Genomic DNA, 55911 nt, shown 5'->3' on the forward strand with positions numbered 1-55911 from the left:
CGTGCCGTGCCGTGCCGTGCCGTGCCGTGCCGTGCCGTGCCCGCAGCAGTTGCTCATGCCCGCTGCCCGGAGTCCGCGAGTGCCGACGCGGCTTCCAGTCGGCATCAACACTCCCGACAACCCAGCCGTGCGCTGCCAGCCCCTCACTCCTGCGCGCCCTCTGCTCGCGCGCATCCCACGCACCCGCGCTCACCTGCGCCGTGGCAACCACCAGGCTTTCCCAGTCACACCGCCCGCGCCAAAGCTCCCCACCCAACCCCGCACGCCACTCCGGCTTCTCGCACCTCGGCCACCCCTCCGCCGAATAGCCGCCCTCACTCGAACGACGGAGCCCCGCCCCATCCACCCACACCCCCACCACCCCCGCGCCACGATGATGTCCGACAGCCGATGAGAAATGTGACCCAGATCACTCATTTTGGAGAACCGTAAGCGCGGAGGTGGCGTCTTGCCGGGTGTGAAGCACAAGCCACCCAGGGAGCCGGACGAGGAACGCCTCCTCCGGCGCACCGCCCGCGGTGATCGTGCGGCGTTCGAAGAGCTCTACCGCCGCACGTCGCCGTGGCTCGCGATACGCCTGCGGCACCGCTGCTCCGATGACCAGATCATCGCGGAGGTGATGCAGGAGACCTACCTCGCCGTGTGGCGCGCCGCGGGTTCGTTCGCGGGCGTCGTCGCCGGTGGTTCCGCCGTGGGCTGGGTGTGGACGATCGCGGTGCGCCGCCTCATCGACGCGTTCCGGCGGCGAGCGCATCACGCGCATCCGCCGCCCGGGGTGCACGAGTCGCTGTCCGCGCCCGCCGCCGAGGAGGAGGCGCTGGCGAGCACGGTCGGCGATTCGGTGGGCGACGCCTTGCGCAGTCTCGCGCCCGAATTGCGCGAGGTCCTGCAAGCCATGGCGCTCGACGGATTGTCGGTACGGGAAACCGCGATCCTGCTCGGCCTGCCCGAGGGCACGGTCAAAACCCGGGCCCGCCGCGCCCGGATCGCGATGCGGGAGGCGTTGTCGTGAAACCAGGACTGTCTGAAGGAGGTCAAGCCATGAACCACGTATCCGACCGGATGCTCGCCGGCTACGTCGCCGGCCGGGACCTGCCGGGCGACGAGGCATGGGCGATCGAAGGGCACCTGGAGAACTGCGCGCAGTGCCGGGCGCGGCTCGCCGGCGCGTCCACCGCCGAGATGATCGGTCTGCTCGACACCGTGTGGGCCGGGCTGGAACCGGACCTCGCCCAAGCACCGCAGCCGATGCCGCGCCGGGCCGCGGCGTGGCTGCATTGCTGGGCGACCCCGGTGATGATGCCGTGGCTGTTGATGGTCCTCGTGGTCGGCGCGCTGTCGGTCTACCTCGACCGGTCACTGCACGACGGGCTGTCGTTCGTGCAGTTGCTTTCCCCGGTGCTGCCGGTCTTCGGGGTGGCGGCGGCGTGGACGCGCGGGCTCGATCCGTCGTACGAACTCACCGCGGCCACCCCGCGCGCCGGGCTGGAGCTGATCCTGCGCCGGACCACGGCGGTCGTGGTGCCGGTGCTGGCTGTGCTGCTCGCCGCCGGCTGGCTGGTCGGCGCGCGGATGGGATTCGGGCTGTTGCCGAGTCTCGCGTTCACCACGGGGACTCTCGCGCTCGGCACGTTCATCGGCGTCGCCTGGGCAGCGTCGATCCTGGTCGGTCTGTGGCTCGGCGCGCTGGTGGTGCCGAGCGTCGCGTTCGGGAGCTCGGTCCTGCTACAGGACGTCGCCTGGCCGGGCTGGCTGGCGGCCGCTGTCGTCGCGACCGTGTTCGTAGTGCTTCGCCGGAACACCTTCACGCAGCTTGCTGCGCATCACTGACGGAAACGAGAGGGGACACCGATGCGGGCTGTGGAAGCCGCCGAGGTCGCTCCGGCGACCTACGCCTGGGAAATCCAGGCACAGGGACTGAAAGTGCGGGTCGGCCGCAAGAAGATGGCGGTCGACGGGCTCGACCTCGCGCTCGGCACGGGCGTGCACGGGCTGCTCGGGCCGAACGGTGCGGGCAAGACCACCTTGATCCGCACCCTCGCCACGGTGCTGCGGCCGACGGAAGGCAAGCTGGCGCTGCTCGGAGAGCCCGTCGGGGGGCACTTCGACCAGCGCGGCCTGCGCCGCCGGATCGGCTACCTGCCGCAAACCTTCGGGTACTACAAGCGGTTCACCGTCCGCGAGTTCGTCGAATACATGGCGTGGCTCAAGGAAATGCCCAAGCACGAGGTGCCGGGCGCGGTCCAGCGCGCGATCGAACGGGTCGGTCTCGCCGAACGCGCCGGGGACAAAATGAAGACCCTGTCCGGCGGCATGATCCGCCGGGTCGGCATCGCGCAGGCGATCGTGAACGACCCGGTGGTCCTGCTGCTCGACGAACCCACCGCCGGGCTCGATCCGGCGCAACGGCTGCGTTTCCGGGAGCTGCTGCAGGAAATCGGCAGGGACGCGTGCGTCGTCGTGTCCACCCACCTGGTCGAAGACGTCGCCGCGGCGTGCTCGGACGTCGTCCTGTTCGCCGGCGGGAAGCTGGTTTTCCAAGGCACACCAGCCGATCTGGCCTCGGCGGGCAGCGAGGCGGACGTCGGCGACAGCCCGATCGAGCGCGGCTATTCGGCGCTGCTCGGCCACGCACAGGGAAAGGGGTCCTGGTGATGAGCGTGTTCCGGATCGAGCTCCGGCGCACCGTCGCGCCCTGGGTTCCCGTCGCGATGCTCGTGGTCAGCCTGGGACTGCTGCTGTTCTCGCGCGGGCCGTGGAGCCACGGTTCCGCGGCCTGGAACGAGACCTGGCTGACCGCGGTGCGGTGGCCTCGCTACCTGCTGGTGCTGATGTGGCCGATCATCGTCGGAGCCGCGGCTATCCAGGGCATGCGAGATGCCCGCGCGGGAGTCGTCGAACTGTTCGGCTCCACGCCCCGGCCCTCCGGGCAGCGAGCCGCCAAGCTCGGCCTTGCCCTCGGTCTCGCCGCGGCCGTGGGCTATCTGGTGCTCGTCGCCGCCGGGGTCGGGCAGGTCGTGGCGACGGGCGGATTGTTCACCACGGCGTGGGCGATGCAACTGGTGCTCGGGGTGCTGTCCGTGCTCGCCGGTGTCGCGCTCGGGCTCGGCGTCGGGCGGCTTCTGCCGTATCCGATCACCGCGCCGGCGCTGGCCGTGCTCGTGCTGGCAGGCGGCCTCTTCACGCAGGTGTCGGGGGTGAACGGGGTGGCGTCGAACGCGGTGGCGTTGCTGGGGATCGGGCAAGTGGCGCCGCATGGCCCGTTCGATCTGCCGAAGCCCGCGGTGGAGATCGGGCAGCTGGCCTGGCTGCTCGGGATCGCCGCGGCCGGAATCGTGCTGCTGCTGGCCCGTTCGGCGCGGATCCGGGTGCTCGCGCTGCTCCCAGTGGGGGCCGGGCTGGCGGTGGCTTTGCCGCTCTTCCCCGCGTCGTCGGCCGAAAACTACGTCCCGGACGAGACGGCAGCCGCTCTCGTCTGCGACGGTCCGGTGTGCGTGACGCGCTTGCACGAGGACTGGTTGTCCACTGTGGCCAGTCCAGGCAAGGAAGTCTTGCAGCGCCTGGAGAAGCTGCCGCAACACCCGACTCGGGTAGTGGAATCGACAGAGCCGTACCGGGACAACAAGGTGGGCCCGCGAGATCCGTCCCGGGTGCTGCTGCAGAAGGACAACTACGTGTTATCCGACAAAAGCGGCCCCCGCCTCACCATGACGCTGCTTAGCGGTGCCGGGACAACGCAATGTCACGCGGCGTCCTACGGAGGTGAGCGAAACGACCGGGAGGACGCTGCGCGCTGGGTAATGGCGCAGTGGCTGGTCGGCTCGTACTCTCCGCCGTCTTCGTACGTTGCGCCTCAGGCATGGACGGACTCAGCGTGGGCAGCCCTCAACGCAGTACCAGAGCCGGAGCAGACCGCCCGCGTGGCCGCCGCTCGGCAACTGGAACTGACCTGCACCGGTGACCCACTGAAGGTCCTCATGGAAGGTGCCCGCTGATGCGGTGGACAGCGCTGTACGCGCGTTCGCGCCACCTCGCAGTGTCGCTGGCGGCGGTGTTGCTCTGTGCCGTCGTTCTCCCGCCGCTGCTGGGCGACAACTGGGCGACGCTCTTCGCGACCTTCACCCTCGGTGCCGCGGTCGCGGTGGCAGGCGTGGGTCTCAGCGGACAGGACATCGACCTGGACCGCACGGCCTCTTTCCGCTGGCCGCCCCGACGGCTCGGGCACCTGCTGCTGATCGGTGCGGTAGCCGGTGGAGTAATGATTGCGGCACAAGGCTTTGTCGACCATCCCATGGAATCCGGCTGGATCCTCCGCAACGCGGCCGGGCTCATCGGCCTGACCGGGCTGGCGGCCACGCTGTTCGGCGGCCAGTTCGGCTGGACGCTGCCCTTGGGCTGGGCGATGACGGCGATGTTCGTCCCGAGCGCCGTCGGCCAGGCCTACGACTTCGTGGCTTGGCCGATGGCGACGGCAACCTCCGCCGCGGCGTGGTGGACGGCCGGGCTGCTGTTCGCGGCGGGAACGGCGGCGTACACGGTGGCGGGTGCGCGCAGATGAACCAGCGGAACGTCGAGCCGGGCGCAGTCCCGTCCCTCCCCCGGGCAGGGGCGGGACTGCGGACCGGCGCGGCGTCAGACGTTCCGGTTGTTCGGCTTCACCTCCAGCGGCGCGCGGTCGGGATCTTCGATGCCGAGACTGATGATCCGTTGCGGGTGAATACGGATGACGGCTCCGTCGAGGTGACCGTCCGGTTCGAAGGCGTCCGGCACCGCTTCCGCCCGGCCGCGGATCTCCAGGCAGCGGATGCGCATGGGGCTTGTCGAGGGCTGGTCGTCGATCACGATGGCGACCTGGCCGTTGTCCTCGACGTTGCGGTATTTCCGGCTCTTCGTGAGGTGGTACCCGGACACGTCAATGGTCTGCGTCTCCGGGTTCCAGGTGAACGCGACCGGGCTGACCTGCAGAGTTCTGTTCGGCTGCTGGGTGGCGACCCGGGCCAGCGGCTGGGTGGCCAGGTAGGTGAGTTCCGCTTCGGTGAACATGCACCTACCGTGCAAGTTCAAGCTTGCTTGAAGTCAAGCGCACGCGGGGAATCACGTGCTCGGCGAACCGCCGCATCTCCGCTTCGAAGGGCTGAAATTGCAGCATAAACGTCTCGATTCCCAGGTCAGCCCACTCGCGGATCCGCTGGGCGACGGTGTCGTAGCTGCCGACCAGGCCGGCCGCGGTGCCGCCGTTCGTGCCGATGTGCGGGTACTTCGCGAACGTTTGGAACATCACCGCCTTCGGATCGGCGTCCGCGACCAGCGCCTCCCACCGCGCCTTGCCCGCCTCCGCCAGTTCCCACAGCGCCGCCAGCTCCGCTTCCGCCTCGGCGTCGGTTTCGCGAGCCACTACGAACGCGGACAGTCCAAATCGGACTGGCGCACCGGCGCGCGGTCGGGCGGCGACGTCCGCGATCAGTTCGGCGACGTTCTCCTTCGGCTGCCCGTTGATGAACCACACGTCGGCCTTGTCCGCGACCAGCGCCCGCGCCGGGTCGGATTCGCCGCCGACGTACACGGTCGGCGCCGAAGCAGCAGGTCGCAGCTGGTACCCGTCGACCTGGAAATGCTTGCCCTCGAACGAAACCCGCTCGCCGGCCAGCAGTCCGCGCACGACGCTGATCCATTCGCGGCCGTACTCGTACCGTTCGTCGTGCTCGGCGAACGGAATGCCCGCCCGCGCCAGCTCCGGCTTGTACCAGGCATTGACGAGGTTCAACCCGAATCGGCCACCGCTGATCTCCTGGATCTGCAGGGCCTGCTTCGCCAGCACCACCGGGTGCACGAGATACGGCTTGATCGCCGCGATGATCTCGATCCGCTCGGTGAGCGCGGCGAGCGCCGCCGCGGACGTCCACGTTTCCAGCTGGTCCAGTTCGTCGCCGAACGGGTTCACGACGTGCTGCGCGATGAGCGTCGAATCGAAGCCGAGCCGGTCGGCCTCGACGATCAGCCGCCGGTTGCGCTCCCAGCTGGCGTCCACCGGATCGTCCGGATGATCGAACGGGCCCCACGACCCGTAGACGACCGCCCACACCCCGAACCGCGGCTGTGCCACAGCGACCACGACCGAACTCCTCACCTCGCGCGGATGAACGCGGTCACCGTCGCCTGCCCGGAAGGCACCGGCAACCGGTCCCACGCAGTGGCGGGGCGGGGAGGTTTGTACTGGTCAGGCGAAGAGCCCGTCACCCCAGTTGCTGGTCGGGGTGAGGCCAGGCGGGATCGCGAAGTGCGCGGAACCGGTGTGCTGCAGGTACTCCATCATCGCGTCCTTCGACGACAGCACCTGCTGCATCGGGACGTACTGCGTGCGGGTGTCCCGGTTGAACGCGAGGAAGAACAGCCCCGCCTCGAGGTGGCCGACTCCGTCGGAGCCGTCGACGAAGTTGTAGCCGCGGCGCAGGATCTGCACGCCCTTGCGGGTCTGGCGCGAGGCCAGCCGGATGTGCGCGTCCTCGGCGATCAACGGGGTCCCGCCCGCGCCGCCGACCTGCAGATCGACCTGGTCGAACTCGCCGGTCTGCCCGAGCGGGGCACCGGTTCCCTTGGTGCGCCCGACAATCTGCTCCTGCCCGGCGAGCGTTTCGCGGTCCCAGGTTTCGATGTGCATCCGGATCCGGCGGGCGACGAGGTACGTGCCGCCCGCCATCCACGCCTGTCCGTCGCCGGCCTGCGCCCACACCTGGTCGCGGAGCACGTCGGTGTCCTCGGCCTTGATGTTGTTGGTGCCGTCCTTGAAACCGAACAGGTTGCGCGGCGTCTGCTGCGAGCGCGAGGTCGACGAACTGCGGCCGAACCCGAGCTGCGACCAGCGCACCTCGGTGACGCCGAAGCCCAGCCGCACCAGGTTGCGCACCGCGTGCACCGCCACCTGCGGATCGTTCGCGCAGGCCTGGATGCACAGGTCGCCGCCGCTGCGGGCCGGGTCGAGCTTGTCCTTCGGGAACGCGGGCAGGTCGATCAGCTGCGGCGGGCGTTTCGCGGCGAGGCCGAACCGGTCGTCGAAGAGCGAGGGGCCGAAGCCGATCGTCAGCGTCAGGTCGGAGGCGGGCAGGTCGAGCGCCTCGCCGGTGTCGTCCGGCGGGGCCTGTGCGGACCCGCCGAGCGCACCGTTCGGGCCGACGTCCTGGCCCGCGGTCATCCGCCGTGCCGCGGCCGTCCAGGTGCGCAGCAGTTCGCGGAGCTTCTTGACGTCCTTGGTGGTCACGTCGAGCGCGGCGAAGTGCAGGTTCTGCTGCGTCGGCGTGTCGATCCCGGCCTGGTGCTCGCCGTGAAAGTCCACAGTGGACGTCGCGGCCGCGGCAGGGGTGTCGCCGCCGAGCCGGTCGAAGCCCACGCCGGCCGCGGCGCCCGCGCCCGCCAGCGCGACCCCGGCACCGGCGAGCCCGAACAGCTTCCGGCGGGAAACCTGCGTTCCCTCCTCGGTCACTTCGACACGACCTCCGCGACCTTGCTGAGCGGCTCGCTCAGCGCGTCGACCGCCGAGGCGAACGCCTTGATCTGGTCCTGGGAGAGTTCGTTGTAGTACTTGAAACCGTCCCCGGAACGGGTCTTGTCCAGCAGCCCCTGCACGTTCGCGAACTCCTTGTCCAAAGTGGACACCAGGGCCGCGTCGCGCTCCTGGATGATCGGCCGCAGCGCGGCGATCGCGCCCTTGGAACCGTCGAGGTTGGCCTGGAAGTCCCACAGGTCGGTGTGCGAGAAGGTCTCCTCCTCGCCGGTGATCTTGCCGGTGGCGACCTCGTCCATCAGGCCCTTCGCGCCGTTCGCCAGGTCCAGCACGCTCAGCTGCAGCGTCTTCGCCTTGGCGACCAGCGCCTTCACGTCGGTGAGCAGCTTGTCCGCGATCTGCGGGCTGTCCGGCTTCAGCCCGGTGCTCCACAGGTCTTTCTCCAGCCGGTGGAAGCCGGTGAACTGCTGGCCGGGTTCGAGGTCGGCCTCGCGCGCGTCGACGGCCGGGTCGAGGTCGCCGAACTTCTCCGCGACAGGCTCGATCCGCTCGTAGAACACGCGGGTGCGCGCGTACTCGGCCTTCGCCTCGTCGACCTTGCCCGCCTTGACCGCGGCGACGAACTTGGCCGTTTCGGTCTCCAGCGCCGAGCTGTTGTTCTCGACGTAGGTCGCGTAGCTCTTGGTGGCAGCGGCCTTCTGCGCGCTGGCGCTGTTCTGGCTCTGCGCGCCGCCGGTGACGGTGAAGTCGCCGCGGATGCCGTTGCCGACCATGCCCGGCTTGCACGCCGTCTGGTACTTGCCCGCGTCCGGGACCTCGACGATGAGCCGCCGGTTCAGCCCCGGCGCGATGTTCTCGACCTCGCCCATGATCCGGTCGCCCTCGGCGTAGAGGTAGAACTCGGTGACCTTGCTGCCCTTGTTGGCGATCTCGAAGGTCAGGTTGCCCGCGGCAGCGGTCGTCGCCGACACCGAACAGGCGGTGTCGGACGCCTCGACCTTGATCGGCCCGCCCGCGGCCGCGCCGGAGGGACCGGACGCGGAGTTCGTGCTGTCGCAGGCGGTCAGCGCCACGAGGGCGCCGAGGCCGGTGAGCACAGCCGTCGAGGTTTTGCGGAACTGGGGCACGATCACTCCTTGGCGGCGGCCGGGGCGGCCGGAGCCGCCTCGGTCTTGTTCTTGCGGGCAGGCTTGAGGAACAGCGGCAGCACGATCGCCACGTAGGCGACCCACGCGATCGCTTGCAGCACAGTGGTTTGCTGCGAATAGTTGAAGATCCCCTTGAGCAGTGCGCCGTACCAGGAGGTTTCCGGCAGTGTGCTCGACGCGTCGAAGGCGAGCGTGGTCAGCCCGGGGATGAACCCGGCTTCCTGCAGGTCGTGCAGGCCGTAGCCGAGGACGCCGGCGGCGACGAACACCAGCAGCACGCCGGTGATGGTGAAGAACTTCGCCAGGTTGAACCGCACCGCGCCGCGGTAGAGCAGGTAGGCGAGCACGACCGCGGCGGCGATCCCGATCACGAACCCGATCAGCGGCTGCAGGGTGTCGGACTGCGCGGTCTGCACGGCCGAGTAGAAGAACACGGCGGTTTCGAGCCCCTCGCGACCCACCGCGAGGAACGACAGCAGCAGCACCGCTGCCGGGCCGACCTTGAGCGCGTCCTCCATCTTGCCGCGCAACTCGGCCGCGATGTGCCGGGAAGCCTTGCGCATCCAGAAGATCATCGCGGTGACGAAGACGACCGCGACGATGGAAAGACTTCCGCCGAGCAGTTCCTGATGCTCGAAACTCAGCTGCGCGGTGCTGTAGGTGAGGATCGCGCCGACACCGACCGACAGCAGCACCGCCGCGCCGACGCCCGGCCACACGAACCGCAGTGCGTGCCGTCGTTCGGTCTTCACCAGGAAGGCGACCAGGATGCTGACCACAAGCGCGGCTTCGAGGCCTTCGCGCAGCCCGATGAGCGCGCTGGAAAACACCACTGTTCAGCCCTCCTTCGACTACCTGACCTGATGTTTTTAGGTAAGGCTTGCCTGTAAGTCCAGAGGGAAGTTCGCTGAGGGGGTCCGGCAAAATGCGCAAAACGGCGTTCTGGTGGGAGTTAGGTTAGGGTAACCGCAGGTCAGGGCGTCGCCGACAGGTCACGTAACGAATTGTGTGACCTGGGCGGCTCGAGCGGGGAGTTAACCATCCGCTTGCCATTCGCCCAGTCCAGCGTCCCCCGGGCGGGTTCATCAGTAACCTGTCCGAGTGGCCGATACCACTCAGCCGACTATTACGCCGTCTCCGGCGGTTCCGCCGCGCCGCTACCCGAGCCGGATCGCGTTCGCGCTGGGTCTGGTGCTGACCGGGGTCGTGCTGGTGGTGACCATCGGGATCCGGAACCCGAACCCGCCCGCCCCTCCCGCCGCGGCCGCTCCGCCGCCGGTGGCGACCAAGGCGGAACCGCGCCCGCAACCCGGCTCCGAAGCCCCGCGCGTCGGCTTGGCCGCGCCGCCGGACCGCCCACTCGTGTCCGACCAAGCGGAACTGGACGCGTGGGCGACCCGGGTCGCCGGGAAGACGCGACTGGACGCGCGGGTGCTCGCCGCGTACGGCCGGGCGGAAATGTGGATGCAGCGGCAGAAACCGTCGTGCCACCTGTCATGGGCGACGCTTGCGGCGATCGGAAATCTGGCCTTCGGAGCGGAGAAACCCGGCCCGGACGGCACGTTGACGGTGAAGCCCGGTCCTGCGGAAGGCCCGGACACCGACACCGGAAAACTCGACGGCGACCGCACCGCCGACCACCGCGTCGGCCCGCTGCGGATCATGCCTGCCGCCTGGCACAAACACGCCCAGCGCGCGAACGGCGACGGCAAAGCCGCGGACCCCCGCAACCTCGACGACGCTGCGTTCACCGCCGCCCGCTACCTCTGCTCCGGCGACGACGACCTGGGCGCCCCGGCGGGCTGGTGGAAAGCGATGCTGCTCTACAACCCGGCGGTCAACTACGTGCAGGACGTCTTCACCGCGGCGGACTCGTACGCGGCCGAGAGCGTGGCGCCCTGAGCTGGCTGGGTCGGTCGGCGGAGGCTTGTTCGCTTCGGCCGGTTCCCTGTGCGGCGGCGAGTGTGGAGCGTCGAGCTGCCTGCGTCGGTCGGCCGAGGCATGTTCGCTTCGGCCGGTTCCTTGTGCGGCGGCGAGTGTGGAGGATTGAGCTGGCTGGGTGGGTCGGCGGAGGCTTGTTCGCTTCGGCCGGTTCCCTGTGCGGCGGCGCGCGTGGAGCGTTGAGCTGGCTGGGTCGGTGGCGGTTCGGCCAGCCTGCCTCGATTCGGCACGGGCCGTCTGGCTGGCGGTCGCTGATCGGCGGCCGAAGCAGCTCGCCCGTGGCCTGTCTGCGCGCGGCACTCCGTGCTGCCACGCTCAGCGGTCGAGCGCGCCCCTGCCTCCGCGCCCGTCGCGTGCTTCCTCAGAACAATTCGGTCCCGGCGAGCGGCCGGAACCGTGGCCTGCTCGGCAAAATCGGGAGTTAGTGCGTCGACAGAGCGGCGCTCACTCGCACCGGCTTCTGCGGCAGAGTCTCGGTGCGCACGGGCTGTTTGCGCGGCTGGACCGGGTGGCGTTCGTTGAATTCCACGAGCGCCGGCGCCAGCGCCATCAGCACCAGCACGAGCAGCCCGGCGGTCGCTCCGATCACGGTCAGCGCGGTCATGTCGGCCTCCTCTAATCGCTCTCTGTGATGACACCAAGGATCGCGCTTCGCCCGGTCTGCCCGGATCGGCCGACTGGCCGAGCCGGGTCGCCGGATGGCCAGGCTTCCCCGTTGCCCTGTTCACTTCAGAAGACGCGCCGGGGCCGTGCTGGATCCGGCGGTTGCACGCGAGTGCCTCCGCGGGTGCACGTTCGGGACACGCGGGCTCAGCGGTCGCTCAGCGTGATCCTCGCCCTGACCTCGCTGATCGCCTCGAGATACTCCGGCACCGGGTTCATCGCCGACGCCATCCGCAGTTGTGCGAGCGCCTCGGCCAAACGGCCGAGGCGCTGGAGGGTGCGGCCGAGCACGAACCGGGCGTAGTGATCGGTGGGGTCCAGTTCCAGGACGCGGGTGAAGGCGCGTTCGGCGCGGCGCAGCTGGGCGGAGTGGAAGTACGCGCGGCCGGCGAGCAGGTGCACGCTCGGCTTGTCCGGCTCGTCGGCGAGCAGGGGTTCCAGCTCTTTGAGCGCGTCGAGCGGACGTCGCCGCGCGACCAGATGCTCGGCGTTGCGGAACCTGCGGAAGCGCGATTCGCCGTCGGGTTCGGGGGCTGCTGCGGCGTCCGTCATGGTCGCTTCACGATACCGGCGCGGAGGGCGTTGCACGACCGTCAGACGAGTCGTGATGGACTGTTCCGCCATGAGCAGCGATCAGGAACCCGATTACGTGGGACTGGCGCCGTACCTCTACTACAGCGATGCGACCGCCGCGCTCGCGTGGCTGACCAGGGTGTTCGGCTTCACCGAGGAAGTCCGTTTCGAGGACGGGTCCGGCGAGGTTTTCCAGGCGACGCTGCGCGCCGGCGACGCGCGTCTGCAGCTGGCCGGGGTCGGTCCCGAATACTGGGAGGCCAAGGGCGTCGAGGGGCCGGTCGGGCAGTTGAACGTCGTGTACGTGACCGACGTCGACGCGCAGCACGAGCGCGTGTCCGCGGCGCTCGGCGAGGACGCCGCGCCGGAACCGCCCCAGGACCAGCCTTACGGCGCGCGGATCTTCACCGTGGCCGATCCGGGCGGCAACAGCTGGACGTTCTGGCAGCAGGTGACCGATCAGGTCGAGCTGCCGTCGGGGTGGCGCGAGGTCCGGCCGGAGGACCAGGACGCCGAGGAGAACGGCGAAGTGCCCGGCTGAGCTGGAGAACACGCAGCGGAACGGCCCCGCACCGGCCTGGCCTCCAACGGGTGAACCCGCTGGGCGGTTACTCTGGGCGGCGTCACCGCAGGCACGACCCACCAAGGAGCAGAGCGTGGCTCTCATCGAGCAGGTAGGCGCGCGCGAGATTCTCGATTCGCGCGGGAACCCGACCGTCGAGGTGGAGGTGGCGCTCGACGACGGCACGCTGGCCCGTGCGGCGGTGCCGTCCGGGGCGTCGACCGGCGAGCACGAAGCGGTCGAACTGCGCGACGGGGACACCGGCCGCTACAACGGCAAGGGCGTGGAGCGCGCGGTCGCCGCGGTGCTCGACGAGATCGGCCCGGACCTGGTCGGCGTCGACGCGGTCGACCAGCGGATCGTCGACCAGAAGCTGGTGGACCTCGACGGCACGCCCGCGAAGTCGCGGCTGGGCGCGAACGCGATCCTCGGCGTTTCGCTCGCCGTCGCGAAGGCCGCCTCGGAATCGTCCGAACTGGAGCTGTTCCGCTACCTCGGCGGGCCGAACGCGCACGTGCTGCCGGTGCCGATGCTGAACATCCTCAACGGCGGTGCGCACGCCGACACCGACGTCGACATCCAGGAATTCATGATCGCGCCGATCGGCGCGGAGTCGTTCCGCGAGGCGCTGCGCTGGGGCACCGAGGTGTACCACGCGCTGAAGGGCGTGCTGAAGAGCCGCGGCCTGGCCACCGGCCTCGGCGACGAGGGCGGTTTCGCGCCGAGCCTCTCCAACAACCGCGAGGCGCTCGACCTGATCCTCGCCGCGATCGAGAAGGCCGGCTACGCGCCGGGCCGTGACGTCGCGCTCGCGCTGGACGTCGCCGCGACCGAGTTCTACTCCGACGGCGCCTACACCTTCGAGGGTTCGAAGCGCAGCGCGGAGCAGATGTCCGCGTACTACGGCGAACTGCTGCGCGACTACCCGCTGGTGTCCATCGAGGACCCGCTGAGCGAGGACGACTGGGACGGCTGGGTCCAGCTGACCTCCGAGATCGGCGACAAGGTCCAGCTCGTCGGCGACGACCTGTTCGTCACCAACCCGGACCGGCTCGAGGAGGGCATCACCCGCCGCGCGGCGAACGCGCTGCTGGTGAAGGTCAACCAGATCGGCACGCTGTCGGAGACGCTGGACGCGGTGTCGCTGGCCACGTCGTACGGCTACAAGTCGATGATGAGCCACCGGTCCGGCGAGACCGAGGACACCTTCATCGCCGACCTCGCGGTCGCGACCGGCGTCGGCCAGATCAAGACCGGCGCCCCGGCCCGCGGCGAGCGGATCGCGAAGTACAACCAGCTCCTGCGCATCGAGGAAACCCTCGCGGACGCCGCGCGCTACGCCGGCGACCTCGCCTTCCCGCGGTTCAGCGCGGAGGCCTGAGGGGCACATGGCCGACCGGGGGAGGGCGCGCAGCCGCCGCGGCGGCCGGGCAGCGGGAAGCGGGTCCAGCAGGGCCCGCCGTCCCGCGTCGGCCCGGCGCCGCACCGGCGCGGGCACGACGGAGACGACCAGGGCCCGGCTGCGCCGCGGCCTGGCGGCGAAACGCGCCTCCGGTGCGGCCAAAGTGCTCGGCATGTCGACCACCCGGCGCGCCGCCGTGGTGGCGATCGTGGTGTGCGCACTGGCGTTCACCGTCGCGGTCCCGTTGCGCACCTACCTCTCCCAGCGCTCCGAGGTCCGCGACCAGGAAGCGCAGCTCGCCCAGCTCCAGCACGAGGTCGCTCAGCTGCGCGACCGCAAAGCCCAGCTGAGCGACCCGGCCCAGATCGAGGCGGAAGCCCGCCGCCGGCTCCGGTACGTGAAACCGGGCGAGACCCCGTGGATGGTCCAGCTGCCCGAGGACCAGCCCGGTTCGCCGACGGCTGCCCAGCCTGGGCAGCAGCCCGCTCCGCAGGCGCCCTGGTACGAGAACCTGTGGGCGCAGGTTTCCGGGGGCTGAGGTGCCTGGCCGGGTGCGGCTTTTGCGCGCGGCCGCTTGCTGGCGGTTGGTTGGGGCTGCTGATCGGCTGAGGTTGGTGGCTGGGCGAGCCTCACTGGCTGGGTGAGGTTGGTGCCTGGCGGGGTTCACTGGCCGGGCGTGGTCGTTGACCGGGCTGGACCGTTGACGAGGCTTTTTCGGCCAGGTGCAGGACGACTTCCGCGCCTTCCGGATGCTTGATCGCTGTCGCGGCGAGTTGAGCCTTGGGCGTGACCGTTGACGGGCGCCGTGCTTGAGGCTCTGATCTTCGATCGGCGTTTCTGATTCTCCTTTCTCTCCGACGGCTTGATTTCGTGGCGAAGCTTCGACTGCCTTCCACGCTAACCACATCGGAAGGGCGGCGGAGGGAGATGCGGCGAGTTGTCCACACGGTGTGCCGGTTGTGGACAACTCGGCCGTTTCGGCGGAGGTCGCGAGGGGGTGGCCGGACGGCGGCATTAGCCTGGAGAGCGTGAACAGCAGCACGGAGACACCCCGATTCGAGCCCGTCACCGATGCCGACCGGGAGGTCATCGCGCAGCAGCTTGGACGCCCGCCGCGGGCTTTGCGGGCGGTGGCCGCGCGGTGTCCCAGCGGGCATCCTTCGGTGGTCCAGACCAGTCCGCGATTGGAGAACGGCACGCCGTTCCCGACGTTGTATTACTTGACCTGCCCTCGGTTGACGTCGATGGTGGGCACGCTGGAAGCGTCCGGCGTGATGAAGGAGATGACCGAACGGCTCACCACCGACCCGGAACTCGCGGCGACCTACCAGCGCACGCACGAGACGTACCTCGCTGAGCGGGATGCCATCGAGTCGCTCGGCACCCAGGTGACCGCGGGCGGGATGCCCGGGCGGGTGAAATGCCTGCACGTCCACCTCGCGCACACGCTCGCGGCCGGACCCGGGGTGAACCCGTTCGGCGACGAGACCCTCGCCTGGGTCCGCGAACAGGGCTGGCCGACGGGCGACTGCGCCGGGTAACGCTCCGGTCTCGGGCGCGGATAGGCACAGCAGAGGCCGGTGCCCGCCTGGGTGGGAATGCTTCGCGGCGCGCACCGGAGCTTCACACCGAGCAGGCGAGCCCGAGTGCACCGCCGGGCGGGCCGGGGAGGGGCGGAAAGTGCGGGTGCCACGCAGATCTCGGCGATCGGTGCGCGCTGAGGGGTCTCCTGCTGCGGAGAGTCGGGCCGATCCGGTCGCGGACGGTGGGGGCGGGCCGGTCGCGGACGGGGCGGACGGGCCGATCGAGGACGGTGCGGGCGAGCCAGGCGCGGACGGGGCGGGCGAGCGGGTTGCCGGTAGCGCGGGTGAGCGGGTTGCCGACGGTGCGGCGGCTGCTGGTGCTGAGGTGGCTGGTGATGAAGCCGGTCTCGCCGAATCGGTTGGCGGCGGTGTTGCTGATGGCGAGGCAGGTGGCGAGAGCAGCGACGGCGAGGTGGCTGCTGGAGCTGTCGGCGCGGGTGACGGCGGTGAACTAGCTGGCGAAGCGGTTGCCGCCGACGCAAGGGGCGAACGAAGCGACGGTGACGTCGCGGATGAAGCAATCGCCGACGCGGCGGACGGTGAAAGCAGCACGGAGCTAGCCGCCGAAGAAGTAGCAACTCAGGCGAACCCGGCCCGAACCAAAAGAACCCCACCCCTCATCGGACCCCCGCCGGAGAAGGCGCGGTTGATCGGCCGCGCCCGAATCCGGGCTCGGCGGGGGCGTTATCGCGCTCGGCGGGTGGCGTCGCGGCATCGCACGGCGGTCGCAGTGCTCACCGGGCTGCTGGGAGTCCTTCCGGCGACCGTAGGCGCGAGCGTGGTCGTCGGCTGGGTCGGGCGGATGCCCGTCGTGCGCTCGGCGGACGTTATGCCTGATCAGGGGTACGACCCAGGCATTCGCGGCGTCGCCGTCGACGGGCGGTTGCCTGACGCGCCTGCACCGGTTCCACTGCCTGCGTATGACCTTCCGGACGGGCCGCTCGGGATTCCGGCTACTGCGCTTGCTGCGTATCGGCATGCGGGGGACGTCTTGGGGAAAGAGCAGCCGGGGTGTCATATCGACTGGGCGCTCGTCGCGAGTATCGGGCGGATCGAGTCGGATCACGCGCGTGGTGGGTACGTCGACGCCGCTGGGACCACGCTTCAGCCGATTCTTGGGCCGCAGCTCAATGGCACGGGGCCGTTCGCGGCGATTCCCGATACCGATCATGGCGTTCTCGACCAGGATCCGGTGTGGGATCGCGCGGTTGGTCCGTTCCAGTTCATCCCCGCGACCTGGCGGACCTACGCGGCGGACGGCAACGGGGACGGCAAAGCCGACCCGGGCAATCTCTTCGACTCCTCGCTCGCGGCGGCACGCTATCTCTGCTCCGGCGGGCTCGACCTGGCCAATCCGGATCAGCTCAGGACCGCGATCTACCGCTACAACAACTCCGACGCCTACGTCACCACGGTCATTCTCTGGGCCGAGGCCTACCGCAAGGGCGTCGCGCAGGTGCCGGACAGTCCGGTTCCGGCTACCGCCAGTTCCGCGCCGCCTGCGAGTCCGGGGGAGCGGCCGAGGACTACCGACTTGCCGCCGGTTGCGACGGGGGGTCCGTCGGTGACGCCTACTGGGTTGCCGCCGCAGAACAGTCCGAGCGGGACGCCTCCGGGCAGTACCTCCGGTGCGCCGAGTACCGAATCCAGCACTCCGACCTGCGGATCCAGTACCTCGACCACGTCAACCTCGACACCGCCGTCGACGACTTCGACCTGTACCTCGTCGTCGAACGGCAATCCCTCGGGCAGTGCCACAGCTACTGGCTGACAAACAGGTAGCCTCGATGGCAAACCTCGCCACACCGCAGGGGAGACGATGAGTCTTCGTCAGTTCGAGTACGCCTTGGCGGTCGCCGAGGCGGGGTCGGTGACCGCTGCGGCTGAAGTGCTGCACGTCGCTCAGCCGTCCGTTTCGCAGCAGATTCGGGGGCTCGAGCGGGAACTCGGCGTGCAGCTCTTCTCCCGTACGCCCACCGGGCTCGTGCCGACCGTCGTCGGGCGGGCGTTTCTTCGGGACGCTGAGGTCGCGGTGCGGGCCGCGCGGCGGGCGCAGGCTACCGCGCGGGCGGGGGCGGACGAGCTGGCCGGCGAGTTGCTCGTTTCGGCGCAGATGGGGTTGGGGACTCGGCAGTTGCCGGGGGCGCTGGCCGCGTTGCGGCGGAAGTATCCGCGGCTGGCGGTGACCGTTTTCGAGGAGCCGAATCCGGCTGAGCTGGAGCAGCTTGCCCGGCGCGGGGTGCTGGATCTCGCGTTGCTCGGCTCCGCGTGCGACGAGGGCCTGTACGAGGGACACCACCTCGGCGACGAGGAGTTCGTGGTCGTCCTCGGCGCCAGCCACCGGTTGCTCAAGAAGGACCGGATCGCGTTGCGGGAGCTGGAAGAAGAGCAGTGGATCAGGTTCGACCCGGCCAGCGCGCTCGAAGGATTCCTGACCGAAGTGTTGCGCGACAACGGGTTGAAGCCGACCGCGGTCGCGCGGGTGTCGCAGACCTCGACGGCGGTGCGGTGGGCCGCGCACGGGCTGGGAGTGACGCTCGTTCCGGCGTCGGCGGTGCCCGAAGGACATGAGCACCTCGTCCGGCCGGTGTTTCCGGTCGTGTCCCAGCCCGTCGTCGCGGCGGTCCGGCCTGGAGCGGGGCCCGCGGAGATGGCGTTGCTCGAGTTTCTGCGGCAGGAAACCTGGTATCAGCCGGTGTCTCCGGCCGCTTGAAAACTCAGAGCTGCGTGTCGCCGCCGTCCACGACCAGTTCGATGCCGGTGGTGAAGGTGGCGTCGAAGGCCAGGAACGCGACGGCGCGGGCGATCTCTTCGGGGGTGCCCAGCCGTTTCATCGGGTTCGCGGCGGCTCGCGCGGCCTTGAACTGCGCGGCTTCCTCGGCCGACATCCCGGCTTCCAGGATCTCGGTGTCGATGGGACCGGGGCTGATCGCGTTGACCCGGATGCCGCGCGGGAGCAGTTCGGCGGCGAGCGTGCGGGCCATCGAACGCAGCGCCGCCTTGCCTGCCGAGTAGACGCTCGTTTCCGGCAGTCCCATGACGTTCGCCGTGGACGTGGTCAGCACGACACCCGCTCCCGAGCGCAGCAGCGGCGCGAGCTTCTGCACGGTGAAGTACGCGCCTTTGACGTTCACCGCGAAGTCCGCGTCGAACTGCTCCTCGGTGACCGACGCGAACGGTGCCGTCCGGGCCATCCCGGCGTTGACGAACAGCGCGTCGACCGGGCCGGGCACCTGGGCGGCCAGCGCGTCCAGATCGGAGAGCAACGCCACATCGCCGCGGACAGCCAGCGCATCCTCGCCGAGTTGAGCCAAAGCCGCGTCCAGGCGGGATGGGGAACGGCCGGTGATGATTACCCGCGCTCCGCCGTCGGCGAACAATTTCGCGGTGGCGAAACCCATTCCGGTGCTGCCGCCGGTAATGACCGCGGTTTTGCCCTGATAAGCATTCATCGCGGGTATTCGCCTCCGTCGACGGCCAGTCCGCTTCCGGTCAGCCAGTTCGCCTGGTCGGACAGCAGGAACAGCACCGCGTTGGCGATGTCGTCGGGTTCGCCGTCGCGGCCGAGCGGGACGTCGGGGAGAGCGAAGCCGGACGACTGGCTCGCCCACTGCTCGCGCGTCGCCACACCGCCGGGGGTGGCGGTCCGGCCGGGGGACACGGTGTTGACGCGGACGCCGGACGGGGCCAGCTCGGCGGCCAGGCCCTGGCTGTAGGCCTCCAGCGCCGTTTTCGCCGCCACGTAGTGCAGGAACGGCGGGAACGGCGGACGGATCGCGGCGGTGGAGACGTGCACGATCGCGCCCGATCGGCGGTCGCGCATGCCCGGGGCCAGCAGCGCGTCCAGTCGGACCGCGGCCAGCAGGTTGACCGACAGCGCGTCCTGCCATTCGTCGTCGGGGATCGACAGCGCGCTGGGATGCGGACGCGCGCCGCCCGCGTTGTGCACCAGCAGGTCGACGCCGCCGAGGACCTCCTGGGCAGCGGTGGCGACCGTCTGGGCGCCGGCCTGGGTGCGGACGTCGGCCTCGACGAAGGACGCGCCTTCCGGCACCGGACCCGCCGACCGGGCGGTGGTGAGCACGGTCGCGCCCGCGGCCAGCAATTGCGCCACGATCGCCGCGCCGATTCCGCGGGAACCGCCGGTGACTACCGCGCGCTTTCCCGCAATCCCGTAATCGGGCATGCCACTAAACCTCTCGATAAAAGAAGAAGAAAAACCGCCGCGAACAGAAATGCGGCGAACACGTCAACCGTACGGCCGGAAAAGCGGGAAAGGCAAAGACCAAATGTCGGCGAGGGGGCATAGGGCCCGCCTATGCCCGCCTCGCCTGCGAAGCGCCGGAGACCAAGTAAGGTCGGGGACATGCCTCGGGTAGCTGCGATCGACTGTGGGACCAACTCCATCCGTCTGCTCGTCGCCGAGTTGACGCCGCGCCACGACGGCACGGTCGACCTGCGCGACCTGCACCGCGAGATGCGCATCGTGCGGCTCGGCCAGGGCGTCGACGCCACCGGCAGGCTCGCGCCGGAAGCGCTCGAACGCACCCGCGCCGCGCTCGCGGACTACACCGTCGCCGCGCGGCGCAAGGGCGTCGAGAAGGTGCGCATGGTCGCCACCTCCGCGACCCGCGACGCGAGCAACCGCGACGAGTTCTTCGCGATGACCCGCGAAACGCTCGGCGTCGAGGCCGAGGTGATCAGCGGCGACGAGGAAGCCCGGCTGTCCTTCACCGGCGCGGTCGGCGAGCAGGACCCGGACGACGGGCCGTTCGTGGTCGTCGACGTCGGCGGCGGCTCCACCGAACTGGTCCTCGGCACCTGGAACGGCCGCGAGGCCGAGGTGATCGCCGCGAAATCCGTCGACATCGGCTGCGTCCGGATCACCGAGCGCGCGCTGAAGGGCGACCCGCCGACCGCCGACGAGATCGCCGCCGCCCGCGAATTGGCCCGCGGCATCCTCGCCGAGGCGTTCGACATCGTGGACGTCGCGAAGGCCCGCACCTGGATCGGCGTCGCCGGCACCGTGACCACGTTGTCAGCGGTTTCGCTCGGCCTGCCCGAGTACGACTCCGAGCGCGTCCACCTGTCGAAGCTGTCGCACGGCGAGATCGACCAGCTCGCCGGACAACTGCTCGCGGCCGACCGCACGACCCGTGCCGAGAACCCGGTGATCCACCCCGGCCGGGTCGACGTGATCGGCGGCGGCGCGGTCGTCGTCCAGGTGCTCGCGGAGGAACTCGCCGCGCGCGGTGGTCCGGACCAGCTGGTGGTCAGCGAGCACGACATCCTGGACGGCATCGCTTTGTCGCTCGCCTGAACGCTCCGCAACGCCGGGGTCACCAGCCGCGCGCACCCGTACCAAAACCACCGAAAGTCATCAAGCGCAGTTAGTTGTGAGCTGACCGGGTGATGAACGGTGTTGTTATTCAGGTGCAACCCGGTGATCCGGTTACGAAGCGCTGATCCAGCTAGCCTCCATCTCGCTATTCGGACGCGAGAAACGGAGGGGACATGCGGGGTTCATCCAGGCTCTGGAGCGCGGCCGCAGTCGTGACAACCTTGTCACTGCTCCTGACCGCCTGTGGGGGCGGCGGATCCAGCAGCGGGTCGTCGGGAGAAGCGGATCCGAACGGGACCTTCACGGTCTACGGCACGGAACCGCAGAACACGCTGATCCCCACGAACACCAACGAGCTCGGCGGTTCCAAGGCCGTCGACCCGATGTTCTCCGGGCTCGTCGCGTACAAGGGCGACAGCGGCGAACCGTACAACCTGATGGCGGAGTCGATCACCACGACCGATTCCAAGGTCTTCGACATCAAGATCAAGCACGGCTGGAAGTTCCACGACGGCACCGAGGTCAAGGCGAAGAACTTCGTCGACGCCTGGAACTACGGGGCCAACTCGGCGAACGGCCAGATCAACAGCACGTTCTTCGAGAACATCGCGGGCTACGCCGACGTCCACCCGGCCGACAAGGCGGCGAAGCCGACCAAGGACAAGATGTCCGGCCTGGCGGTCAAGGGCGACTACGAGTTCCAGGTGACCCTGGACGCGCCGTTCTCTGTGTTCACCACCAAGATCGGCTACACCGCGTTCGCGCCGCTGCCGGACTCCTTCTTCAAGGACCCCGCCGCGTTCGCGAAGCACCCGATCGGCAACGGGCCGATGAAGTTCGTCAGCCGCACGCCGAACGTCGACATCAAGCTGACCCGGTTCGACGACTACCAGGGCCCGGACAAGGTCAAGTTCAAGGACCTGGACGTCAAGATCTACGCCAGCCAGGAAACCGCCTACCAGGACCTGCTGAGCAACAAGCTCGACTTCATCGAGACGCTGCCGCCGTCCGCGCTCACCGCGGACAAGTACAAGACCGACCTCAAGGACAACCTGGTCACCGGGCACCTGCTCGGCATCAGCACGATCGCGGTGCCGTACTACGTGCCCGGCTACAACAACCTCGACCTGCGCCGGGCGATCTCCATGGCGATCGACCGCGAGCAGATCACCAAGACGGTCATGCACGACACCTACGTTCCCGCCGACAGCTATGTCTCCCAAGGCATCGCGGGCTTCCGGCCGGGCGTGTGCGGCGAGTACTGCAAGTTCAACCCGGCGAAGGCGAAGGAACTGTTCGCGAAGTCCGGGTTCAAGGGCAAGCTCACCATCGCCTCGAACGCCGACGGCGGCCGCAAGGAACCGCTGGTGGCCGCGTGCAACAGCATCAAGAACACGCTCGGCGTCGAATGCGATTTCGTGCCCGCGACCGACTTCGGCCAGTGGCGCAGCATCGTGACCGGGCACAAGCTGACCGGCATGGGCCGTTCGGACTGGTCGGCGGACTATCCGTCCATTGAGGACTTCCTCAACCCGCTCTACCGGACCGGGGCCTCGTCGAACGACTCGACGTACTCCAACCCGCAGGTCGACGCTCTGCTGAAGCAGGCCGACTCGACGGCGGACAAGGACGCCGCGGTCAAGCTGTACCAGCAGGCCGAGGACCTGATCGCGAAGGACCTGCCCTCGATCCCGGTGTGGGACGAGAAGGGCGTCGCGGCCAAGTCGAAGCACACGAAGACCGTGGTCCTCGACTTCCGCCGCCGCGCGGACTACTCGTCGGTCGAGGTCCTCAAGAAGTGATGCGCTGACTCGTCCGTTTCCACCACGCGGCTCGTGAGCGCCCGCGCCGGCCACAAGCAGGCGCGGCGCTCACGAGCCCGGCGCGCACTCTGAGGAACCACGCATGATTCGCTACGTCCTGCGCCGCCTGCTCCAGTTGATCCCGGTGTTCTTCGGCACCACCTTCCTGATCTACGCACTGGTGTGGGCCGTGCCCGGGGACCCGTTCTCCGGCAAATGCGGTCAGCAAGCCTGCCCACAGGCCTATATCGACTTGATGACCGAGAAGTTCCACCTCAACGACAACCTGTTCGTCCAGTACTTCAAATACCTCGGGAGCCTGTTCAGCGGCGACTGGGGCGAGACGTTCAACGGCTCCTCGGTCGGCGAGCTGATCTCCACCTCCTACCCGATCACGCTGCGCCTCGCGATCGTCGCGGTGCTCATCGAGGCGGTCATCGGACTGAGCGCCGGCGTGCTGACCGGCTTGCGCGGCAAGGGTTTCCTCGACAACCTGGTGCTGGTCTCGACCACGTTCCTGATCTCGCTTCCGGTGTTCGTCACCGCGATCGTGCTGCAGATCGTGCTCGGCGTGAACCTGGGCATCATCGACGCCAGCGTTTCGGACGATCCGAGCTTCGGCGAGCTGATCGTGCCGGGCGTCGCGCTCGGCAGCCTCTCGATGGCTTACGTCGCGAGGCTGACGAGAACGTCGATCGCGGAGAACCGGCACGCCGACTACATCCGCACCGCCATCGCCAAGGGACAGCCCAACAGCCGCGTCATCGGCATTCATCTGCTGCGCAACTCGGTGATCCCGGTGCTGACCTTCCTCGGCACCGACCTCGGCGCCCTGATGGGCGGTGCGATCGTGACCGAGGGCGTGTTCAACATCAACGGTCTCGGCGGGCTGATCTTCCGCGGCCTCCAGAACCGGGAAAGCGCGACCGTCGTCGGCGTCGTCGTGCTGCTGGTGCTGGTGTATCTGCTGATGAGCCTGATCGTGGACCTGCTCTACGCCGTTCTCGACCCGAGGATCCGTTATGACTGACCCGAATCTCGTCGGCGGCGGAGGGGTCGACGCGGCACAGCTGTCGCATGTGGACAGCTCGGCCGACGCCGGCCCGAAGAAGCCGCGCAGTCTGTGGGGCGACGCGTGGCGGCAACTGCGCCGCAAGCCGACGTTCGTCATCTCCGCGGTGATCATCCTGCTGATCGTGCTCATCGCGATCGCGCCGGGATTGTTTTCGCACCGCCCCGCCGGATACAACGATCTGACCCACGCCAACGAAGGCCCGTCCGCGGACGCCTGGTTCGGTTACGACAACCAGGGTTACGACGTGTACGCGCGGACTATCTACGGAGCCAGGGCATCGCTCCTGGTCGGCGTTTTCGCGACGCTGCTGACTGTCCTTTTCGGATCGTTGATCGGCATCGTCGCGGGCTACTACGGCCGGATCGTCGACAGCCTGCTGTCCCGGCTCGGTGACATCTTCGCCGGTCTGCCGTTCGTGCTGGGCGCGATCGTCATCCTCACCACGTTCAACGCGCCCGGCACGAATCCCGGCCAGGTCACCATCATCGTCCAGGTGGTGTGCTCGATTGCAGTGCTGACCTGGCCGGTGGCGATGCGCATCATGCGGTCCGCGACGCTGGTGGCCAAACAGCTGGACTACGTGAAGGCGGCCCGTGCGCTCGGCGCGAGCACACCGCGGATCGTGTTCCGGCACCTGCTGCCGAACACGCTCGCGCCGGTGCTCGTGTACGCCACGATCGCGCTCGGCGCGGCCATCGGCGCCGAGGCGACGCTGGCGTACCTCGGCATCGGCGTGCGGCCGCCGGTGGTGTCGTGGGGCGTCATGATCAGCGACGCGCGCGACTATTTCCGCGCGGTCCCGCACATGCTCCTGTTCCCCGGTGCGTTCGTCACCATCACCGTGCTCGCGTTCGTGATGCTCGGCGACGGTATCCGCGACGCGCTCGACCCGAAGTCGAGGTAGCCGCAATGTCCACAGTGTCCAGTTCACCTGGTCCGACGACGGAGCACGAGCTGCTGCTCGAGGTCGAAGACCTGCACGTGGAGTTCCGCACCTCCGACGGCGTGGCCAACGTGCTCAACGGCGTCGGCTATTCGGTGCACGCCGGGGAAACCCTCGCCGTGCTCGGCGAATCGGGCTCCGGCAAGAGCGTCACCGCGCAGACCATCATGGGAATCCTCGACACCCCGCCGGGCGTGATCACCGGCGGGTCGATCCGGTATCGCGGCGAGGACCTGCTCACCGCGTCGGCGGACCGTCGCCGGCAGGTGCGCGGCGCGGAGATCGCGATGATCTTCCAGGACGCGCTTTCGGCGTTGAACCCGGTGTTCACCGTCGGGTTCCAGATCGAAGAGCAGCTGCGCGTCCGGCTGGGCATGTCCAAAAAGGATGCGCGCAAACGGGCGGTCGAACTGCTCGACCTGGTGCGGATCCCGGCCGCGGAACGGCGGGTGAAGGATTACCCGCACCAGTTCTCCGGCGGGATGCGGCAGCGCGCGATGATCGCGATGTCGCTCGCGCTCGATCCGGATCTGCTCATCGCGGACGAGCCGACGACCGCGCTGGACGTGACCGTGCAGGCGCAGATCATGGACCTGCTCGCGGATATCCAGCGGGAACGGCGGATGGGGCTCGTGCTCATCACGCACGACCTCGGCGTGGTCGCGGAGGTCGCGGACCGGATCGCGGTGATGTACGCCGGGCGGATCGTGGAACAGGCCGACGTGCGGGAATTGTTCAGTTCGCCGGGGCATCCCTACACCGCGGCGCTGATGGATTCGCTGCCCCGGCTGGACCTCAAAGGACAGACCCTGGAAACCATCAAGGGCCTGCCGCCGAGTCTGCTCGACATTCCGTCCGGCTGCCCGTTCCACCCGCGCTGCAAGCGGGCTGAGCAACGGTGCCGCGACGAGCGGCCGTCCTCGCACGCGCTCGGGTTCGGACGGGTCAGTGCGTGTCACTTCGCCGAGGAGGTGGTGGAGAGCCGTGGGTGAGCCGATTCTCAGCGTGCGCGAACTGGTGAAGCATTTCCCGGTGCGCACTGGTGTGCTGTTCAAACGGACCATCGGACAGGTGAAGGCCGTCGACGGCGTTTCGTTCGACCTGCAGCCGGGTGAAACTCTCGGCGTGGTCGGGGAATCCGGGTGCGGCAAGTCGACGCTCGCCCAGGTGCTGATGCGCCTGGAGGAGCCGACCAGCGGCAGCGCGACCTTCGAGGGCCGCGACCTGTTCAAGCTGCGCGGCGCGGAATTGCGGCGAATGCGCCGGGAAATCCAGATCGTGCTGCAGGATCCGTACACGTCGCTCAATCCGCGGATGACGGTCGGCGACATCGTCGGCGAGCCGTTCGAGATCCACACCGACGTCGCGCCGAAGGGTTCGCGGGCGAAGAAGGTGCAGGAACTGCTGGAGGTGGTCGGGCTCAACCCCGAGCACGTGAACCGGTATCCGCACCAGTTCTCCGGCGGACAGCGGCAGCGCATCGGCATCGCGCGGGCGCTGGCGTTGCGGCCCAAGGTGATCATCTGCGACGAGCCGGTGTCCGCTTTGGACGTTTCGATCCAGGCGCAGGTGATGAACCTGCTCGGGGAACTCCAGGGCGAGTTCGGACTGTCCTATGTGTTCATCGCGCACGACCTCTCGGTGGTGCGGCATCTGTCCACCCGGGTCGCGGTGATGTACCTGGGCAAGATCGTCGAAATCGGTACTGAGGACGAGATCTACGAGCGACCGTCTCATCCGTACACCCAGGCGTTGCTGTCCGCGGTGCCGGTCGCGGACCCCGCGGTGCGCGGGCAGCGGCAGGTGATCCGGCTGGAGGGTGACGTGCCGAGTCCGATCGATCCGCCGTCGGGCTGCCGTTTTCGCACGCGCTGCTGGAAGGCCGCGGATATTTGCGCGACCGAGGTGCCGAAGCTGGAACCGAGGACGGACGGGCATCTGTCGGCTTGTCACTTCGCCGAGGAGAAGTCGGTGGTTCCGTAACCTGGCGATTCCTCCGGTTTGCCGATTGCCGTGCGCAGTGTCCGCTATGTACGTTGCATTGTCGGTTTCGGTCAGGAGGACTCGTGAAAAGACCAAGATTGCTCGCTGTGGCACTCGCGGTGCCATTGTTCGGTGCGGTGTCCGGCGTCGCCGTTGGAGCGGCGTCGGCCCAACCGGCCGGACCGGTCACGGAATTCAGCGTGCTGGCGCGGGACGGCCAGAGCGTCGCCGCCGCGCAGCAGGCGGTGCGCGACGCCGGCGGCACGATCGTCGCGACCAACACGGCGGTCGGGCTCATCACCGCCACCGCGCCCGCTGCCGGCTTCACTGAGCGGGTTTCGGCGAACCGCGCGGTATTCGGTGCGGCGAAGGCGAAAGCGATCGGCAGCGCGCCGAAGGCGGGCAAGAAGGAGAAGCCGGACGCGGTCGAGAAGGAAGGCCGCGGCAGCGTTTCGCGCAAGGCCGCGGCGAAGAAGGCGGTCGGCACCGATCCGCTGGACGACCAGCTTTGGGGCCTCAAGTCCACTCGCTCCGACCTCGCGCGCTCCAAGCAGGCGGGCGACAAGCGGGTGAAGGTCGGCATCATCGACACCGGCGTCGACGGCAGTCACCCGGACATCGCGCCGAACTTCGACAAAGCCGATTCGCGCAACTTCACCAAGGACATCGTCGCGGACGTCAACGGCACGGTCGTCGACGGCCCGTGCGAATACCGCGGCTGCGTCGACCCGGTGGACCACGACGACAACGGCCACGGCACGCACGTCGCCGGCACGATCGCCGGGGCTGCCAACGGATTCGGCGTGTCCGGGGTGGCGCCGAACGTGACCCTGGTGAACGTCCGCGCCGGACAGGATTCCGGGTACTTCTTCCTCCAGCCGACGGTCGACGCGCTGACGTATTCCGGCGACGCCGGACTCGACGTCGTCAACATGAGCTTCTACGTGGACCCGTGGCTCTACAACTGCCGTTCGAACCCGGCGGATTCTTCTGCCGAGCAGGCGGAACAGCGCACGATCATCGAAGCGGCCACGCGGGCGTTGAACTACGCGCACCGCAAGGGCGTGACGATGGTGGTCGCGCTCGGCAACCAGCACGACGAAATGGCCGCGCCGCACGACGACGTCACGAGCCCGGACTACCCGGCGAACGGGACGCATCCGCGCAAGATCGACAATTCCTCGTGCTTCTCGCTGCCGGTCGAAGGTCCGCACACCATCGGTGTCGGCTCGTTCGGTCCGACGCAGGCGAAGGCGGATTACTCCAACTACGGGACCGAGCAGATCTCCGTTTCCGCGCCGGGCGGGTATTTCCGGGACGGTTACGGCACGCCGTGGTACCGGACGGTGGAGAACGAGATCCTGTCGACGTACCCGCGCAATGTGGGTGTCGCGGAAGGAAACATTGACGCGGCGGGCAATGTGACGCCGGCTGGCGTCGCGCTAGGCGTGCAGAAGGCGACGGCGGCGGACGGCCGGGTCGGCTATTACCAGTGGCTGCAAGGGACTTCGATGGCCGCTCCCCATGCGACTGGTGTCGCGGCGCTGATCGTTTCCCAGTACGGCAAGAAGACCGGGCATTCCGCGTCGATGGATCCGGACGCGGTGCAGCGGGTGCTGGAAGGCACGGCCGCGCCGATCGCGTGTCCCGTGCCGAGAACGGTCGATTACCTGAAGGAGGGCCGGGACGCTTCGTTCACGGCGACCTGCCTGGGTGACGCGTCGTTCAACGGTTTCTACGGACATGGTTCGGTGGACGCCTATTCCGCGGTGACGCGGGGTTCGACGTACCTGCGCTGAACGAGCGGCGGTGGGGCGGGTGTTCCGCCCCACCGCCTGTTTCAGTACTTCCGCAGCCGGTCCATGATCTTGTCGGCTGCCTGTTGTTGTTGCGGGGTAAGCGACTTGACGGTCGCTTCGGCACCGCAGAATTTGTCCGTCGTCGGGCGGATTCCGTTGACCAGGTAATCGATGACGGCGTTGAAGCCGCAGCTGTTCAGGTACGGGAGTCCGACGCCGTGGCCGCCTTGGTCCACAGTGACCATTCGAGCTCGGTCGCCGAACGCTTCGCGGGTGTCCAGCGCGCCGGACAGCGGGGTCGCCGGGTCGCGCATGTTCTGGACCAGCAACAGGTTTGACGGTCCCTGGTCGCTGAATTGCACGGCCGATTCCAGTGGTTGGTAGGGCCAGGCTGCGCACGGCCAGACGTTCGCGGTCGCGCCGCCGAGCATCGGATAAGCGGCCCGGTCCGCCACGACATTCCGCTGGTAGGTCGAAATCGTCCGGGGCCAGGCGTTGTCGCCGCACAGGACCGACAGCATGGTCGCCCGCTCGCTCTGTTCCTGCCCCGTGGCGGGCGGCAGCAGCGAGCCGGGCGGGGGCTGGTCGTTGAGGAGGGCTTGCCACGTCTGGGCCAGCCTGGGGAAGGTCAGCGTCTGGTAGGTGAGGCTGTGCGTGCCCAGCCGGAAGAGCGAGCCGTCGATGCCGGAGGCCGGGTGCTGGTCGAGTTTGTCCGCGAGTTTGAAGAAGGTCGCGGTGACCTCGGCGGGAGTGCTGCCGAGTCCGTAGGTCGGATGGCGCACCGCGGCCCATTTCGCGAAGTCCGGGAAGCGGTCCTGCATTCCCTCGGCGAACCGGCGGGCGGTGGTGAGGTCGACGCCGGTCGGCCCGGCGACGCTGTCGAGCACGACGCGGTCGGTCTGGTCCGGGAACAGCGAGGCGTAGACCCCGCCGAGGTAGGTGCCGTACGACAGGCCGAAGTAGGAGATCTTCTGCTCGCCGAGCGCGGCGCGGATCCGGTCCATGTCGCGGGCGGTGTTCGCGGTGGTGACGTAGGGCAGGATCGCCGCGGACGCCGAAGCGGCGCATTGCCGGGCGATCTGCTTGGCGGCCGTCGAGGCCTGCACGACTTCTTCGCGGTTGTGCGCGTATTTCGGGGTGAAGGCGAGTTGCTCCGGAGCGAGATCGCAGCTCACCGGCGTGCTGTGGGCGACCCCGCGCGGATCGAAGCCGATCAGGTCGTACTCGGCGAGCAGGCTCGCGGGCACTCCGATCCGCGCCCAGGTCGACGGGAAGGCGAGCCCGGGTTCGCCGGGGCCGCCCGGGTTGAACAGCAGCACTCCGCGCCGTTTGGCCGGGTCGGTGCTCGGCAGGCGGGAAATCGCGAGGCTGATCTTCTTCCCGTCGGGATGCCGGTAGTCCAGCGGCACTTCGAGCGACGCGCATTGCAAGCCGGGCGACGCGACGTCGGCCGGGCACGCGCCCCAGTTCACCGAGGATTTCGCCGGGGAGGCGTGGGCTGGGACAGCGGTCGCCGTCAGCGCGGCGGCCGCCAGTACGGCGAGCAATTGTTTTCGCACGGGTTTCCGTCCTTTGCTGAGAACAAGCGAACTCAGGAACTGAAGGGAAATGCACGAAAGCTGTGTTCACGGATGGTTCGACCGCTGGTCAGGCCGACCCCCGGCCGCTTCGATGATCGAGAACGCCGCCGACGTTACTCCGATCTCCTCGGCACGGGAAGGGGTCAGCGGCGCGGTTCCCAGCGGAATAGCCGGGTCGCCAGCGTGACGCTGAGAATCAGCCACGCCGCGATCGGGCCGAACAGGACTAGCGAGTCGGTTGCCGAGCTTCCGCCATTCCAGGAATTCAATACGAGTTCGGTGGCCGCGCCGCCGGGAAGAAGGCGTTTCAGCAGGGACAGCTGTTCGGTTCCGGTGATTCCGACCCAACTTGCTACCGCGAGAACCGCGACCGTGATGGGCAGCGTGGTGACCTGGGCGTGCTCCGGGGAGTTCGTGAGGCCGGCGGTGGCCAGGCCGAGCGCGACCATCATGCCGATGGTCGCGACGACCGCGACGACCAGCAGCAGCGGGTTTTTCGGTGCGCCGGTGACCGCGCCGAGCACGGCGAGGATGACGCCGACCTGGATGGTGGTGATCGCGGTGATCGGCAGGAGCAGGCCGACGAGAATGCCGGAGTCGCTCGCCGCGGTGGAGCGCAGGCGTTTGAGGAAGAGGTTCTGCCGCCGGGCGGCGAGAGTGGTGACCGTGGTGGTGTACAGGCCGATCGCGGTAATGAAGAAAAGCGTCAGTGCTGCGATATATCCGAGGCTTCCGAGTTTTGCGAAGGTTTCGTGCCGAGAGATGAAGAAAGCGCTGAACGCGACGGGCAGGATCAATGAGGTGACCAGCACCAGGCGATTCCGGAAGAGCTGGATCAGTTCGCCGCGGGCAATGGAGAGCATGGGAAAGCCTTTCGGTGCTTAAGCGTTGCTGATGGCGCGGAAGACGTCGTCCAGACGCGTCGGTCCGGCTTCTAGTTCAGCTAGTTCTACGGCGTAGTCCGCTGCCCAGCCGAGCAGAGTGTGCAGGTCCTTTTGCAGGCCGAAGGTCTCGATGAGGAACCGGCCGTCCTCTTCGCGGGTCGCTTGCAGCGGCGGCGCCGGGGCGTGCGGCGGAAGTCCGAAGCGGATGGTCGCGGGCAGCGTCCGGGTCAGTTCGGCGACGGTGCCTTCGCGGTTGAGCGTGCCCTGGTGCATCAGGCCGATGCGATCGGCGCGCTGCTGTGCTTCCTCGAGGTAATGCGTGGTCAGGACGATGGTGGTGCCGTCCTCGCGGAGCCGGTCCACGGCGTCCCAGAGCGCGTCGCGCGACTGGATGTCCAGACCAGTGGTCGGCTCGTCGAGGAAGACCAGGTCCGGCGTCCCGTACACGGCGGTCGCGAAGTCGAGCCGACGTTTCTCGCCGCCGGACAGCTGCGACACCCTGGTGGTGGCTTTGCGGGTGAGGTCGATGATGCCGAGCAGCCGCTCGACGTTGTCGTCGCGCTGGGTCAGGCTGCCGATCAGCCGGATCGACTCGCGTACGGTCAGGTCCGGCGAGAAGCCGCTTTCCTGCAGCATGATCCCCATCCGGGGACGCACCGAAGCGCGGTCGCGCGGGTCTTTTCCGAACACCCGCACGGAGCCGGAGCTGGGTTTGCGGTGGCCTTCGACGGTCTCCAGCGTCGAGGTCTTCCCGGCGCCGTTCGTGCCGAGCAACGCGTACAGTTCGCCGCGAGCGACCTGGAACGACAGATCGCGCACGGCCTGGAAGTCGCCGTAAGTGAGGTTCAGGCGGTCGACTTCGATGACTGGGGTCGTGGACATGCTCCGATTCCAGCCGGATCCGCTGGTCGGAAGTAGTGCGACCACGTCAGCCGAAGACATGACACTGCGTCACTGGTGGGCCCTCGGCGGCTGCGGCATGCTGGGGCCGAATCCCGTGGCCGAAGCTGGAGCACCATGATCGAGATCCGTCCTCCGTGGACTCGCCGCACGGCTTGGGCCAGCAGCGTGGTCCAGGACCGGCTGCGACGGCTCAACCTCATCACGGTGATGCCGCCGCTGGTGTTCGTCGGGCTGCTGCTGGTGGTGTTCGCGTCGAAGACCTGGTGGCACGTCGTCATCCAGGTGATCGGGCTGCTGGCCGCCGTGGTGACCGCGGAACGCTGGACCGCCGGCGATTTCCTCCGCGTCGCGCGTCCGTGTCTGGTGCTCACCGCGTTCGTCTGGCTCGCCGGCGCGCTCAGCGACAAGAGCGCGGCGTTCTACGGACTGACCATGGTCGGGTCGTTCCTGATCCCGCCGCTGGTGCGGCACCGGTTCGCGGCACTGGTCGGCCTCGCGGTGCTGACCGGCGCGATCGGCGCGACGAACCTGCTGGTGTACGACGACAAGGTCGGCGGGCGGCTGCTCGCTTTTGTCGTCGCCCCGGCCCTGGCCGCGGCGCTGTCGACCGTGTTCATGTTCGCCAGCCAGAAGCTCTACGACCTCGTCGTGGAACTGGAGGAGTCCCGGGAGAAGGAAGCCGAGCTGGCGGTGGTCCGGGAGCGCGTCCGGTTCGCCAGCGAGCTGCACGACATCCAAGGGCACACGCTGCACGTGGTCAAGCTGAAGGTCGCGCTCGCGGAGAAACTGCTGCACCGGGATCTCGGACGCGCGCAAGAGGAATTGCGCGAAGTGCACACCCTGGTCGGCGAAACCATCGTGCAGACCAAGGAACTCGCTTACGCCCAGCGCAGGCTCAATCTGTCCGCGGAACTGGAGAACGCGAAGAATCTCTTCGAGGCGGCGGGAATCCACGTGCGGGTCGAACGGCTCGCGGAGGCCGGTTCGGGGGCGGACGAACTGCTCGGCCAGGTGTTGCGCGAGACCACCACGAACATCCTGCGGCACGCGCAGGCCCGGCAGGTGCGGATCACGTTGACCGAAACGGGGATCAGCATCGTCAACGACGGCGTTCCCGACCGCGAGGAACCGGTACTGAGTGGACTGTCCACTTTGGCGGACCGGCTGGCGGACGAGGGCGGAGAATTGACCGTGGAGCAGAAGGACGGCCGATTCGTGACGGCCGCGGCCTTCCCGGAGAAGCGATGACGACGGTAGTGCTAGCTGACGACGAAGCCCTGCTCCGCAAGGCGATGGCCGCGTTGCTGCCGATGGAGGACGAGATCACCGTGCTCGCGGAGGCGGAAGACGGCGAGGCGGCGGTGCGGGCCACTGTGGAGCATCGGCCGGACGTGCTGGTGATCGACCTGGAGATGCCCAATGTGGACGGTCTGGGCGCGGTCGCGCGGATCCGGCGGGAACGGCCGGAGCAGGTGATCCTGATGCTGACCCGGCACGCGCGGCCGGGTGTGCTGCGCAAGGCGTTGAAGCTCGGTGTGCAGGGGTTCGTCAGCAAATCGGCGGAACCGGCGCACATCGCGGCGGTGATCCGGACGCTGGACGAGGGCAAACGCTGGATCGACCCGGACGTCTCGGCGCTCGCCGTGGTGGACGATTGTCCATTGACGGTGCGGGAAATCGACGTACTGCGGGCGACGCGGGAGGGGTATTCGGTCGCGGACATCGCGACGCAGCTGCACCTGGCGGAGGGGACGGTGCGGAATTACCTGTCGAACGCGATGCAGAAGACGCAGACGCGAACGCGGCACGAGGCGGCGCGGTATGCGCGGGAGCACGACTGGTTGTGAGTGCCTATGCCGGTGAGCACCGGCATAGGCACTCACCAGGTCAGCGGTTGGACGCCTGCTTCACGAACTTGCCCAGGTCCTTCGACTGCTGCACCCGCGACGGTTCGTGCACGTACATCATGTGCCCGGCCGGGTAGTAAGCCGTGTCGATGTTCTCCCGCAGCTCCTCCGGGATCTTCAGCTGCGAAAGCACGTACTCGGACGCGTAGTACGCCGTCGCGCCGTCGTAGTGTCCGAACGCGACGTGGACCTGCAGGTGCGGGTTGGCCCGCATCGCCGCGCTCAAGGTGTCCACAACGGACACCGAACGGCCCTCGAACTCCTTGTAGGACCAGGCCTTGAACACCTCGGTGGACAGGATCTCGTACGGCAGGTCGTTCTCGTAGCCGAGTTCGGCGCGCACGTAGTGGTTGAACCCGGCGGAGTAGGCGCCGATGATCCGCGACACCGAGGGGTCGTCGCTCATGTGCTCGACGCCGCCGTCCGGTTCCCACGTGGTGAACCGGCCGTCCATCCGGCCGACGGTCTTGCCCTGGTCGCGCAGCAGTTCGGTGAAGAACCGGACGTGCTCGATCCGCAGGTTCACCCGGTCCACATAGGACTCGCTGAGCCCGGTGAGCGACGCCAGCGTCTGCACCGCCTCGGTACGGTCCTGAGTGGACAGCCGCGCGCCGCGGGAAAGCGCCCACGGCAGTTCCTTCGAGGCGAAGTCCTCGGCGTCGGCGAGCACGTCGTCGAGCGGCCGTTCGCCGTGCCTGCCGTGGTAGTGCGCGATCGCCGCGTACGTGGGCAGGAACAGCGAGTACGGCAGGTCGTTGCCCTCGTGGAACCGCAGCGTGCCGAGGTCCAAAACGGACGAGATGAGCATCAGGCCGTTGAGGTACAGGCCGTAGCGCTCCTGCAGGTGCCCGGCCAGCGCGGCCGCGCGCAGCGTGCCGTACGACTCGCCGGCCAGGAACTTCGGCGACAGCCAGCGCTGGTTGCGCGAAACCCACAGCCGGATGATCTCCGCGACCGATTCGACGTCGCCCTGGAAACCGGTGTACGGCTGGGATTCGCCGCCCTCGGTCACCCGCGAGTAGCCGGTCTGGACCGGGTCGATGAACACCAGGTCGCTGTGCGCGAGCAGGCTTTCCGGGTTGTCCTCGAGCCCGTACGGCGGCGGCACCGGGTCGTTGACGTCGCCGGACAGCACCCGGCGCGGTCCGAGCAGGCCCATGTGGAGCCAGATGCTGGAGGAACCGGGGCCGCCGTTGAAGGCGAAGGTGACCGGTCGCGTGCCGGGGTCGGCGTCGTCGAGGGTGTAGGCGGTGAGGAAAACCTCGGCCTTGGCCTGGTGGCCCTCGGACTTGCCGTCCTTCTTGACCTCTTGGCGGAGCACGATCCGGCCGGTCTGGGCGGTGTAGGCGAGCTTGCGCCGCTTGACGGTGAGCGTGTGCTGCGTCGTGACGAGGTCGTCGACGGGCTCCGCCGCCTTCGTCTCCTCGTCCTTGGTCTTCTCGGCGGTCTCGTCCGCGGTGGTGTCGGCCATGGCCCCAACCTATCCCGCGTTACCGTGGCAGCACACCAAGCGGAGGAGATCGATGCGCACGTTCGCCGAGCTCGACGCGGAACTGGTGCGGTGCCGCGCGTGCCCGCGGCTCGTCGAATGGCGCGAGGGCGTGGCGGGGACGAAGGCCGCGTTCGCCGGGCAGGAGTACTGGGCGCGGCCGGTGCCCGGTTTCGGCGCGGAGGACGCCGCGCTGGCCGTCGTCGGGCTCGCGCCGTCCGCGCACGGGGCCAACCGCACCGGCCGGATGTTCACCGGCGATCCGTCCGGCGACTTCCTCTTCCGCGTGCTGTACGAGGTCGGTCTGGCGTCTCAGCCGGTGTCCGCTGCCATCGGCGACGGCCTCACGCTGCGCGGCACCCGGCTCGTGTCGCCGGTCCGCTGCGCGCCGCCGGAGAACCGGCCGACCCCCGCTGAACGGGACACCTGCCGGCACTGGCTGGCCGACGAGCTGGACCTGCTGCGCCCGACCCTGCGCTCGATCGTCGTGCTCGGCGCGTTCGGCTGGCAGGCGCTGCTGCCCGTGCTTTCCGCCGCCGGCTGGCCGGTGCCGAAACCGCGTCCGGCCTTCGCGCATGGCGCCCGGATGCAGGTCGGCGACCTCGCGGTGTTCGGCTGCTACCACGTGTCACCGCGCAATGTCCAGACCGGTCGTGTGACACAGCCCATGGTGGTGAGCGCGTTCACCGCCGCGGCCTCGGCGGCTGGGCTCATCTGAATCGTGACAACCAGCGTGGCGATGCTGGTCACAGCGGGGTGGGGTACCCGAGCGGAGCCGCTTCGGAAGTGCGACTATAGGTACATGGCTGCTGCGAAGTCGGAACCGACTCGGATCCTCGTCCTCGGTGGTGGATACGTCGGCCTGTACACCGCGTACGGGCTTCAGAAGATGCTGCGCGCCAACGAGGCCTCCGTGACCGTCGTTGACCCGCAGCCGCACATGACCTATGCCCCGTTCCTGCCCGAGGCGGCGGCCGGCGCGATCGAGCCGCGGCACGTGGTCGTGCCGCTGCGCCGCGTGCTGAAGCGCTGCCACGTGCTGACCGCGCGGGTCACGAAGATCGAGAACGAGCGCAAGGCCGTCACGGTCGAGGCGGCCGACGGCCACATCGAGACGCTGAACTACGACGTGCTCGTGGTCGCGCTCGGCGCCGTCGCGCGGATCCTGCCGATCCCCGGCCTCGCCGAGGAGGGCATCGCCTTCAAGACCATCGGCGAAGCGATCTACCTGCGCAACCACATCATGACCAAGCTGGACGAGGCCGCCAGCACGCTCGACCCCGAGCTGCGCAAGCGCCTGCTCACGTTCACCGTGGTCGGCGGCGGGTTCGCGGGCATCGAGGCGCTGGCCGAGCTCGAGGACATGACCCGCTTCGCGGTCGAGAACTACTACCCGAACATCAAGCCGGCGGACATCCGCTGGGTGATGGTCGAGGCGGCCGGGCGGATCCTGCCCGAGGTGCGCGAGACGCTGGGCGTGTACACGGTGCAGCAGCTGGAGAAGCGCGGCATCGAGGTCTACCTGTCGACCGCGGCGAAGTCGTTCGAAAACGGCCACGTCGTGCTCTCGGACGGCACCGAGTTCGACACCGACACGATCATCTGGACCGCGGGCGTGAAGGCCAACCCGGTCCTCGCCGGCTCGGACCTGCCGCTCGACAAGCGCGGCCGCGTCGAGGCCACCGCAGCGATGCAGGTGGTCGGCCACCCGGACGTCTGGACCGCGGGCGACAACGCGGCCATCCCGGACCTGTCGCGCACCGAACAGGACCCGACGGCGACCTGCCCGCCGAACGCCCAGCACGCGGTCCGCCAGGCCCGCCTGCTGGCGAAGAACATCATCAAGGTGATCCGCGGCGGACAGCCGAAGGACTACTTCCACAAGAACCTGGGCGCGGTCGCGAGCCTCGGCCTGCACAAGGGCGTGGCGGACGCGCTGAACCTGAAGATCAAGGGCTTCCCGGCGTGGCTCTTCCACCGCGCCTACCACCTCAAGGCGATGCCCACGTGGAACCGCAAGATCCGCATCCTGTTCGACTGGATGCTGGGCGGCCTGTTCCGGCGCGAGGTCATCTCGCTGGGGCAGATCAACAACCCGAAGGAAGAGTTCAACCGGGCCAGCAAGGGCTGAGCGGTTTTCCGATGAAGCCGGGTCGTCTTCGGGCGGCCCGGCTTTGTCGTGTGCGGGGGCGGGTTCGCTAGGGTGGGTGGGCCCCCGTAGCCCAATTGGCAGAGGCAGTCGACTTAAAATCGACCCAGTGCGGGTTCGAACCCCGTCGGGGGCACCGTTTATCGCCGCGCCCGGGTGTGCGCCGCCTGGTCGGTAAAGGTATGGACCACCCGGTTGGTGCGTTCGGTTGCCGGGCGGGTTTGCTGCTAATCGGGCTTGGGGCCGCCGCGGCGGTGTGCTTCGGCGGTCAAATGGCAGCCGGTCTCCACTCGTAGAGTGGTGTACTTGCCGGTGCCGAAGTGCAGGAGTGCGCCGTCGGGCTTGCCGTAGGCCACGGTGTGGCTGCCGGGTTGGTTGGTGAAGACCTTGGGCGTGGAGTTGAAGCCGTAGCCCGCGGCGATCTGGCCGACCAGAGCCTGGGCGCGGGACCAGTCGTTGTCGGGCAGGTTGCCGGGCGAGTCCCAGCGGGGCAGGCGCAACTCGCGACCGTCGGCGTCGAGACCGGGGTAGTCGTTGCCGCAGGTTCCTCCGCTGAGCTCGCCTCCTTGTTCCCAGGTGCGGCCGAATTCGGCGGTGAGCCGGTCACGGATGGCGGCGGTCATGGCGGTATAGGTGGCCTCGGCCTGGTCGATGTCGGGGAGCTTCATCAGTTGGGCGTAACCCTCGGGGGCTGTCTGGCCGCAGCCGCCGGTCAGGGCTAGTGCGAGGGCCAATGCCGCGAGGCGGGCGGCGGATCGAGGGCGTAGGGGCACGAGACGTTTCTACCGTCTTTCGGGCCGTTGATAGTCGGGCCGAGCCACGAGCTGCGGTTCCGGCCGGGGATCGTGCGGTTACCGGGCGCGGCGGCTCCGCAGTTCGACCAGCCAATCCCGTACCTGGCGGTCGTCGTGCAGGTAGGCACCGCCGGGGCCGTGGCGCAGGTCGATTCCGCAAAGAATGTCCAAGGCCCACCAGCTCAGCTCATCCCACGACAGACTGTCGTCGGTCAGCCAGCGGCAGGCCCATCGATCGACAGCGTCGCGGGTCATGCGTCGTTCGAGAAGCGCAACGAAATGTGCCTCGATCTCGTCGAGGTCCGGCTGCTTGCCAGCGGTCACTCGACAACCGTATGCGATGGGATCAGTGCACCTGGAGCACCAGCCGGAACCACAGGATTCCGTGGCGCCACCGGCTCGACGCGTGCATACGGTGCGCCCAACGGAGGACGCCGGTCTTCCTCGTCGCGGTTGGGCCACAGGGACATCGCGCGTTCGGCTTGGGCGGTGATCGTCAGGGATGGGTTGACGCCCAGGTTCGCGGAGATTGCCGAGCCGTCGACGATGTGGAGGCCTGGGTGGCCGTGGATGCGGTGGTAGGGGTCCAGGACACCGGTTGCCGGGTCGGGGGAGATGGCGCAGCCGCCGATGAAGTGGGCGGTCATGGGGATGTTCAGGATTTCTCCGGTGGTGCCGCCGGCGATGCCGTCGATTTTCTCGGCTACGCGGCGGGCCGCATCGTTTCCGGCGGGGATCCAGGTGGGGTTTGGCTCGCCGTGGCCGGGGCTGGAGGTCAGTTTGTGCCGTCCGGTGCGGGTGCGTTTGCTCGAGACCGTGATGGAATTGTCCAGGGTTTGCATCACCAGCAGGATGATGGTGCGTTCGGACCAGCGGCGCGGCGAGAACCAGGTGAGGTTGCGCGGGTTTTTGGCGAACGCGCCGAGCCAGGTGAGCCAGCGCGGGACTGGCTTGCCGCCGTCGGTGAGGGCGGTTTGCAGCAGCGACATCGCATTGCTGCCTTTGCCGTAGCGGCACGGTTCGATGTGCGTGTGCTCGTCGGGGTGGATGGACGACGTGATCGCGACGCCGTGGGTGAAGTCGACGTCCTTGCGTTTCGATTTCGCGCCCAGGATGGATTCCGAGTTCGTCCGGGTCAATCGGCCTAGGCTGGCGGAGATTCGGGGCAGTGCGCCGGTTTCGCGGGCTTGGTGGAGAAGTTTCTGTGTGTTGTAGGTGCCTGCGCTGAAGATCACGTCGCGGGCGAAGAAGGTGCGCACGTTTTTGCGGCGGCGCGGCGATTTTCCGGTGCGGACTGCGGTGACGAGGTAGCCGCCGTCTGTAGGGCGGACGTCGAGCACTGTGGTCATAGGGATGATGTTCGCGCCGCGTTTTTCGGCTAGGTAGAGGTAATTGCGGTCTAGCGTGTTCTTCGCGCCGACTCGGCAGCCGGTCATGCAGGAACCGCATTCGGTGCAGGTTTTGCGGGCTGGTCCGGCGCCGCCGAAGAATGGGTCTGGTACGGCGGTTCCGGCGGGGGTGTTCTTGTCGCCGAAGAAAACGCCGACTGGGGTGAGCCGGAAGGACGAGCCGACGCCCAGGTCGTCGGCGACTTCGCGGAGTACCTCGTCAGCCTTGGTGACAGTGGGGTTCTGGGTGACGCCGAGCATCCGGCGGGCCTGGTCGTAGTGCGGTTTCAGTTCGGCTTGCCAGTCGGTGACGTGCGCCCATTGCGGGTCCTCGAAAAACGGTGCGGGCGGTTCGTAGAGGGTGTTGGCGTAATTCAGGGAACCCCCGCCGACGCCTGCGCCGCCGAGGATGACGACGTCTCGGAGCAGGTGGATGCGCTGGATTCCATAGCAGCCGAGCCGCGGTGCCCACAGGAAATTCCGGACGTCCCAAGAGGTTTTGGGCAGCGTCTTCTCGGTACGGCGAGGTCCCGCTTCCAGTACGGTGACTCGGTAGTCCTTTTCGGACAGTCGCAGCGCGGCTACCGAGCCGCCGAAGCCGGAGCCGATCACGAGGACGTCGGTCTCTTCGCGGGGGTCGTTCATCGTTGTCCTCGCAGACGCGGTGGCGAACTCGTCACCCCGGAGTCTTCTCGCCAGGTCAGGCGCGGGGCATCGGTCCGCGGACCGGGAGGGTGGGGCCCGACTGGTCCCGCGGCACAAAAATCAGTCGACCGGCCGGAGCACTGCCGGACCGAGCAGCCGGCACGCCAGCAGCGCGACTTCGACGTCGATCCGTCCCTCGGACAGGGGACGGCCGCGTTCCTGCTCGGCCTTGCGCAGCCGGTACTGGATGGTGTTCTTGTGCAGGTGGAGCTCTTGCGCGGCGACCATCAGGCTGCTCCCGCTCGACAGGTACGCCCACACCGTCTCGCGCATCCGGTGGTGCCCCTCGTCGTCGTCGGCCAGCGCGCCGAGCACCGACTGGACCCAGCCCGCGACCGCCGACGGATCCGCCGCGACCAGCGCCAACGGTCCGAGTTGCGCCGCCGCGGTGACCGGGCGCGGCTGGGTCCGCTCGGTCATCTGCGCGACGGCTTCGGCTTGCCGGGCCTGCTGGTGGGTGGTGCGGAACCCGGCCAGCCCGTTCGCCGGGTCGCCCAGCGCGACGCGCACCGGGTCGGGTGAGCCGGCGAGCGCGGCGGACACCGCGTCGAGGTCGAGCGTCGCGGCCGGGAACCAGGCCCACACGGTCGAGGCGTCCGGGGCGACGACCAGCGGCGTGGCACCCAGGGCGTTCGCGAGCAGGGCCGCGTGTCGTTCGAGGGTGGTCAGCCGGGTGCTTTCGTCCAGCTCAGGGCCGCACCACAGCACCGCGCCGACGTGCCGGTCCGAGAGCGCGTAGCCGAGGGTTTTCTCGACGTCGGCGACGTCGACGGGCTTGCCGGACAGCGCTGCCTGCACCTTCGCGAGCCGGGCAGCGTTGCGGTGGCGCAGCCAGGTGTCGCGTTCCAGTTGGTAGGCCTCGACGACCTCCTCGGAGATCTTGTCGATGTAGGTGAAGGCGACCTGCGACAGTTCGGTGGCGGCGACCGCGACGTCCGCGGCCTCCACCGGCTCGGCGGCGATCCGGGCGATCATCTCCTGCTGGAAGGCCGCCTGGCCGAGCCGGTACGCGCGCAGCATCGCGGTGATCGGCACCCGCCGCTGGGCCAGCCGCCGGGCGAACTCCAGCGCGACCGGCGGCGCCCCGACGTCGACCGGTTCGGTCGTGCCGCCCAGCACGCTCAGCGCGGCGACCAGGTTCTCCCGGACCGTGCTGTCCAGCAGCTCAGCGGCCTGCGCGTCCGGCGCGAGCGAGGGCAGTTCGGCGGAGACCTCCGCCACGATCCGCGCGCGGAGCAGCGCGAGCTCGGCCAGGACCGAGTCCGCGACCTTGGCCAGCGTGGCGGCAGCCGTCGACGTCACAGGCAGCACCGTACGCCCGGTTCGTGCCCGAGACCCAACGCAGCCGAGCGTTTCGGTTTCGCGCACAGTGTCCCGCCGCCCGCGAATTCCTACCTTCAGGAAAACGACAGACCCGCGTGGAGGCCGCCATGAAGAAGTACCGCCTCGCCGGACCGAACGGCGAAACCGCCTGGCACGACCGGAAGCGGCACCTGTGGCTGCTCGGGCTCGTGGTGCCGCTGCTGCCGTTCGGCGCGATCGGATTGCACGCCGCGACCGGATCCGACGCCGTGCTGTGGCTCGGCCCGCTCGTCGTGCTGGTGCTCGTGCCGCTGATCGACCTCGTCGCCGGATACGACCACACCAACCCGCCGGACGAGGTGATGGAGGCGCTGGAGGAAGACCGCTATTACCGCTGGATCACCTACCTGTTCCTGCCGTTGCAGTACGCCGGTTTCGTGGCGGGTGCGTGGATGCTCGCGCGCGGCGAACTGTCCGTCGGGGGCAAAATCGGCCTCGCGATCACGCTGGGCACGGTCGCCGGAATCGCGATCAACACCGCGCACGAACTCGGCCACAAACGGGAAAGCACTGAGCGCTGGGCCGCGAAAATCGCGCTGGCGCAGTGTTTCTACGGGCATTTCTACATCGAGCACAATCGCGGCCACCACGTCCGCGTCGCCACTCCGGAGGATCCGGCGTCGAGCCGGCTGGGCGAAAGCTTCTACCGGTTCTGGCCGCGCACGGTCTTCGGTTCGCTGCGCAGTGCCTGGGGTGTCGAGCGGAAACGGTACGCCCGCAAGCAAAGTCACCCGTTCCGCCTCGGCAATGACGTGCTCAACGCGTGGCTGATGAGCGTGGTGCTGTGGGGTGTGCTGATCGCCTGGCTCGGCGTCGGGATCCTGCCGTATCTGGTGATTCAGGCGGTGTTCGGGTTCTCGCTGCTGGAGATCGTGAATTACATGGAGCATTACGGGATGCTGCGCAAGCAGGTCACCCACGGCGCCAAGACCCGGTACGAGCGGGTCACTCCGGCGCATTCCTGGAACTCCAACAACGTCGCGACGAATGTGCTGCTGTACCACCTGCAACGGCACAGCGATCACCACGCGAACCCGACGCGCCGGTTCCAGACTTTGCGCGACTTCAAGGAAAGCCCGGTTCTGCCGACCGGCTACACCGGGATGATGGTCGTCGCGCTGGTTCCGGCGTGGTTCCGCAAGGTGATGGACCCGCGCGTCTACCGGCATTTCGACGGCGATATCCGGCAGGCGAACGTGCAGCCGGGCAAACTCCCGTCGCTGCTGAAGAAATACCCGGTCGTCGCCGCTGCCGCGGACGAACCCGTCGCGGACACCCGGGTGAAACTGGCCGACGACGTGGACGCCGCGCGGTGCCCTGGCTGCGGCTACATCTACCGCGTCGCGGAGGGCAACGAGCTGGAGGGCTTCGCCGCGGGAACCGCGTGGTCGGAGATCCCGGACGACTGGACGTGCCCCGATTGCGGCGTGCGGGACAAGGTCGACTTCGTGCCCGTGGTGCGGGAGGCGGCGTGATGAAGATCGTCGCGGACCACGGCAAATGCGAAGGCCTCGGCATGTGCGAGGCGATGGCCGACCAGTTCTTCGAGGTCGGTGACGACGGAGTGGTGCAGGTCCTCGACGAGACGCCGCCCGAAGCGGAGCGGCACTTCGTCGATGCAGCGGTGCGCGCGTGTCCGGTCGCGGCGTTGCGGCTGCAGGATTGAGGCCCGGTGGAGACGGAGCTGCTGGGGCGGGCGCGGTCTGGCGACCAGGCCGCGTTCGCCGTCATCTACCGGGAACACGCGCCGCCGGTCTTCCGCTACCTGCGGATGCGGGTGCCGACGCCGACGGTCGCCGAAGACCTGACGAGCGAGGCTTTTCTGCGCGCGTGGCGGAAACTGCCGGACTTCCGGCCGGACGTCGGATCGTTCACCGGCTGGCTGTACACGATCGCCGACAACCTGCTGCGCGACCACCGCAAATCGGCCCGCTACCGGCGCGAACTCCTCGACGGGAAAGACCACGACGGACCGGACCTCCGCGGCGGAGCCGACCGGCTCGCGCTGGCCCGCATCGAAGCGGCGGCGCTGCGCCGGTGCCTGGCCGACCTCAGCGAACCGCAGCGCGAGTGCGTGCGGCTCCGGTTTTTCGCCGGACTGTCCGTCGCCGAGGTCGCCGAAACGATGAACAAGAACCCCAACAGCATCCGGGCGCTGCAGCACCGTGCGGTGCGCACGCTCGCGACGCTGCTGGCCGAGACCGAGAAGGCGTGAGGGCATGCACGGATTCCTCGAGATTTTCAAGATCATGGGACCACTGCTGGTGCTGATGCTGTGCCCGATCTGGCTTCCGCTGCTCGGAATGCTGATCGGGAAGCTCTCGGACGCCTTCTCCGGCGGTGGCAAGCGGGTCGAGCCCGCGCCTCGGATGGCGCGGGCCGAGGCGGGGAGCCGCGTTGGGCGGTGAGGTATAGCCGGGCAAACATGTCTCGGGCGGCAAAGAGCATTGGTCAGGCATTCCGGACTTTCTTAGCCTGACAGCGGGTCGAAGGTGCCGGACACCCGCTCAAAGGAGAGCCGAGATGACCGAATGCCAGCCTGTCACTGCCCAGCCGCCGTCCGGTCCGGTCATCGGCGAGCACAGCGACGACGGTCTGCTGCGGTTCCGCGGCGTGCGGTACGGCACCGCCGAGCGGTTCCAGCCGCCGCTGCCTGCCGCACCTCGCTCCGACGCCAGCCTGCCCGGACCGATCTGCCCGCAGCTCGGCTCGCGTCTGGAAGCCGCGATGGGGCCGCCGCGGGATGAACCGCCGCAGTCCGAGGACTGTCTCAACCTTGCCGTCGTGACGCCTGCGCTGACCGGCTCACGTCCGGTGCTGGTATGGCTGCACGGCGGCGGTTTCCTGAGCGGAGGCGGCACCCTTCCCTGGTACGACGGGGGACGGCTCGCCGCGGACGGCGACGTGGTGGTCGTGTCGGTCAACTACCGGCTCGGGGCGTTCGGCTACCTGGTCTGCGACGGCGTCAGCGAGGGCAATCTCGGCCTGGCGGACCAGGCGCTCGCGCTTGAATGGGTGCGCGACAACATCGCGGCGTTCGGCGGTGACCCGGGCAATGTCACCCTCTTCGGGCAGTCCGCGGGCGCGCTGTCGACGCTCGCCTTGTTGTCCAAACCGGACAGTCGTCCGCTCATCCGCCGGGCGATCGTCCAGAGTTCTCCGGACCCCGGGATCATTCAGAAACGTGCGACGGCGCTGGAGATCGGCCAGTATTTCGCCGACGCGGTCGACGGCGACCCAGCTACCGCTTCGGTGGACCAGTTGCTGGCCGCTCAGCTGCGCACTCTCCGTTGGAATGCCGCGAAGGACCCGACGTCGACCCGGCCGCCGTTCGGGCTGGTCGATCTGGACGTGCGACTGTCCGATCCGTTGCCGGACTTGATGATCGGATACACCACGCGGGAGTGTGCGGCGTTCGCGATCGGGCTGCCGGACGACGGCATCCGGCAAGCGATCCTCGACCAGACCGATCCGCTTTTCGGTCGTCCGGCGCGTGAGCTGGCACAGCAATACGGCGCGTACTCCTACGAATTCGACTGGGCTCCGGAACACGGCGGCTACGGAGCGATCCACTGTCTCGAGCTGCCGTTCCTGTTGGGCACTCCGGAATCCTGGCGGGGGAGCCCGATGCTGGGCGACACCAGCTGGGCCGAGGTCGAACGCCTCGGTGCCCAAATGCGCTTGCGGTGGACGGAATTCGCGCGATCGGGCTCGCCGGGACCGCGGGGCAGCGTCCGGATCGGGAATTCCCCTCAGACACTGGAGAACACGCCATGAGCAAGAGCATTCATTGGCCCGTCGTCCTGCTCTGCTTCCTCGCTGTCCTGCTGGACGGCTTCGACACCGCCGCACTGTCGTTCACGATCCCGACGCTGTCGCATGAATGGGGTGCGGTTCCCGCCGCCTTCACCCTGCCGTTGGTGCTGACCAACATCGGGGTCGTCATGGGATACCTGGCCGCGGGTTACATCGGTGCCCGGATGAAGGCGCGGTCCGTCGTGCTCACCGGCGTCCTGATCTTCGCGGGCGCGACCGTGCTGACCGCCGCGATCCTGCACCTGAAGTCCATGCCAGTCTTCGCGGCGGCACGCCTGGTCACGGGGCTGGGCCTCGGGCTGGTGCTGCCCGCCGGGGTGTCGCTCGCGACGAAACACAGCGCGGAAGGCCGCCGGGAACTGGTCTCGGTGGCGGTGACCCTCGGGCTCGCTTCCGGGAGCAGCCTCGGCGGGTTCTTCGGCGGGAAACTGCTGCACAGCGTCGGGTCGGCCGGGGTCTTCTACGTCGCCGGGCTGGCTCCGTTGGTGCTGGCTGCGGTCATGGCCGTGGTGCTGCCCGCTCGCGAGCCGTCGGTGGAGAGCAGCGCGAAGCAAGAAGCCAAGGTGAGCAGGCTGTTCGGACCGGGGCTGCGCCTGCCGACGTCGCTCATCTGGGCGTTCTCGTTCCTCATCTTCATCACCGCGTACGTGCTGATCTCCTGGGTTCCGACGCTGCTCACCGGATACGGTTTCGCGGCTGGAAAGGCCCCGCTGGGACTTGCGTTCCTCACCCTGGGCGGCATCGCGGGCGGCTTGGTGCTCATTCCGCTGGCCGCGCGGATCGGGATCGCCCGCGCGCTGATCCTGATGCCCGCGATCGGGGCGGTGTGCATGGTTCTCGTCGCCACCGTGCCGGTCGGCGAGACGCTGCTGTTCGTGCTGCTCGCCGGTGCCGGTTTCGGGGTCACGGCCGGGCAGATCGGCCAGCTGACCCTCGCGGTCTCGATCTATCCCGCCCACACTCGCACCACCGGCGTTGGCTGGGCCGCGGCGCTGGGGCGGATCGGGTCGATCGTCGGACCGGGCGTCGCGGGTTTGCTGCTCGCGCTGGCTTTGTCGGCGCAGACGATCGTCCTGGTGACCGCCGTTCCGGTGCTGGTCGCAATCGCTTGCGCGGTCGGGTTGAGCCGGGTGCGGCCGAAGGCGAGGAAGGAACGCGATGGCGCACTGGTTCGATCTCGGTGACGTCGCGGTCGTTCCCCTCGTCGAGGACGACCGGCTGCTGATCGAGCCCGGGGAGTTCTTCCCGGGACTTGAACCGGACCTGTCCGACTGGTACGCCCAGGAGCCGTGGTTCGACCGGGCGGCGGGGAAGCTGGTCTTCGTCATCCAGTCGTTCCTCGTCTGCTCGGCGGACGAGGTGCTGGTGGTCGACGCGTGCGTCGGGGCGGGGAAGGACCGCCAGCGCGCGGAGTTCGACCAGCTGCCCGACCGGTGGATGCGGCAATTCCTCGCGACCGGGCTGCGGCCCGTGGACGTCGACGCGGTGGTATTCACCCACTTGCACACCGATCACGTCGGGGCCGCCACTGTGCAGCGGGAACCGGTGTTTCCGGATGCCCCGCACTTCGTGGTCGAGGAGGAGCTCCGGTACTGGTCGAGCGAGGCTGGCGGGGCGGCGATGCGCCGGACTGGGGACTACCTGACCGACAGCGTGCTGCCGATCGAGCAGGCTGGCCAGCTCAGTTTTGTCGCTCCGGACGCGGTGGTCGGCAAGCACGCCGAACTCGTTCCCGCTGCTGGGCACACGCCGGGGAACGTGTGCGTGCGGGTGCGCGGCAGTGCCGGGACTGTGCTGCTTGCCGGCGACACGATGCACCACGGGGTGCAGATCCGGCATCCGGAGCTGAGCACGAGGTACTGCGTTGATCCGGAGCAGGCGGCACGGGTCCGGAGCCGCCTGCTTGCGGCCGCGGAGGATTCGGTCCTGCTCCCGACGCACTTCCCGGCACCCTCGGCGGGGAGGGTCCGGCGTGGTCAGGAGGGGCGTGGCGGGTACGGCTTCACGTTCGCGGCTGACTTGGTCCGGGACGGGCGGTTCCGGTATCGGGAGTGGCTGGGGTAGCGCTGGGGTGTCGTGAGTGTTTGTGCCGGTTAGAACCGGCATGAACACTCACGACACCTGATCGACCCGGCGGCGGAGCAGGCAGAACACGTTCCCTTCCGGGTCCGCGAGCACGTGCCACGACTCCTCCCCGGTCTGCCCGACGTCGGCGGGCCGCGCACCGGCCGCGAGCAGGCGTTCCAGTTCGGCGTCCTGGTCCCGGTCGGTCGGGTTCACGTCCAGGTGCAGCGGCAGTTTCGCCGGTTTCGGGTCGGTGCTGCGGCTGAGGATCAAGGTGGGCTGCGGGCCGCCGAAACCGGCTTCGGGCGGGCCGATTTCGAGGTCCTCGCCGTCCCAGCCGAGTTCGACGTAGCCGAGGACTTCGCACCAGAAATCACCCATCCGTTGCGGGTCGGCGCAGTCGAGGACGAGTTCGGTGATCCGGCAGGCCATGTGCGCGAGCTTAGGGCCCACGCGCACCCCGGCCCAGCGAATTCCGGTTTGTGCGCGCGGATAGATCTGCCGCCCCGGATTCGTCCGCGCGCACGAACGTACTGCCCGGGAAACCTCCTAGGGTCGCCAGCAGCGAGGCGAGGAGGCAAGCATGCGGACACTGCTGCGTGGCGGTCGCGTCATCGACCCGGCTACGGGCTTCGACGGTACGGCTGACGTGCTGGTATCCGACGGCGAGGTGATCGCGGTCGGACCGGGACTGCCGAGCGCGGACGACCAGGTCGAGATCGACGTCGCCGGGTACATCGTGGGACCGGGGTTCATCGATCTGCACAGCCACGTGCATTCGATCGCGGGACAGCGGCTGCAGGCGATGGACGGCGTCACGACGGCGCTCGACCTCGAGGCCGGGCTGATGCCGGTCGAACGGGCCTACGCCGAGGCCGCCGCGGCGGGGCGTCCGCTGCACTACGGCTTCTCGGCTTCGTGGGGTTCCGCGCGGGCGAAGGTGCTCGCGGACATCGAGCCGGACGCGAACATCAACACCGGGCTTTCCGTGCTCGGCAATCCGGCCTGGCAGCGGTCGTCGTCGAAGACCGAGCTGGCCGCCTGGCTGTCCCTTGTGGAGGGTGAGCTGGCGGCGGGCGCGCTCGGCGTCGGCGTGCTGCTCGGGTACGCGCCGGCCAGCGATCCGGCGGAGTTCCTGGCTTTGGCGAAGCTCGCCAAACAGGCCGAGGCGCCGACGTACACGCACGTCCGCGAGCTGGTCGAGGTCGATCCGGGCACGCCTGCCGACGGGTCGGAGGAGATCGCGATCGTTGCCGCCGAGACCGGTGCGGCGATGCACCACTGCCACGTCAACAGCACTTCCGGACGGCATGTCGACCGCGTGCTCGCCGCGTTGGAGTCGGGCCGCTCCGCCGGATCGCGGGTGACGGTCGAGGCCTATCCGTACGGCGCGGGCAGCACCGCGGTCGGCGCGTTCTTCATCTCGCCGGAGCGGTTGAAGATGAAGGGGCTCAACCCGACTCGCGTGATCCTGCTGGAGACCGGTGAACGGATCGCGGACGAAGGCCGGTTGCTGCAGGTCCGAGCCGAGACGCCAGGTGCGCCGTGCATCCTGGAGTTTCTCGACGAGGAAGACCCGGTGGACCGCGCGCTGCTGCACCAGACACTCGCGTTCCCGGACTCGATCGTCGCGAGCGACGCCATGCCGGTGTACTGGCAGAACGGGGCGAACGAATCCACCGAATGGCCGTTGCCGCCTGGTGGCGCGACGCATCCGCGGACGGCGGGGACGTTCTCGAAGTCGCTGCGGCTGATGGTGCGCGAGGCTGGGGTCTGGACCTGGCTGGAGGCGTTCCGGCGTTGCTCCTACCTTCCGGCGCGGGTGCTTGACGAGGTCGCGCCCGGTGCGCGGACCAAGGGCCGGTTGAACGTCGGCGCGGACGCGGACATCGTCGTCCTCGATCCGGCCACGATCACCGACACCGCAACGTATTTCGACGCGACCCGGCCGGCGGTCGGCGTGCGGCACTTGTTCGTCGCGGGCACCCCGGTGGTGCGTGACGGGCAGCTGCTCACCGACGCGTTCCCCGGCCAGCCGCTGCGAGGTGAGCCGCGATGACCGAGTTCAATGTGGACGCTCTGCTCGCCGATATCGAAACGTTGGTGTGCTGTGAATCCCCATCGTCCGACCTCGACGCGGTGGCGCACAGCGCAGACGTGCTGACCGGCGTCGGCAAGGCCTTGCTTGGCGTGGAACCGGAGCGGATTGTCCTGGACGGACGGACGCATCTGCGCTGGCGGTTCGGTGACGGTCCGCCGCGGGTGCTGCTGCTCGGTCACCACGACACGGTCTGGCCGATGGGCTCGCTGGAGACGCATCCGTTCTCCGTGCAGGACGGGGTCTTGCGCGGTCCGGGTTGCTTCGACATGAAGACCGGCGTCGTGATGGCGCTGCACGTCGCGGCTTCGCTGACAGACCGAAGTGGACTGTCCATTTTGGTCACCGGCGACGAGGAACTGGGTTCGCCGTCGTCGCGGGGGCTGATCGAGGAAGAGGCGCAGGGCTGTGCGGCGGCGTTCGTGCTGGAGGCATCGGCGGACGGCGGCGCGATCAAGACCCGGCGCAAAGGCGTGTCCCACTACCGGATCGAGGTGATCGGACGGGCCTCGCACGCCGGTCTCGAGCCGGAAAAGGGGATCAACGCCGGGATCGAGATCGCGCATCAGGTGCTCGCGGTCGCCGCGCTCGCCAGTCCGGAGCGGGGAACCAGCGTCGTGCCGACGGTGCTTTCGGCTGGTACCACAGTGAATACCGTTCCCGCCGCCGCCGCGGTTGAGGTCGACGTACGCGTGTGGGACGAACAAGAGCAGCTTCGCGTCGACCGTGCGGTGCGCGCGTTGCAACCGGTGCTGGAAGACGCGCAAGTCCGGGTCGCCGGCGGCATCAACCGGCCGCCGCTCGACGCGGTCTCGTCGGCCGCGTTGTACGGCCTGGTCAAGGAATTGGCTGCGGAACTGGGCTTGCCGGAATTGACCGAGGCGGCCGTCGGCGGTGCTTCGGACGGCAATTACACCGCCGGACTGGGCGTACCGACGCTCGACGGTCTCGGTGCGGTCGGCGGCGGCGCGCACGCTGACCACGAACATGTCCTGGTCGAGGAATTGCCGCGGCGGACGGCGTTGCTGGCCGCGCTGGTGGAGAACGTGCTGACGAAGGGGAGTCCGTCGGTTCCGACGAATCCGACCGGCGATTCTGGTCGAGCACGACGGTGACTCTTCGGGGGAAGCCGGGAAAGGATCATCCCGTGACGAATCTTGCGATGAACACGGAAAGACCCGTCGCGGCGGAAACGTGCGACGAGGCGGTCGCGGCCGCTCAGGCGGCAGCCGCCGCTTCGGGGGTCGAAGTCCGGGAAATCACCGAGATCGCGGAAATGACCGCGGTCGGGGTGCTGTTCGAGACGATCTGGCGGTCCGCGCCAGGAACCCGGCCGGTGACCACGGAACTGCTGCGCGCGCTGTCGTCGGCGGGGAATTACGTGGCAGGTGCGTTCGCCGACGGGGAAATGCTCGGCGCCTGCGTCGGCTTTTTCGGAAATCCCGGAAAAGGCAGCCTGCACAGTCACATCGCCGGAGTTTCCAAGGCCGGTGCCGGTCGCGGAATCGGGTACGCGCTGAAATTGCATCAGCGCGGCTGGGCGCTGGCGCAGGACGTCTCGGCGATCAAATGGACCTTCGATCCGCTGGTGCGCCGCAACGCCTATTTCAACCTCGGCAAACTCGGCGCGCTCCCGGTGCGGTACCTGCGGGACTTCTACGGGCCGATGGCGGACGGCATCAACGGTTCCGGCGACACCGATCGGCTGATGGTGTCCTGGGACCTGGCCAGTCCGTCCGTGCGGACCGCCGCGTTCGGCGAACCGATCCGCACGGACGCGAAGGTTTTGCTCGACCAAGGCGCGGCAGTGGCGCTCGAAGTGGCCGGGGACGGCGGTCCGGCCGACGGCAAAGCGGACGCCCCGGTGGTGCTCGTCGCGGTACCGCCGGACATCGAAGGCTTGCGCACCACCGATCTCGGCAAGGCGGACGCGTGGCGGGCCGCGCTGCGCGAATCGCTCGGCGGGCTGATGGCCGCCGGCGGCCGGGTGACCGGCTTCGACCGAGCCGGCTTCTACGTGATCTCCAAGGAGGAGCAGTGAAACTCAGCGGTGTGGAACTGCGCCGGGTGCAGATGCCGCTCGTCGCCCCGTTCCGGACTTCGTTCGGCACTCAGTCCGTGCGCGAGCTGTTGCTGCTGCGCGCGGTCACGCCGGCGGGCGAGGGCTGGGGCGAATGCGTGACGATGGCCGGACCGGTGTACTCGTCGGAGTACAACGACGGCGCGGAACACGTGCTGCAGCACCACTTGATCCCGGCGCTGCTGGCCGCGGAAGACGTCACCGCGGCGAAGGTGACGCCGCTGCTGGCGAAGTTCAAGGGCCACCGGATGGCCAAGGGCGCGCTGGAAATGGCGGTGCTCGACGCCGAACTGCGCGCGCACGAGCGGTCCTTCGCCGCCGAACTCGGGTCGGTGCGCGATTCCGTGCCCTGCGGCGTTTCCGTCGGGATCATGGACACCATTCCGCAGCTGCTCGACGTCGTGGGCGGGTACCTCGACGAGGGCTACGTGCGGATCAAGCTCAAGATCGAGCCCGGCTGGGACGTCGAGCCGGTGCGCGCGGTCCGCGAACGCTTCGGCGACGACGTGCTGCTGCAGGTCGACGCGAACACCGCCTACACCCTCGGCGACGCGCCGCAGCTGGCCAAGCTCGACCCGTTCGGCCTGCTGCTGATCGAGCAGCCGCTGGAAGAGGAGGACGTGCTCGGCCACGCCGAACTCGCCCGGCGGATCCAGACCCCGATCTGTCTCGACGAGTCGATCGTGTCGGCGCGCGCGGCGGCGGACGCGATCAAACTGGGCGCGGTCCAGATCGTGAACATCAAACCCGGCCGCGTCGGCGGTTACCTGGAAGCGCGGCGGGTGCACGACGTGTGCGCGGCGCACGGGATCCCGGTGTGGTGCGGCGGGATGATCGAGACCGGCCTCGGCCGGGCGGCGAACGTCGCGCTGGCCTCGCTGCCGAACTTCACCCTGCCCGGCGACACCTCGGCGTCCGGCCGGTTCTACCGGACCGACATCACCGAGCCGTTCGTGCTGGACGGCGGGCACCTGCCGGTGCCGACCGGACCGGGACTCGGCGTGGCGCCGATTCCGGACCTGCTCGACGAGGTGACCACGGCAAAGGTGTGGATCGGTTCGTAGCCCGCTACGAATTCCGGAGGTAGATTTGGTCGGATCGGACCAGCCGGTCCAGGCGAGGCCGGATCTACCTTCGGGGGGTGCTGACACCGGTGCCGAGCAAGCCGCACACGAGTCTGGGACGCGTCCTCGAAGCGCTCGGGGACGTGCTCCTCGAACCGGTCGCGGTCGGCCGCGACACGCGCCGCCACCTCGGCGGGGTGGTGATCCACGATCCGCACGACGACGCGGAGTTCCCGGCGCAGGCGGTGGTCCTCGGCGTCGGGGTCCGCGAATCCGACGAGATCGTGCAGCTCGTGCACGCCGTCGCCGCGCGTGGGGCGACCGCGCTGGTCGTGCGGTCGCCGGTCGCCGCCTCGACGGAACTCGTGCGAGCGGCTAATTCCTCCGGGGTCGCGCTGCTCGGGCTCGCCAGCGGCGCGTCCTGGGCACAGCTGGCCGCCATGCTCCGCACGCTGCTCGCCGAGGGCGACGTCGGCGATGTTTCCCCGCAGACACTCGGCGGGATGCCATCCGGCGATCTTTTCGCCCTCGCCAACGCCATCGCCGCGCTGCTCGACGCGCCGGTCACCATCGAGGACCGCAACTCGCGCGTGCTCGCGTTCTCCGGCCGTCAGGACGAGGCCGACCCCTCGCGCGTCGAGACGATCCTCGGCCGCCAGGTGCCCGAACGGTTCACTCGCGAGCTGGAGAAGGACGGCGTTTTCGAGCGGCTCTACCGCGATCAGGGCCCGGTTTACGTCTATCCGGGAGACGGCTACGACAAGAAGATCGTCATGCCGCGCGCGGCGCTCGCGGTCCGGGCCGGTGACGAAGTGCTCGGGTCGATTTGGGCCGCTGTCGACAAAGAGCTAAGCGAAGAACGTACCGCGGCGTTGATCGACGCTTCGAAAATCGTTGCGCTGCACATGCTTCGGCTCCGCGCGGGCGCCGACGTCGAACGCCGGTTGCGGGCCGATCTGGTCAGCACCGCGCTCGAAGGCGGTTCCGGGGCGCAGGAAGCCATCGCGCGGCTCGGGTTGCTGGGACAGCCGACGATCGTGCTCGCCATGGGCTTGCTCGAGGCGCCCGACGACGACCTCCGGCTGGTCGCGGAACGCCAGCGGGTCGCCGACGCGTTCGCCATGCACCTCAGCGCGGTCCAGCCCCGATCGGCGGTAGCGCTCGTCGGCGACGTCGCCTACGGCATCGTCCCGATGCCCGGGAACCACGGCGATTGCCGCGAACGCTCGGTACGCGTCGCGTCGACCTTCCTGGAACGCACCGGCCGCCGGGTCGCCGCGGCGATCGGCATCGGCCCGCTGGCTCTCGACGGATCCGGGTTGCGCGCGTCTCGCGACGGGGCCGACCGTGCGTTGCGGGTGTTGCTCACCAACGGCGGCTCGAAGCGGGTGATCGCCGCCGAGGACGCGCACATCGAGGCGCTGATGCTGGAGCTGGCCGACCTTTCCGCGGCGCGCGGCGACGTCGCGACGGGGCCGATCGCGCGGTTGCTGGAGTACGACACCAAACATCAGTCCCAGCTCGTGCACACGTTGCGGTGCTGGCTCGATTCGTTCGGGGACATCAGCGCGGCTTCGGCGGCGGCGTACGTGCATCCGAGCACGTTCCGGTACCGGTTGCGCCGGCTCGCCGAGGTCGGCGGGATCGACCTCGACGATCCGGGGGACCGGTTCGCGGCGATGGTGCAACTGCACTTGCTGCCGCGCATCGAGAAGCCCGAAGAGGCCTGAGTCTTGCTCTCCTGACGGGAAACGGACCGCGACCTTCCCGCGAACGCAGCAACCCCGGCCCCGGCCCCCGCCGAGACAATGGGAGACCGGCAGGCGGCGATTCCCGGTTCACGCCAAGAACTTCCTGCCCGAAGTGTCCACTGTAGACAGGAGGGTCATGGCTACCGCATCCGAAACGATCGCCCGCCGCGCCGAGGAGGTCGGCGTCGAGGTCCGGCTGCACGCCGCCGAGGTCGACGGGACCCGAAGTCTCGGCATCGGCGAGGACGTCCCGGTCGTCCCCGCGTCGGTGTTCAAGGTCCCGATCGCGCTGGAGCTGGCGCGTCAGGCCGCCGAAGGAACGCTCGATCTGGGCGCCCCCGTCACCGTCGAACCCGGGCACCCGACGCCGAGTCCGTACGGTCTCGCCACCTTCCGCCACGAAGTCCGGATGTCCTGGCACGATTTGGCGATCCTGATGATCGGAATCAGCGACAACGTCGCCACCGACCTGATTCTCGCCGAGGTCGGCAAAGACGCGGTGAATAGCACTTTGCGCCGCCTGGGATTCACGCGGACTGTCGTGCCGCAGGACTGCGGCGAACTGCTCGCCACGATCGGCGAAGATCTGGGTGTCTCGTACGAGGACGACGAACGGGCGCTCGCCGAACTGACCTACGAACAGGTTTCCGGGTTGCGCGCGCTGCAACCGGAAAAATCCTGTCGCACCACCGCCGCCGAAATGACCCGCTTGCTGGGACTGATCTGGCGCGACGAAGCGGCCGCGCCGGAGGCGTGCGCGGACGTCCGCCGCTGGATGGAACTGCAGGTGTGGCCGCATCGCCTGCGTTCCGGATTTCCGGACGACGGGATCCGCACGAGCGGCAAAACCGGCACGTTGCCCGCCGTGCGCAACGAGGTCGGCGTGGTCGAGTACCCGGACGGCGGCCGGTACTCCGTAGCCGTGTTCACCCGCGCCGAAGACTCCCGTTCCCGGGTGCCCGAGCGCGACGCGTTCATCGGTTTCGCCGCCGCGACGGCGGTGGAGTCGCTGCGCACGGCCTGATTCGTCGGAGCGGAGGAACTTTCCCCGCGCTCTCCTCGGTCCGGACGAACAAGTGACGTCCGCCACCGACCTAGCATTTCCGAAACGCCGGTCCACCATCCCTCGGACAGAAGGTGCACATGTCGAAAATTTCCGAAATCGAGACCTGGCTTCAGGAGAATTTCGCCGCTTTGCTGGCCAAGCATCAGGTTCCCGGAGCCGCGATCGCGGTGCTCGCCGACGGCGAGGTGATCGACCACGCGGCGGGCGTCGTGAACAAGGGCACCGGCGTGGAGTCCACTGTGGACTCGGTATTCCAGATCGGGTCGATCACCAAGGTGTGGACGACCACGCTGGCCATGCAGCTGGTCGACGAGGGCAAGCTGGACCTCGACCGGCCGGTGCGGGATTACCTGCCGGAGTTCGTGCTCGGCGACGACGAGGCCGCGGCGGCGATCACCGTCCGCCAGCTGACCTGTCACACCGCCGGTTTCGAGGGCGACATCTTCACCGACACCGGACCCGGCGACGACTGCGTGGAGAAGCTCGTCGCGACGCTGT

At 68.7% G+C, this 55911-nt stretch carries 56 protein-coding genes and 1 tRNA gene (1 of these 57 only partly in view); 39 read left to right on the forward strand and 18 right to left on the reverse strand.

Features of this window, described 5'->3' with window-relative positions; translation table 11 throughout:
- The first annotated feature begins 457 nt into the window (after nt 1-457).
- The 5 genes from EIZ44_RS28445 to EIZ44_RS28465 are packed head-to-tail and all read left to right on the forward strand — an operon-like array spanning nt 458 to nt 4558.
- On the forward strand, nt 458-1012 hold the full coding sequence (locus tag EIZ44_RS28445) for an RNA polymerase sigma factor (protein WP_037820232.1): 555 nt from the start codon (nt 458-460) through the stop codon (nt 1010-1012).
- Between the two features lie 29 nt (nt 1013-1041).
- Entirely contained in the window at nt 1042-1830 is a 789-nt protein-coding gene (locus tag EIZ44_RS28450) for a zf-HC2 domain-containing protein (RefSeq protein WP_134732339.1), read from the forward strand.
- A 21-nt stretch (nt 1831-1851) separates the two neighbouring features.
- Complete coding sequence (locus EIZ44_RS28455; protein WP_134732341.1) at nt 1852-2655, forward strand: ABC transporter ATP-binding protein; 804 nt, start codon at nt 1852-1854, stop codon at nt 2653-2655.
- On the forward strand, nt 2655-3995 hold the full coding sequence (locus tag EIZ44_RS28460) for a SulP family inorganic anion transporter (RefSeq protein ID WP_134667515.1): 1341 nt from the start codon (nt 2655-2657) through the stop codon (nt 3993-3995). The genes EIZ44_RS28455 and EIZ44_RS28460 overlap by 1 nt, the downstream gene beginning before the upstream one ends.
- Nucleotides 3995-4558 carry a hypothetical protein gene (locus EIZ44_RS28465; RefSeq protein ID WP_134732343.1) on the forward strand — a complete coding sequence of 188 codons (564 nt, stop codon included), beginning with the start codon at nt 3995-3997 and terminating at the stop codon, nt 4556-4558. The genes EIZ44_RS28460 and EIZ44_RS28465 overlap by 1 nt, the downstream gene beginning before the upstream one ends.
- A 74-nt stretch (nt 4559-4632) precedes the next feature.
- Here the strand turns inward: EIZ44_RS28465 and EIZ44_RS28470 are convergent, their stop codons facing one another.
- The 5 genes from EIZ44_RS28470 to efeU all read right to left on the reverse strand — a co-directional run bounded on the left by EIZ44_RS28470 (nt 4633) and on the right by efeU (nt 9479).
- On the reverse strand, nt 4633-5043 hold the full coding sequence (locus tag EIZ44_RS28470) for a PPOX class F420-dependent oxidoreductase (RefSeq protein ID WP_134732345.1): 411 nt from the start codon (nt 5041-5043) through the stop codon (nt 4633-4635).
- 4 nt (nt 5044-5047) lie between these two features.
- Nucleotides 5048-6112: an LLM class flavin-dependent oxidoreductase gene (locus EIZ44_RS28475; protein ID WP_240691437.1), complete on the reverse strand. Its 1065-nt coding sequence runs from the start codon at nt 6110-6112 to the stop codon at nt 5048-5050.
- A gap of 105 nt (nt 6113-6217) precedes the next feature.
- Nucleotides 6218-7477: an iron uptake transporter deferrochelatase/peroxidase subunit gene (gene efeB, locus EIZ44_RS28480; RefSeq protein ID WP_037820239.1), complete on the reverse strand. Its 1260-nt coding sequence runs from the start codon at nt 7475-7477 to the stop codon at nt 6218-6220.
- Nucleotides 7474-8625: an iron uptake system protein EfeO gene (gene efeO, locus EIZ44_RS28485; RefSeq protein ID WP_134667512.1), complete on the reverse strand. Its 1152-nt coding sequence runs from the start codon at nt 8623-8625 to the stop codon at nt 7474-7476. The genes efeB and efeO overlap by 4 nt, the downstream gene beginning before the upstream one ends.
- Nucleotides 8626-8627: 2 nt before the next feature.
- Nucleotides 8628-9479 (reverse strand): iron uptake transporter permease EfeU, encoded by an 852-nt coding sequence (efeU, locus tag EIZ44_RS28490; protein ID WP_037820241.1) that lies wholly within the window; start codon nt 9477-9479, stop codon nt 8628-8630.
- Between the two features lie 268 nt (nt 9480-9747).
- Between efeU and EIZ44_RS28495 the strand changes: the two genes are divergently transcribed.
- Nucleotides 9748-10548 carry a lysozyme family protein gene (locus EIZ44_RS28495; RefSeq protein ID WP_134732347.1) on the forward strand — a complete coding sequence of 267 codons (801 nt, stop codon included), beginning with the start codon at nt 9748-9750 and terminating at the stop codon, nt 10546-10548.
- Nucleotides 10549-11008: 460 nt separating this feature from the next.
- Here EIZ44_RS28495 and EIZ44_RS28500 read toward each other — a convergent pair whose 3' ends face one another.
- Together EIZ44_RS28500 and EIZ44_RS28505 are read right to left on the reverse strand one after the other, a co-directional pair.
- The gene (locus tag EIZ44_RS28500) at nt 11009-11191 is read right to left on the reverse strand and encodes a hypothetical protein (RefSeq protein WP_134732349.1); all 183 of its coding nucleotides are present in this window, start codon (nt 11189-11191) and stop codon (nt 11009-11011) included.
- A 206-nt stretch (nt 11192-11397) separates the two neighbouring features.
- Nucleotides 11398-11802, reverse strand: coding sequence for a tetratricopeptide repeat protein (locus EIZ44_RS28505; RefSeq protein WP_009083365.1), 405 nt, complete (start codon nt 11800-11802; stop codon nt 11398-11400).
- Between the two features lie 70 nt (nt 11803-11872).
- On the opposite strand from EIZ44_RS28505, the gene EIZ44_RS28510 reads away from it, so the two are divergent.
- The 7 genes from EIZ44_RS28510 to EIZ44_RS28535 all read left to right on the forward strand — a co-directional run bounded on the left by EIZ44_RS28510 (nt 11873) and on the right by EIZ44_RS28535 (nt 18083).
- Complete coding sequence (locus EIZ44_RS28510) at nt 11873-12364, forward strand: VOC family protein (RefSeq protein WP_240691438.1); 492 nt, start codon at nt 11873-11875, stop codon at nt 12362-12364.
- A gap of 115 nt (nt 12365-12479) precedes the next feature.
- Nucleotides 12480-13766 (forward strand): phosphopyruvate hydratase, encoded by a 1287-nt coding sequence (gene eno / locus EIZ44_RS28515; protein WP_037820247.1) that lies wholly within the window; start codon nt 12480-12482, stop codon nt 13764-13766.
- Between the two features lie 193 nt (nt 13767-13959).
- On the forward strand, nt 13960-14325 hold the full coding sequence (locus tag EIZ44_RS28520; protein WP_078870811.1) for a septum formation initiator family protein: 366 nt from the start codon (nt 13960-13962) through the stop codon (nt 14323-14325).
- Between the two features lie 481 nt (nt 14326-14806).
- Complete coding sequence (locus EIZ44_RS28525; RefSeq protein ID WP_199818177.1) at nt 14807-15328, forward strand: DUF501 domain-containing protein; 522 nt, start codon at nt 14807-14809, stop codon at nt 15326-15328.
- 326 nt (nt 15329-15654) lie between these two features.
- A complete protein-coding gene (locus EIZ44_RS44885; protein WP_167754305.1) occupies nt 15655-15825 on the forward strand; it encodes a hypothetical protein in 171 nt (56 codons plus the stop codon).
- Between the two features lie 323 nt (nt 15826-16148).
- Nucleotides 16149-17141, forward strand: coding sequence for a lytic transglycosylase domain-containing protein (locus EIZ44_RS28530; protein WP_240691439.1), 993 nt, complete (start codon nt 16149-16151; stop codon nt 17139-17141).
- Between the two features lie 48 nt (nt 17142-17189).
- Entirely contained in the window at nt 17190-18083 is an 894-nt protein-coding gene (locus tag EIZ44_RS28535; protein WP_037820253.1) for a LysR family transcriptional regulator, read from the forward strand.
- Between the two features lie 4 nt (nt 18084-18087).
- Here EIZ44_RS28535 and EIZ44_RS28540 read toward each other — a convergent pair whose 3' ends face one another.
- Nucleotides 18088-18822, reverse strand: coding sequence for an SDR family oxidoreductase (locus tag EIZ44_RS28540; RefSeq protein WP_134732352.1), 735 nt, complete (start codon nt 18820-18822; stop codon nt 18088-18090).
- Nucleotides 18819-19556, reverse strand: a complete 738-nt coding sequence (locus EIZ44_RS28545) for an oxidoreductase (protein WP_134732354.1) — start codon at nt 19554-19556, stop codon at nt 18819-18821. Before EIZ44_RS28545 ends, EIZ44_RS28540 begins: the two co-directional genes overlap by 4 nt.
- A 180-nt stretch (nt 19557-19736) precedes the next feature.
- Between EIZ44_RS28545 and EIZ44_RS28550 the strand changes: the two genes are divergently transcribed.
- The 7 genes from EIZ44_RS28550 to EIZ44_RS28580 all read left to right on the forward strand — a co-directional run bounded on the left by EIZ44_RS28550 (nt 19737) and on the right by EIZ44_RS28580 (nt 28313).
- Complete coding sequence (locus EIZ44_RS28550; protein WP_134732356.1) at nt 19737-20690, forward strand: Ppx/GppA phosphatase family protein; 954 nt, start codon at nt 19737-19739, stop codon at nt 20688-20690.
- Between the two features lie 194 nt (nt 20691-20884).
- Nucleotides 20885-22513 carry a peptide ABC transporter substrate-binding protein gene (locus EIZ44_RS28555; protein ID WP_043836577.1) on the forward strand — a complete coding sequence of 543 codons (1629 nt, stop codon included), beginning with the start codon at nt 20885-20887 and terminating at the stop codon, nt 22511-22513.
- Nucleotides 22514-22616: 103 nt separating this feature from the next.
- Nucleotides 22617-23543, forward strand: a complete 927-nt coding sequence (locus tag EIZ44_RS28560) for an ABC transporter permease (RefSeq protein ID WP_134732358.1) — start codon at nt 22617-22619, stop codon at nt 23541-23543.
- A complete protein-coding gene (locus tag EIZ44_RS28565; RefSeq protein ID WP_037820263.1) occupies nt 23536-24492 on the forward strand; it encodes an ABC transporter permease in 957 nt (318 codons plus the stop codon). Before EIZ44_RS28560 ends, EIZ44_RS28565 begins: the two co-directional genes overlap by 8 nt.
- Nucleotides 24493-24497: 5 nt before the next feature.
- On the forward strand, nt 24498-25523 hold the full coding sequence (locus EIZ44_RS28570; RefSeq protein WP_037820264.1) for an ABC transporter ATP-binding protein: 1026 nt from the start codon (nt 24498-24500) through the stop codon (nt 25521-25523).
- Nucleotides 25516-26514: an ABC transporter ATP-binding protein gene (locus EIZ44_RS28575; protein WP_037820267.1), complete on the forward strand. Its 999-nt coding sequence runs from the start codon at nt 25516-25518 to the stop codon at nt 26512-26514. Before EIZ44_RS28570 ends, EIZ44_RS28575 begins: the two co-directional genes overlap by 8 nt.
- 83 nt (nt 26515-26597) lie before the next feature.
- Nucleotides 26598-28313 (forward strand): S8 family serine peptidase, encoded by a 1716-nt coding sequence (locus EIZ44_RS28580; RefSeq protein WP_134732360.1) that lies wholly within the window; start codon nt 26598-26600, stop codon nt 28311-28313.
- Between the two features lie 41 nt (nt 28314-28354).
- Here the strand turns inward: EIZ44_RS28580 and EIZ44_RS28585 are convergent, their stop codons facing one another.
- The 3 genes from EIZ44_RS28585 to EIZ44_RS28595 form a co-directional block, all read right to left on the reverse strand.
- The gene (locus tag EIZ44_RS28585; RefSeq protein ID WP_167754306.1) at nt 28355-29872 is read right to left on the reverse strand and encodes an alpha/beta hydrolase; all 1518 of its coding nucleotides are present in this window, start codon (nt 29870-29872) and stop codon (nt 28355-28357) included.
- 164 nt (nt 29873-30036) lie between these two features.
- Nucleotides 30037-30756, reverse strand: coding sequence for an ABC transporter permease (locus EIZ44_RS28590; protein ID WP_134732362.1), 720 nt, complete (start codon nt 30754-30756; stop codon nt 30037-30039).
- A gap of 18 nt (nt 30757-30774) precedes the next feature.
- Entirely contained in the window at nt 30775-31659 is an 885-nt protein-coding gene (locus EIZ44_RS28595; RefSeq protein WP_134732365.1) for an ABC transporter ATP-binding protein, read from the reverse strand.
- Between the two features lie 135 nt (nt 31660-31794).
- On the opposite strand from EIZ44_RS28595, the gene EIZ44_RS28600 reads away from it, so the two are divergent.
- Nucleotides 31795-32928 (forward strand): sensor histidine kinase, encoded by a 1134-nt coding sequence (locus EIZ44_RS28600; protein WP_205673340.1) that lies wholly within the window; start codon nt 31795-31797, stop codon nt 32926-32928.
- Nucleotides 32925-33527, forward strand: coding sequence for a response regulator transcription factor (locus EIZ44_RS28605; protein ID WP_037820278.1), 603 nt, complete (start codon nt 32925-32927; stop codon nt 33525-33527). Before EIZ44_RS28600 ends, EIZ44_RS28605 begins: the two co-directional genes overlap by 4 nt.
- A 40-nt stretch (nt 33528-33567) precedes the next feature.
- Here EIZ44_RS28605 and EIZ44_RS28610 read toward each other — a convergent pair whose 3' ends face one another.
- The gene (locus EIZ44_RS28610; protein ID WP_134732367.1) at nt 33568-35058 is read right to left on the reverse strand and encodes a S10 family peptidase; all 1491 of its coding nucleotides are present in this window, start codon (nt 35056-35058) and stop codon (nt 33568-33570) included.
- 52 nt (nt 35059-35110) lie between these two features.
- Between EIZ44_RS28610 and EIZ44_RS28615 the strand changes: the two genes are divergently transcribed.
- The 3 genes from EIZ44_RS28615 (at nt 35111) to EIZ44_RS28625 (ending at nt 37361) form a co-directional block, all read left to right on the forward strand.
- Nucleotides 35111-35794, forward strand: coding sequence for a uracil-DNA glycosylase (locus EIZ44_RS28615; protein ID WP_134732369.1), 684 nt, complete (start codon nt 35111-35113; stop codon nt 35792-35794).
- Nucleotides 35795-35878: 84 nt separating this feature from the next.
- Nucleotides 35879-37207, forward strand: a complete 1329-nt coding sequence (locus EIZ44_RS28620; RefSeq protein ID WP_043836597.1) for an NAD(P)/FAD-dependent oxidoreductase — start codon at nt 35879-35881, stop codon at nt 37205-37207.
- 80 nt (nt 37208-37287) lie between these two features.
- Nucleotides 37288-37361 (forward strand) — tRNA-Leu (locus tag EIZ44_RS28625).
- A 91-nt stretch (nt 37362-37452) separates the two neighbouring features.
- On the opposite strand, the gene EIZ44_RS28630 is transcribed toward EIZ44_RS28625, so the two are convergent.
- From EIZ44_RS28630 to EIZ44_RS28645, 4 genes are all read right to left on the reverse strand, one after another.
- Nucleotides 37453-37998, reverse strand: a complete 546-nt coding sequence (locus EIZ44_RS28630; protein WP_276323753.1) for an LppA family lipoprotein — start codon at nt 37996-37998, stop codon at nt 37453-37455.
- Nucleotides 37999-38076: 78 nt separating this feature from the next.
- The gene (locus EIZ44_RS28635; protein ID WP_134732373.1) at nt 38077-38343 is read right to left on the reverse strand and encodes a YxzC family protein; all 267 of its coding nucleotides are present in this window, start codon (nt 38341-38343) and stop codon (nt 38077-38079) included.
- Entirely contained in the window at nt 38340-40052 is a 1713-nt protein-coding gene (locus EIZ44_RS28640) for a GMC oxidoreductase (protein WP_134732375.1), read from the reverse strand. The genes EIZ44_RS28635 and EIZ44_RS28640 overlap by 4 nt, the downstream gene beginning before the upstream one ends.
- Before the next feature lie 120 nt (nt 40053-40172).
- Complete coding sequence (locus EIZ44_RS28645; protein ID WP_240691440.1) at nt 40173-41414, reverse strand: PucR family transcriptional regulator; 1242 nt, start codon at nt 41412-41414, stop codon at nt 40173-40175.
- Nucleotides 41415-41542: 128 nt separating this feature from the next.
- Between EIZ44_RS28645 and EIZ44_RS28650 the strand changes: the two genes are divergently transcribed.
- The 7 genes from EIZ44_RS28650 to EIZ44_RS28680 all read left to right on the forward strand — a co-directional run bounded on the left by EIZ44_RS28650 (nt 41543) and on the right by EIZ44_RS28680 (nt 47354).
- On the forward strand, nt 41543-42949 hold the full coding sequence (locus EIZ44_RS28650) for a fatty acid desaturase (RefSeq protein WP_134732379.1): 1407 nt from the start codon (nt 41543-41545) through the stop codon (nt 42947-42949).
- Nucleotides 42949-43140, forward strand: coding sequence for a ferredoxin (locus EIZ44_RS28655; RefSeq protein ID WP_134732381.1), 192 nt, complete (start codon nt 42949-42951; stop codon nt 43138-43140). Before EIZ44_RS28650 ends, EIZ44_RS28655 begins: the two co-directional genes overlap by 1 nt.
- Nucleotides 43141-43146: 6 nt before the next feature.
- Nucleotides 43147-43689, forward strand: coding sequence for an RNA polymerase sigma factor (locus EIZ44_RS28660; RefSeq protein ID WP_134667498.1), 543 nt, complete (start codon nt 43147-43149; stop codon nt 43687-43689).
- Nucleotides 43690-43693: 4 nt separating this feature from the next.
- A complete protein-coding gene (locus EIZ44_RS28665; protein ID WP_043836617.1) occupies nt 43694-43882 on the forward strand; it encodes a hypothetical protein in 189 nt (62 codons plus the stop codon).
- A gap of 115 nt (nt 43883-43997) precedes the next feature.
- Nucleotides 43998-45251 carry a carboxylesterase family protein gene (locus EIZ44_RS28670; RefSeq protein WP_134732383.1) on the forward strand — a complete coding sequence of 418 codons (1254 nt, stop codon included), beginning with the start codon at nt 43998-44000 and terminating at the stop codon, nt 45249-45251.
- Nucleotides 45248-46474 (forward strand): MFS transporter, encoded by a 1227-nt coding sequence (locus EIZ44_RS28675; RefSeq protein WP_043836619.1) that lies wholly within the window; start codon nt 45248-45250, stop codon nt 46472-46474. The genes EIZ44_RS28670 and EIZ44_RS28675 overlap by 4 nt, the downstream gene beginning before the upstream one ends.
- Nucleotides 46449-47354, forward strand: a complete 906-nt coding sequence (locus EIZ44_RS28680) for an MBL fold metallo-hydrolase (RefSeq protein WP_134732385.1) — start codon at nt 46449-46451, stop codon at nt 47352-47354. Before EIZ44_RS28675 ends, EIZ44_RS28680 begins: the two co-directional genes overlap by 26 nt.
- 48 nt (nt 47355-47402) lie before the next feature.
- Here EIZ44_RS28680 and EIZ44_RS28685 read toward each other — a convergent pair whose 3' ends face one another.
- Entirely contained in the window at nt 47403-47786 is a 384-nt protein-coding gene (locus EIZ44_RS28685; RefSeq protein WP_043836622.1) for a VOC family protein, read from the reverse strand.
- Nucleotides 47787-47937: 151 nt separating this feature from the next.
- Between EIZ44_RS28685 and EIZ44_RS28690 the strand changes: the two genes are divergently transcribed.
- The 7 genes from EIZ44_RS28690 to EIZ44_RS28720 all read left to right on the forward strand — a co-directional run.
- A complete protein-coding gene (locus EIZ44_RS28690; RefSeq protein ID WP_134732387.1) occupies nt 47938-49413 on the forward strand; it encodes an amidohydrolase family protein in 1476 nt (491 codons plus the stop codon).
- Nucleotides 49410-50567 carry a M20 family metallopeptidase gene (locus EIZ44_RS28695; protein WP_240691441.1) on the forward strand — a complete coding sequence of 386 codons (1158 nt, stop codon included), beginning with the start codon at nt 49410-49412 and terminating at the stop codon, nt 50565-50567. Before EIZ44_RS28690 ends, EIZ44_RS28695 begins: the two co-directional genes overlap by 4 nt.
- 47 nt (nt 50568-50614) lie before the next feature.
- Nucleotides 50615-51493, forward strand: a complete 879-nt coding sequence (locus EIZ44_RS28700) for a GNAT family N-acetyltransferase (RefSeq protein WP_200864447.1) — start codon at nt 50615-50617, stop codon at nt 51491-51493.
- Nucleotides 51490-52596, forward strand: a complete 1107-nt coding sequence (menC, locus tag EIZ44_RS28705; protein WP_043836628.1) for an o-succinylbenzoate synthase — start codon at nt 51490-51492, stop codon at nt 52594-52596. Before EIZ44_RS28700 ends, menC begins: the two co-directional genes overlap by 4 nt.
- A 77-nt stretch (nt 52597-52673) precedes the next feature.
- Nucleotides 52674-54326, forward strand: coding sequence for a PucR family transcriptional regulator (locus EIZ44_RS28710; protein ID WP_037820415.1), 1653 nt, complete (start codon nt 52674-52676; stop codon nt 54324-54326).
- Between the two features lie 157 nt (nt 54327-54483).
- Nucleotides 54484-55371, forward strand: coding sequence for a serine hydrolase (locus EIZ44_RS28715; RefSeq protein WP_134732389.1), 888 nt, complete (start codon nt 54484-54486; stop codon nt 55369-55371).
- 119 nt (nt 55372-55490) lie between these two features.
- On the forward strand, nt 55491-55911 hold the start of the coding sequence (locus tag EIZ44_RS28720; protein WP_134732391.1) for a serine hydrolase. Its footprint extends 965 nt past the window's final position; only the first 421 of its 1386 coding nucleotides appear in the window; its start codon is at nt 55491-55493; its stop codon lies beyond the right edge, outside the window.

This window comes from Amycolatopsis nivea (assembly GCF_004522235.1).
Taxonomy (GTDB): domain Bacteria; phylum Actinomycetota; class Actinomycetes; order Mycobacteriales; family Pseudonocardiaceae; genus Amycolatopsis; species Amycolatopsis nivea.

Coding starts and splice junctions, on each gene's coding strand:
- EIZ44_RS28560 (WP_134732358.1), top strand. CDS start 22,617: ATGATTCGCTACGTCCTGCGCCGCCTGCTCCAGTTGATCCCGGTGTTC.
- EIZ44_RS28500 (WP_134732349.1), bottom strand. CDS start 11,191: ATGACCGCGCTGACCGTGATCGGAGCGACCGCCGGGCTGCTCGTGCTG.
- EIZ44_RS28550 (WP_134732356.1), top strand. CDS start 19,737: ATGCCTCGGGTAGCTGCGATCGACTGTGGGACCAACTCCATCCGTCTG.
- EIZ44_RS28655 (WP_134732381.1), top strand. CDS start 42,949: ATGAAGATCGTCGCGGACCACGGCAAATGCGAAGGCCTCGGCATGTGC.
- EIZ44_RS28570 (WP_037820264.1), top strand. CDS start 24,498: ATGTCCACAGTGTCCAGTTCACCTGGTCCGACGACGGAGCACGAGCTG.
- EIZ44_RS28650 (WP_134732379.1), top strand. CDS start 41,543: ATGAAGAAGTACCGCCTCGCCGGACCGAACGGCGAAACCGCCTGGCAC.
- EIZ44_RS28605 (WP_037820278.1), top strand. CDS start 32,925: ATGACGACGGTAGTGCTAGCTGACGACGAAGCCCTGCTCCGCAAGGCG.
- EIZ44_RS28595 (WP_134732365.1), bottom strand. CDS start 31,659: ATGTCCACGACCCCAGTCATCGAAGTCGACCGCCTGAACCTCACTTAC.
- EIZ44_RS28545 (WP_134732354.1), bottom strand. CDS start 19,556: ATGCCCGATTACGGGATTGCGGGAAAGCGCGCGGTAGTCACCGGCGGT.
- EIZ44_RS28670 (WP_134732383.1), top strand. CDS start 43,998: ATGACCGAATGCCAGCCTGTCACTGCCCAGCCGCCGTCCGGTCCGGTC.
- EIZ44_RS28520 (WP_078870811.1), top strand. CDS start 13,960: ATGTCGACCACCCGGCGCGCCGCCGTGGTGGCGATCGTGGTGTGCGCA.
- EIZ44_RS28460 (WP_134667515.1), top strand. CDS start 2,655: ATGAGCGTGTTCCGGATCGAGCTCCGGCGCACCGTCGCGCCCTGGGTT.
- EIZ44_RS28465 (WP_134732343.1), top strand. CDS start 3,995: ATGCGGTGGACAGCGCTGTACGCGCGTTCGCGCCACCTCGCAGTGTCG.
- EIZ44_RS28615 (WP_134732369.1), top strand. CDS start 35,111: ATGCGCACGTTCGCCGAGCTCGACGCGGAACTGGTGCGGTGCCGCGCG.
- EIZ44_RS28610 (WP_134732367.1), bottom strand. CDS start 35,058: ATGGCCGACACCACCGCGGACGAGACCGCCGAGAAGACCAAGGACGAG.
- EIZ44_RS28505 (WP_009083365.1), bottom strand. CDS start 11,802: ATGACGGACGCCGCAGCAGCCCCCGAACCCGACGGCGAATCGCGCTTC.
- EIZ44_RS28700 (WP_200864447.1), top strand. CDS start 50,615: ATGAACACGGAAAGACCCGTCGCGGCGGAAACGTGCGACGAGGCGGTC.
- EIZ44_RS28540 (WP_134732352.1), bottom strand. CDS start 18,822: ATGAATGCTTATCAGGGCAAAACCGCGGTCATTACCGGCGGCAGCACC.
- EIZ44_RS28680 (WP_134732385.1), top strand. CDS start 46,449: ATGGCGCACTGGTTCGATCTCGGTGACGTCGCGGTCGTTCCCCTCGTC.
- EIZ44_RS28470 (WP_134732345.1), bottom strand. CDS start 5,043: ATGTTCACCGAAGCGGAACTCACCTACCTGGCCACCCAGCCGCTGGCC.
- EIZ44_RS28640 (WP_134732375.1), bottom strand. CDS start 40,052: ATGAACGACCCCCGCGAAGAGACCGACGTCCTCGTGATCGGCTCCGGC.
- EIZ44_RS28535 (WP_037820253.1), top strand. CDS start 17,190: ATGAGTCTTCGTCAGTTCGAGTACGCCTTGGCGGTCGCCGAGGCGGGG.
- EIZ44_RS28565 (WP_037820263.1), top strand. CDS start 23,536: ATGACTGACCCGAATCTCGTCGGCGGCGGAGGGGTCGACGCGGCACAG.
- EIZ44_RS28665 (WP_043836617.1), top strand. CDS start 43,694: ATGCACGGATTCCTCGAGATTTTCAAGATCATGGGACCACTGCTGGTG.
- EIZ44_RS28715 (WP_134732389.1), top strand. CDS start 54,484: ATGGCTACCGCATCCGAAACGATCGCCCGCCGCGCCGAGGAGGTCGGC.
- EIZ44_RS28695 (WP_240691441.1), top strand. CDS start 49,410: ATGACCGAGTTCAATGTGGACGCTCTGCTCGCCGATATCGAAACGTTG.
- EIZ44_RS28690 (WP_134732387.1), top strand. CDS start 47,938: ATGCGGACACTGCTGCGTGGCGGTCGCGTCATCGACCCGGCTACGGGC.
- EIZ44_RS28685 (WP_043836622.1), bottom strand. CDS start 47,786: ATGGCCTGCCGGATCACCGAACTCGTCCTCGACTGCGCCGACCCGCAA.
- EIZ44_RS28510 (WP_240691438.1), top strand. CDS start 11,873: ATGAGCAGCGATCAGGAACCCGATTACGTGGGACTGGCGCCGTACCTC.
- EIZ44_RS28620 (WP_043836597.1), top strand. CDS start 35,879: ATGGCTGCTGCGAAGTCGGAACCGACTCGGATCCTCGTCCTCGGTGGT.
- EIZ44_RS28555 (WP_043836577.1), top strand. CDS start 20,885: ATGCGGGGTTCATCCAGGCTCTGGAGCGCGGCCGCAGTCGTGACAACC.
- EIZ44_RS28450 (WP_134732339.1), top strand. CDS start 1,042: ATGAACCACGTATCCGACCGGATGCTCGCCGGCTACGTCGCCGGCCGG.
- EIZ44_RS28590 (WP_134732362.1), bottom strand. CDS start 30,756: ATGCTCTCCATTGCCCGCGGCGAACTGATCCAGCTCTTCCGGAATCGC.
- EIZ44_RS28600 (WP_205673340.1), top strand. CDS start 31,795: ATGATCGAGATCCGTCCTCCGTGGACTCGCCGCACGGCTTGGGCCAGC.
- EIZ44_RS28455 (WP_134732341.1), top strand. CDS start 1,852: ATGCGGGCTGTGGAAGCCGCCGAGGTCGCTCCGGCGACCTACGCCTGG.
- EIZ44_RS28675 (WP_043836619.1), top strand. CDS start 45,248: ATGAGCAAGAGCATTCATTGGCCCGTCGTCCTGCTCTGCTTCCTCGCT.